This window comes from Confluentibacter citreus, assembly GCF_002807055.1.
GTDB lineage: Bacteria > Bacteroidota > Bacteroidia > Flavobacteriales > Flavobacteriaceae > Confluentibacter > Confluentibacter citreus.
Map to the genome: position 1 here is coordinate 57,672 of NZ_NIXN01000002.1, position 57,671 is coordinate 115,342.

Consider the following 57,671-nt stretch of genomic DNA (forward strand, 5'->3'; position numbering starts at 1 on the left):
TATATTTAAGTTTTTCTCTGAAATGACTTTTGTGACTTCCGATATTTGCTTGGCCGCCAATTTTTCACCTAAGATGGTAATGATATATCGGTTTTTACCTTGCAAGCCAACCCAATTTTCATAGTCTTCAAGTGAAATGGGTGTAAACTTAGCAGTGATACCAAGTTCATAAGATTTAAAAAGCAAGTCTTTTAAAACTGCTGCTGAATCTGCTCCTGCTTGAATCTCAAATAACATCCCTAAAGATAAGGTGTCATGAATGTTTGCTTGTCCGATATCTAATATTTTGGCCCCATATTCTGCCAAAACACCAGTTAAAGCAGAGGTTAAGCCCGGTTTATCTTGTCCTGAAATATTTAATAAAATAATTTCATTCGCCATAATTCTATATTTTCGATTTTTTGCAAGCCGTAAAATTCATTATTCTATTTGATATATGAAAGTTTTTTTTAGGTTAAAAAAACAAGATAAATATAACCTATTTAATAAATCTACTGTGCCAACTTTCGCTTGCTGGTACCTCCCAGTTTTCGTTGAATTCTGCTATACTGGTCACTAAATTATTAAAAACAATGGTGTTTTTTGAAATGGCTTTTTCTTTAGCCATTTTTTTAAAATCAAGAAGTGTTTTGTATGCTATAAAATCGCCTTGTTTATAAGATACATTCATTTTATCCATCAAATCCACTTGATATTCTTTTTCCAATTGTTGAATAAAATGAACAGAGGCGTCGATGGAACATCCTGAAGCTTTATTTAAGTTCTGATTTAATCCTATTACAATAAAACGCTTATATTTAATAAGATAACCTGCCTGTAAATCACTGCCATGCACCGTCCAGTTTTCTATAAAAACATCTAGCTTAGATTGAATTTCTTCAAGTTCTTGTTCTGTAAAAGAACGGTTAGCTTGGTAAATCCAAACACGTGATTCTTCTGGTAATGTATTGAAATCTACTAACATGAATATGATTTACGGTTTTTGATTTTTGATTTACGACTTTTGATTAACACGGAGAGCAATTAATGAACTTACAAGTCTTGAGCATTAGCAATAAGTTCAGCAATATCCATAATGGCAACATCGCCTTCCTTATCTTTAGATTTCACCCCATCGGTCATCATGGTGTTACAAAATGGACACCCTGCCGCTATGATTTCCGGTTTTACTTCCAAAGCCTGTTCGGTACGCTCAATATTAACCTCCTTATTACCTTTTTCGGCTTCCTTAAACATTTGCGCACCTCCCGCTCCACAACATAAACCCGTACGTTTGCAATTTTTCATTTCCACCAATTCGGCTTCCAACTTTCTAATTAAATTGCGAGGTGCTTCATATACATTGTTGGCACGACCTAGATAACATGGGTCATGAAAGGTAATCCTTTTTCCTTTAAATTGCCCACCTTCAATTGTTAAACGTCCCTCGTCTAACAAGGCTTTTAAAAATTGGGTGTGATGCATTACTTCATAATTGCCACCCAATCCAGGGTATTCATTCTTTATGGTGTTGAAGCAATGCGGACAAGCAGTTACTATTTTCTTAATTTCATAAGCATTAAGCACTTCAATATTGGTTACAGCTTGCATTTGAAATAAAAATTCGTTGCCAGCTCGTTTTGCTGGGTCTCCGGTACAGCTTTCCTCAGTTCCCAACACGGCAAATTCAACCTTCGCTTTATTCAATAATTTAACAAAGGCTTTCGTTATTTTTTTGGCCCTATCATCAAAACTACCAGCGCAACCGACCCAAAATAATACTTCGGGCTGTTTGCCTTGAGCCATAAATTCTGCCATAGTAGGCACGTTTAGTAATTCGCTCATGAGTTAAATTATTCGTTTTTCCAATTTAGCCTGTCCATTTGATTGTATGGCCAAGGCGCACCATTATTTTCTATATTGTTCATCATGTTGTTTAGCTCTGCTGGAGCAGCTGACTGTTCCATGACTAAATAACGACGCATATCCATAATAATTGACAACGGATTGATACTTACCGGACAAGCTTCCACGCAGGCGTTGCAAGACGTGCACGCCCACAATTCTTCCCTAGTTATATAATTGTCCAACAATTGCTTACCGTCGTCTTTAAAAATGCCTTTGTTTAAATCTATATTTTTACCCACTTCCTCTAAACGGTCTCGGGTATCCATCATGATTTTTCTTGGAGACAATTTTTTACCTGTTTGATTTGCTGGACACTCACTGGTACAACGTCCACATTCGGTACATGTATAAGCATTCAATAATTGCACCCAATTTAAGTCTTGCACATCACTGGCACCAAACTTGGCTGGAACGTTCGTTTCCGAACCTTCAGCAGGTACAGCAAATGGATCTACATTAGGATCCATCATCAACCGTACTTCTTTGGTAACAGCTTCTAAATTATTGAATTGCCCTTGTGGTTTTAAACTACCATAATACGTATTAGGAAATGCCAATAAAATATGAAGATGTTTTGAAAAGTATAAATAATTTAAGAAAGCCAAAATGCCTAAAATGTGCAGCCACCATGCTGTTCTTTCAATAACATGAAGCGTGCTTTCTGATAGTGAACCAAACCAAGGCGCTATAAATTGACTGATGACGTTTCCCGAATTCATGTCTTGAAAATGAACATCGGTAGCGTTCATGACCAAAAACAAGGTCATTAAAACCATTTCGAAATATAAAATGATATTGGCATCGCTTTTTGGCCAAGTGGTCATTTCTGATTTCCAGAAACGTTTCAATTTTATAACATTCCTTCTAATCCAAAAAATAATGACGGAAGCAAATACTAAAAGTGCTAAAATCTCAAAAGCACCAATTAAAACTCCATAGGGTTTTCCTATTGCCGAGAATATGCGATGTGTACCAAAAATGCCATCAATGATTATTTCTAAGACTTCAATATTGATAATTACAAATCCCACATAAACAACAATGTGCAAAAATCCAGAAATGGGTCTATGCATCATTTTAGTTTGCCCGAGTGCAATCATCGCCATGTTTTTCCATCGCTGAGATGTATTATCACTGACATCAACATCATGACCCAGCTTTATATTCCGAACTAGTTTTTTTACGTTTTTCGCAAAATAACCTATACCAATAATGAGTGCAATGACAAATACTATGTTGGGTAAATAATGCATAAATGCTTAGTTAGCTAACTCCTCTTCTGAATAAGGTATTTCCTTTTTTGATAGAATTCTAAAATAGCGTTTAGGGTGAAGCTTAATATCCCTTAACAACTCTTCCATTTCTTTTGAAGCGCCTTTTAAATTGTTATATAAGGCGTCGTCTTTTAACAGTTTTCCCATTGAGCCTTCGCCCTTTTCAATCGTCGCTAAAACGGTATTTAAACTTGTAATTGTTTTATTTAAAGTCTCTACGGTGCTGCCTAGTTTGGCATCTTTTAATTCTGTTGTTAAAAGCGATAAATTCGCGCTAGTGGTTTTAAAGTTTTCAAGTATGACAGCTATGTTCTCATCATTTTTAGAAATCAGACCATTTGCTGAGGAAGATAATTGCTTAAATCCTTTTAATGTTGAATTTAATTCGGCAATCGTTCTTTTTAATCCTTCTTCAGAATCATCTATAACTATTTTGTTTAGATTGTTGATAAGCGAATCTGTTGATCTTAAAGTAATATCCAAGTTATCACTGATTCCTGAAAAGTTTTTTGTCAGACTCGTAATGAGTCCTGGCTCTACTTCCGATTGAAGCATATCTCCATATTTAGCGACTTCACCTTCATAACTATTGATAATAGCTAAACCATTGCCCCCCATTAAACCGGTTTCATACATGCGTACCGTACTGCTTTTTGAAAACTTAAGTTTATCGTTTACAGTAAACGATACGATGGTTTTCCCACTTTCGTAATCGTATTTTATATCCTGAATTTTACCTACAACATTCCCGTTTACGGTAACGGTAGAGGCTTTCGTTAAGGCATTGTAATCAAACTGGGTATAATATACATCTGTTGATTCAAATAAGTTTTTGCCTTTTAAATAATTGAATCCAAAAATAAATAGGGCAATTCCTAAAATAACTAGTATAGCGGTTTTTACTTCTTTTGATATTTTCAAAATCATAGGGGTTTAGATGCACAAATTTAAAATAAATTTAAAAAGAATGCCTTTAATTAGCTGTTGTTTTTAATGCATCGGATAATGGAATTTTTTTTCCCTGTTTAAAGGCCACAATAAAACAGGAGGTGTAACCTTTGCTTTTGGCTTCATCTTCAAGCTTTCTAATAACATCATAATCCGAAGTAAGCCCATAAAAATATTTATACAACCCATCTTCCTTAACTTTAGAGACAGCTTCCAATCCTTTAAAATTATAAGGTTTTGTGATTAAATCCTTAGAACTGGCAGCAATTTGGACTTTAAATTCTATATCAGGACTAATGGCATTGGTTGATGTTATTTCGGGTGTTTCTGCATCTTCTAGATGTTCGTCTATGAGTCCACTACCCTCTACATTTAAATCTAAAGACTTTTTATATTTTAATATGGCATCGGCAATCGATAATGACATATCATTTTGACCTTTTTTTGAATTTAGATAAGCACCTTCAGCAGTATTTGTTAAAAATCCAAGTTCAACCAAAACACTAGGCATAACGGTTTGGTGTAACACTATCAAACCTGCCTGTTTTACTTTTCTGTTAGTTCGTTTTAGTTTATTAGTAAAATTATCTTGAATCAGGCTAGCCAATAATATACTTTGGTCTAAATATTCTTCTTGCCCTAATATGATACTTATGGCAGATTCTGGTGAATTAGGGTCAAAACCAGCATATTTACTTTCATGGTCACTCTCCATGAAAATTACGGCATTCTCTTTTTTTGCAACTTCAAAATTTGTTTGGTTCTTATGGATACCCAAAACAAAAGTCTCAGTACCATAAGCTTGAGATTTATGTGCATTACAATGAACAGAAACAAACAAATCTGCATTCGCTTTATTGGCTATTTTTCCCCTTTCAAATAAATCAACAAACACATCTGTTTTACGCGTATAGACAACTTTGATGTTTGGATTCTTCTCCAGTTCTTCTCCAATTCTAAGCACAACATTTAAAGCAATGTCTTTTTCCCTATAGCCATTGCCCAAGTTTCCAGGGTCTCTTCCACCATGACCTGCATCCAGAACAACAACAAACTTGTCGGATTTATTTTGTTCATTATCATCATCAACAAATGACGATAATGTTAATACGGCTATAAAGAATACTAAAATGGATAAACTTTTCGTTCTCATATGGATTTTAACGACTAAAAATGCAACTTATTACTCAATGGATTTAAGCTTAAATTTAATTTAATTTTTTGTTCAATAATTAAATTAATCACAGAAAAATATATGTAATTTTGGCTTTTCAAAAACCGAGCCATACTTTTACAAAAATACATTTAAAAGCGTTGCATACAAACAACTTTAAAATACTTTTTGCATTAAGTTTTACAGTGTTTATCAACATGTATAGCTTCGCCCAAGACTTCCCAAAAAAGCAAAATCCTATTGAGCCAAGTACCCAAGATAGTGTGGTGGTAAGTGTAGATAGTTTGTTGATTCCAGAAATTTCAGAAAAGGCTCAAGATACCATTGTAAAGGATTCCATAAAACCAAAAAAAGAAACTTTAACGGATATTGTTACGTATAAGGCAACTGATTACACATCGTTCAACCAAAAAAAGAAACAACTTTATTTATACAACGAAGCCGAAATAACGTATGGCGATATCAATATAAGAGCAGGGAGCATTACAGTAGATTATAGCAAAAACACCGTTTACGCCAAAGGTATTATAGACTCAACTAATACATATATACAAGCACCTGTTTTTACCCAAGGCCAGAATGTGGTTGAACCAGATTCCATAATTTATAATACCAAAACAGAAAAAGCACTCATCTATAATAGTGTAACCGAACAATCTGGAGGCACCGTCATTGCCTCTATGACAAAAAAAGAAAACGATTCGGTTTACTTTATAAACAGAGGAAAGTATACCACAGCCGAAAACCTTGACGACCCAGAATATTATATTTTATTAAGAAAAGCCAAGGTAGTGCCCGGAAAAAAAATAGTAACCGGGTTGGCCAACTTATTCATTTATGATGTACCAACACCTATAGGTTTACCGTTCGGTTTTTTTCCGCAGACTGAGACACAAACATCAGGTATTATTATCCCTACATTTGGTGAACAGAACGAAAGAGGTTACTTTTTACAAAATGGCGGGTATTATTTTGCCATAAGTGATTATGTGGATTTAGCTGTTTTAGGAGATTATTATACCAACGGAAGTTATGGATTGCGTTTGGAAAGCAACTATGCCTTGCGATATAAATTTAGAGGTAACTTCGCATTTAGGTATGAAAACTTGATAAGTAGCGAACGTGGTTTTCCGGATTATTCAAGGGCTACGGTTTATAATTTACGTTGGTCGCATAGTCAAGATGGGAAATCGAGTCCGAATTCACGTTTTTCCGCTTCCGTAAACTTAGGTAGTAGCGCTTATTATAGAACCACGCTTAATCAAGCAAATATTGGAAGTACTTTAAATAATACGCTATCATCATCGGTATCCTATTCCAAAACATTTCAGGGAGAACCGCAAACAAATATAAGCCTTACAGCCACACATACCCAAAACACCAATACCCAAGAAATTAATATGACACTGCCTACTTTTCAAGGTAGTGTTGGAAGGATTTTTCCTTTTGCACCAAAAATTGGGACAAAGAAAGGCATGATTCATAATGTGAGCTTACAATATAATGTTAGAGGAGAAAATAGAATTAGAACAACCGATTCACTTTTCTTTACAAAGCAAATGTTTAAAGAAGCCGAAGCCGGATTTCAACACAATATTCCGTTAAGTACAAACTTTAAATTATTTAAACACTTCAGCTTAAGTGCTAGCACCAATTATAATGAAGTTTGGACCTTCAAAACCATAAAAAAATCGTTTGATGAAATTAATAGAACCGTTGTAATTGATACTGTTAATAACTTTGACACTTTTAGAACGTATAATTTTAGTGCCAGCTTGGGAACCACTATTTATGGCATGTTCAATTTTGAAAAAGAAGGCAAAGACACCAAAATTAAAGCTATAAGGCATATTGTAAGGCCTTCTGTGAGTTATAATGTCAATCCTTCCTTTGATAGGTATTATGATACTTATGAGGTTGTAAGTGCAGACGGACTAACCACTAGTGACGTAGAGTATACCCGTTTTGAGAGGTCAATTTTTGGAATTCCGAATCAAACGTTTTCAAGTTCGGTAGGGCTTTCAGTATCAAATAATTTTGAAGCCAAAGTAAGAGATAAAGATACTACGGCTACAGAATTAAAAAAAATTATCCTCCTAAACAATTTAAATTTCTCAACCGCTTATAACCTTGCTGGTGACTCATTGCAATGGAGCCCCGTGAGAATGACTGGAGGTACCCAATTATTTGATAATAAATTAAGTATTAATTTTGGAGCTACTTTAGATCCTTATGCACTAGATAACAATAACAATAAAATTGATAGATTCAATATCGCTAACGGTGGGAGTCTATTTAGGCTTACAAGTGCCAATTTTACCGCGAGTACCTCATTTTCTAGCAAAGACAATAAAAAAGGCGCTAATAATAGAGGTATTGAAGAGAATATGAGAAACGGTGGTAGGGATGATGATTTATTTGGACTACCCCAAGATTATGTCAATCCTAACTTGGATGAGGAAGAAGATACTGATGAAGAAGAAACACCTTCTGAATTTTATAACAATAAAATTCCATGGAGTTTGCGTTTGGCCTATGCCGTAAACTATTCCAATGCCAGAAGGGAAAATTTAATATCGTCGCACTCCCTCATGTTTTCTGGAGATATAGAATTATCTCCCAAATGGTCGGTTGGGGCTTCTTCTGGTTATGATTTAAAAAGCAACGGTTTTACGTTTACGCAATTACGATTTGAACGCGATTTGTTAAGTTGGCGTATGAATTTTAGCTGGGTTCCCTTTAGTACCATAAGTTCATGGAACTTTTTTATTGGTATAAAATCCAACATCTTAAAAGACCTTAAATACGAAAAACGTAGGCAGCCCGATCAACGACTTTAATTAACTAATATATAAGTAGATGAAAAAAGTTATTAATACACCCAATGCCCCAACGCCTATTGGCCCATACAATCAAGCTATTTTAAGCGGAGATACATTATACCTATCTGGTCAAATTGCTGTAAATGTAGAAACCGGGAAATTGGTTTTAGATAATGTGAAAGCCGAAACCAAACAAGTTATGGAAAACCTGAAAGCGATTCTTAATGCTGCTGATATGAGTTTTGAGAATGTGGTAAAATCTACAATTTTTATTAGTGATATGAATGATTTCTCTCTAATAAACGAAGTGTATGGAAGTTATTTTGAAGACGCTAATGCACCTGCTAGAGAGACGGTGCAAGTTGCTAGATTGCCTAAAGATGTACATGTTGAAATCAGTATGATAGCCGTTAAACTATAACCTTTATTTAGACGGATTTTTGTGGCGAATATTTAACCAATAGTTCTTTTAGCCTATCAGTTTCAATAGGTTTGGCCAAAAAATCATCAACACCAGATAGTTTGGCTTTCTCAATATCAGCCTCAAAAGCACTTGCCGAAACAGCTATAATTGGTGTTAGGGTTCTAGCATATTTATCTGTTGCCTTAATGGTTCTAGTAGCTTCATAACCATCCATTTCTGGCATATAAATATCCATAAAAATCAAATCGAAATCTAGAACACTATACAATTTTACGGCTTCAAGTCCATTTCTCACCAAGGTACAATCTGCTCCTTGTTGCTCTAGCAAAAATTTAATAACCTTTTGGTTTATTTTATTATCCTCGGCTACAAGCACACTAAATTTATAGTCAAATTTATTCAATAAATCAACTGCGGGATCTTTAGTATCGGTTTTTAGGTTCAACGTCTTTTTCAATTGTAAACTGAAATAAAATATGGAACCTTCATTCTCCTTACTTTCAACTTCTAACTCACCTCCCATTAATTTCACCAATTTGTATGAAATGGAAAGCCCCATGCCTCCACCTCTATAATGTTGCATGGTTGAGACGTCATCACTTTTAGAGGTCTTAAAAATTTTTTTAACTTCAAAAGGAGATAACCCAACACCTGTATCTTTAATGTAAAAGGTAACAATTTGGTTGTCGTCATTGCTAACCGTTTGGTGTATGGTAATGGATATTTTACCTGAATGCGTAAACTTAATGGCATTATTAACTAAATTAATAAGCACTTGCTGTATTCGGGATAAATCACCCAATAATAAGAATTTAGGTTTCTTTTCTGATAAAAATTTAAATTCAAACTCTAAGTTTTTGTCCCAAGCTTGATATTCTAAAACTTTGAAAAGCTTAGATAGATCTGACTCTAAATCTATAACAACTAAATTTAAATTTGTATTGTCCTGCTCAAACTTAGCATTATCTAAAATCATATTCACCAACTGTAATAAATGTTCTGATGAATATTGGGCAATTTCAACTTCTGCCATTTGATCACTATCCAAATTCGTTTTCTTCAACATATTAAGCATTCCCAATACAGCATTAAGGGGTATCCTAATTTCATGGCTCATATTTGCCAGATAAACTGATTTATGATCGACAAGTAAATTAGCTTTTTCTAAGCTTTTCTCTAGTTTATTGATCTCATCAATCAATTCAGATTTAATATACCCATCATGGGCTTTGTTCCATAAAAGATATACTACTGCGATAAGCAATATGCATACAACAACTAATAAGAAAGTAGCAATAACATACAAATCCCTATTTTCATCCATGTAACTGTACAACAAATAAAAAATAACGCAAATGGCAACCAACGCCAAAAAAAATAGGCCAATAATACGTTTTGAAAACTTGCTGGATGGAGATAAAAACATCATTTAATTATTATTTTAACAAACATAATCCATAATTAATTAAATACATAAAACAATGATGGTTTTTGAGTGCCATTTAATATATGTCGCATTTTATAATACTAAATATTAAAAAAGACATATTTTTGATATTGGATTAATTTCAGATACTTATGCGCATAGAATATGATATAAAACTAGGATTTAAGGATGTTATGATCCGTCCGAAACGTTCCACTCTAAAAAGCAGATCGGAAGTTAATTTAGACAGGGAATTCAAATTTATGCACAGCCCTGTAACTTGGGAAGGCATTCCCATTATGGCGGCAAATATGGATACCGTGGGCACGTTTGAAATGGCTCATGCCCTTTCTAGTAAAAAATTGATTACGGCTATACACAAACATTACACCATTAATGATTGGAATCTGTTTTTTGAAAATACTCAGGATACCATGTCTGATTATGTAGCCATTAGCACAGGGATTAGCAAACATGATTCCGACAAATTAGCGACCATTATTAGTCGAAATCCACAACTTAAATTCATTTGTATTGATGTTGCCAACGGTTATTCTGAACACTTTGCAAACTTTGTAAAAAAAATGAGGGGTTTATATCCAGACAAAGTCATTATAGCAGGAAATGTGGTTACGGGCGAAATGGTTGAAGAACTATTATTGTCTGGTGCGGATGTTGTAAAAGTTGGTATTGGCCCTGGTTCTGTATGTACCACCAGAATAAAAACGGGGGTCGGCTATCCACAATTATCTGCTATTATTGAATGTGCTGATGCTGCACATGGTTTGGGCGGACAAATCATAAGCGATGGTGGTTGCACAACGCCCGGTGATGTCGCGAAAGCATTTGGTGCTGGTGCCGACTTTGTCATGCTGGGTGGTATGTTTGCTGGCCATGATGAAAGTGGCGGGGAGATTATAGAAAAAAATGGAAAGCCCTATCGGAAATTTTATGGGATGAGCTCATCTACCGCTATGGAAAAACATGTTGGTGGTGTTGCCGAATACAGAGCCAGTGAAGGAAAAACAGTTGAAATCCCATATAGAGGTAAAGTGGATAACACCTTGCAGGATATTTTGGGAGGCTTAAGAAGCACTTGTACCTATGTTGGTGCTCGACGGTTAAAAGAACTCACCAAACGTACTACTTTTATTAGGGTGGCAGAACAGGAAAATCAAATTTATACGGAATAACGGAAACTTTCCAAGGTTATTCAATGCATAAATAGCTCATTTTTTAAGGCTAAATTTACAGATTCAAAAATCTTTGTTTTAAAATTGATAAAATCATAATTTATCAGCATAAATTATATCACTATTTTGGAGGTGTTTTTAAAATTAAAAAATAAAAATAACTTACATTGTAGTTGATTTTAAATTAAGTTAATAGATGGCATTAAAAATTGTAATTTCACATAAAACATTATACAAATACGATAGACCGGTATCACTTTCTCCACATATATTTAGACTTCGGCCTGCGCCACATAGCAGAACACCCATAGAAGCCTATTCTATAAAAATAAAACCTGAAAATCAATTCTTTAATTGGCAACAAGACCCTTTCGGGAATTACTTGGCACGATTGATTTTTCCAGAAAAAACCACGGAATTATCTATTGATGTTGAAATTATTGCGGATTTAAAAACCATCAATCCTTTTGATTTCTTTGTTGAGGAATCTGCCGAAGAATATCCATTTGAGTATAACGAGACTATAAAAAAAGAGCTTCTTCCCTATTTGGAAGTTACTGAAAGAGGTGAATTATTAATGGACTTTTTAAAAACCATTGATAAAACGCCAAGAAAAACCATTTACTTTTTAATCGACATCAACAGAAAAATATACGAATTCCTTAATTACAACATTCGTATGGATCCCGGCGTACAAACTTGTGAAGAAACCCTAAGTCAGAAAAATGGCTCTTGCAGGGATTATGCATGGTTGTTTGTTCAAACGCTGCGTCATTTAGGATTTGGAGCACGCTTTGTGTCTGGGTATTTGGTACAATTAAAATCGGATGAGAAATCATTGGATGGGCCATCGGGTCCTGAAGAGGATTTTACCGATTTACACGCTTGGGCAGAGGTGTATTTGCCTGGTGCTGGCTGGATTGGTTTTGATGCTACGTCTGGATTGCTAGCTGGCGAAGGCCATATTCCTCTGGCTTGCACACCTTCGTTTGAAAGTGCTGCCCCAGTTTCGGGAATGACCGATATTTGTGAAACGGAATTCTTTTTTGAGAACTCCGTAAAACGCATTTTTGAATCGCCTCGTGTTACAAAACCCTATACGGAAGAACAGTGGAAAGCCATTTATAAACTGGGTTACCAAGTTGAAAAACAATTGCAAAAAGGTGATGTTAGACTGACTATGGGAGGCGAACCTACCTTTGTGTCTATTGACGATATGGAATCACCAGAATGGAACACCGATGCAGACGGTCCGCACAAAAGGGAATTAGCAAAAAACCTTTCGGTTAGGTTGTATGATACCTTTGCTAAAGGTGGTGTCCTACACCAAGCTCAAGGGAAATGGTATCCTGGGGAACCTTTACCAAGATGGACTATCGAACTATGCTGGAGAAAAGATGGAAAGAACATTTGGAACAATAAAAAGCTGTTTTCGTTATTTTCCGATAATCCTAAAGTTCCGAAAGACGCTGATAAATTATTCCTGAAGTCGTTAACAAAATATTTAGGCATTACCGATACCACGATAAAACCAACTTTTGAAGATTCTTTTTATTTTCTGTGGCAAGAAGGTAAAATGCCTATAGATATCGACCCAACCAAAGAAGATGGTAATATGCTTGTTAAAAATAAGCTTAAGGAAATTCTAAAAGAAGGCACCTCAAAAGCCATAGGCTACGTATTGCCGCTGAATAATACCATGAACAGTTGGTATACCTGCCATTGGGAGTTTAGAAGACAGCATTTATTTTTAATTCCGGGAAATTCGCCCGTGGGCTTACGCTTACCTCTGGATTCTTTAGTGGAGACACCAGAGCATGAGGAATTTCCAATACATCAACCAGACCTCTTTTCAAAAAAGAAAAAACTACCCAATTACAAAAGAGTTGTAAACAAAAGGGTGGACGATATTAAGACCAACGGTATTCCATCAAAGAAAACCAATTATTTTATAAGAACGGCTTTATGTGCTGAAGTTAGGGACGAAAAACTTCACTTGTTTTTACCACCTTTAGACAGTGCCGAAATATTTTTGGATTTAATGGCTTCCATTGAAGCAACGGCCAAGGAACTATCCATTCCTGTAATTATTGAAGGCTACGACCCACCAAAAGATAACCGATTGGAATCCATGAAAGTGACTCCAGACCCCGGTGTTATTGAGGTGAATGTACATCCTGCTAAAAACTGGGAAGAACTTACTTATAATACTTTGACCCTTTATGACCAAGCAAAGAAATCACGTTTGGGTACAGAAAAATTCATGCTTGATGGTAAACATACGGGTACTGGTGGTGGTAACCACGTGACATTGGGTGGTATTACCCCTGCCGATAGTCCACTTTTAAGAAAACCAAGTTTATTACGAAGTTTATTGACGTTTTGGCAACACCACCCCGGCCTTTCTTATTTGTTTTCTGGAGCTTTTATTGGGGCTACCAGTCAAGCACCTCGGATTGATGAAGCCAGAATGGAAAACCTGTATGAACTTGAAATCGCATTTAATCAAATTCCGAAAAACGGTAAAGTCCCTTTTTGGTTGACCGATAGGTTGTTCAGACATTTGTTAACAGATCTTACAGGCAATACGCACCGCGCTGAGTTTTGTATCGATAAATTATATTCCCCAGACTCGTCTTCGGGCAGATTGGGTATTTTAGAACTACGTGCTTTTGATATGCCACCGCACCCACAAATGAGTTTGATGCAAAACTTATTGGTAAGAACCTTGGTGGCTTGGTTTTGGAATAAACCTTACGAACATAAATTAGTCCGCTGGGGTACCGAATTGCATGATAAATTTTTAATTGAACATTTTGTAAGAGAAGATATTAAAGACATTGTTGCCCAACTAAACAAGGCAGGTTATAAATTTAGGGAAGATTGGTTCAATCCGTTTTTTGAATTTAGGTTTCCGCTTCATGGTATGGTTGAAATCAATAATATCCATTTGGAATTACGCGCCGGTATCGAACCTTGGAATGTTCTTGGAGAAGAAGTTACAGGTGGTGGCACAGCAAGGTATGTCGATTCTTCTGTAGAACGCCTTCAGGTGAAGGTGGCTAATTTCAACAATGACCGCTATGTACTGACATGCAATGGCATAAAAGTAGACTTAAAAAGTACATCAGTAAAAGAAGAATTTGTTGCTGGCGTGCGTTACAAAGCTTGGAATCCGTATTCGGCCATGCACCCAACCATCGATGTAGATACACCTTTGGTTTTTGATATTGTGGATACATGGAACCGACGTTCCATTGGTGGATGCACCTATTTTGTGGCGCATCCGGGAGGACGTTCCTACGAAACCTACCCTGTTAATAGCTATGAAGCAGAATCCAGAAGGATCAGTCGTTTTTGGGAATTTGGTCATACACAAGGTGATGTGGAAAATATTTCCCAAGACACTGATAAATCCAATAAAAGTGTCAAACAAAAAGCTGGGGAGAAAAAATTCAGATATAAAGTGCTTCCAATCAATTTTGAGTTTCCAAATACCTTAGATTTGCGAAAAAAATAAAAGCCCCATTTAATGATTTTAGATTCCAACATATTATTTCAAAATTATTTTTCTGATAATAGAAATTATGATGAGGTATTGAAATCTAATATGACCATAAACCCCAATTGGGAAACCTTACTTGAAAACATCAATCACATAGGATTAAAAGAATTAATCAATAAACAGAATGAAGTTGATTGGTTGATGGATGAAAATGGGGTGACCTATAATGTGTATAACGACCCCAAAGGGATGCGTCGCCCTTGGAATTTAAATGTAGTGCCTTTTGTTATCCATGAAAATGAATGGAAAACCATTGAAAAAGGGATTATTCAACGTGCTGAACTATTAAACCTTATTTTAAAGGATATTTATGGTAAACGCGACTTAATAAAAAAAGGCGTTATTCCACACGATGTTGTTTTTGCACATCGAGGGTTTCTTAGGCAATGCGACCAAATAGACTATAAAACTTCCAAAAATCTTTTAATTTATTCTGCTGATTTATCCAGAGGTCCCGATGGCCGCATGTGGGTTGTTAACGACCGCACCCAAGCGCCTTCTGGTATGGGTTACGCCCTAGAAAACAGATATGCCATCAATAGAGCCGTTCCTACCATTTTTAAAAATATTCATGTACAGCATTCGTCTAGCTTCTTTTATAGTTTCAATCAAATGCTTATCGATGCTGCCCATAATAATAAGGACAACCCGAATATTGTTATCCTCACCCCTGGACCATTAAACGAGACGTATTTTGAACATTCCTATTTATCCTCATTTTTGGGATATCCTTTGGTAACAGGAAACGATTTGGTGGTGCGCAACGGTAAGGTATGGATGAAAACCTTAAAAGCACTCAAGCAAGTGGACGTTATTTTAAGGCGTGTTGATGATGTATATATGGATCCGTTGGAATTACGTGAAGATTCCTATTTAGGAGTTGCCGGTTTATTGGATGTTGTTCGGAATCAAAATGTGACTATCATCAATCCTATTGGCAGTGGTGTATTGGAAAATTCAGGTCTCATTCCATTTATGAATGCCATTTCCAGATATTTCCTAAATGAAGATTTAATATTGCCACAAATAGCCTCTTGGTGGTGCGGACAAGAAAAAGAACGCCAATATGTTTTAAGCAACCTCTCTAATTTTGTCGTGAAGCGCATTGACCGTTCTAACAGGGAAAGCTTATTTTTCTGTGAATTTTTAGATGCCAACCAATTAGAAAAACTTAAAAGGGAAATTCAGTCCAGCCCCTACCGTTTTGTGGCCCAAGAAAAAATATCGTTTTCAACAGCACCCGATTTTGTGAATGGGCGTTTAGAACCCAGAAAAGTGATGTGTCGTACGTTTGCCATCGCTAGAAAAGATACTTACAATGTGATGCCCGGTGGCTTGGTTCGTGTGGCACCCGAACGGGAAGATTTACATGTATCCAATCAACGTGGTGGCGTTAGTAAGGATTTTTGGATTACTACGGATAAATCCCAAACAAGCATGCATCAATATGCTTGGGATAATACCTGTAAAATCTCTATTTCAGATATTAATGACTTACCCAGCAACACCGCCGAAAACCTATTTTGGTCTGGCAGGTACCTAGGCAGAGCTGTTGTAACGGCGCGGTTTATAAGAATGGTTTTGAACCAAATGAGCAACGCTCAGTTTAATGTTCAAAAAGTAGAGTCCGAAAAATTACAATATCTTTTTCAATCGCTTACAAGCATCACCTATACCTATCCGGGGTTTGTTGGTGAGGACAATGAAGAAGCCTTAAAAAATCCGTTAAAAGAAATTCTTTCAGTCATCATAGACGACAAACGACTTGGCTCATTTGCACAAACGCTACAAAGTTTTAATAATTCATACTATTCGTTACGAAACTTATGGTCTAAGGATATGTGGCGCGTTTTTGATGGGATCCAAAAAATTTGGAGCCGATTTATAGACGAAAAAAAATATGCGATTTCCGATTTAATAAAGCTTTTAGATCGTATCATTACTCGATTGATCGCTTTTATGGGACTTATTGAGGAAAGCATTTTGGTAGATCAAGGTTTGTTATTGTATTTCATTGGTTTACAAACTGAACAAGCTATGATGAACGTGGCGAAATGCCGATCGCTTTTGGTTTTTAATTTAGAAGACCAATTACAATACGAAATATTGGAATCGCTTTTAACCAGTCATGAAAGTTTAACCATTTACCGATACAGTTACAAGTCGTATTTAAGCTTAGAGAATGTTTTAAACCTTATTTTATTGCATAAAGAGTATCCTAAATCATTGACCTATCAACTTAAAAGAATCCAAAAAGATATTGACAGGTTGCCACATTCTAAAAACGCAGCAGCTATTAGTGAATGCCAACGTTTAATAAAAGAGGCCAATACTAAAATGGAGAACTTGAATATCAATTCACTATTGGAATTGAATGACGATAACACCTTAAGGGAACGACTGGACACAGAACTTTCCGAACTTGGAGATGTATTGCACGATATGTCTATGGCGATATCAAACACGTATTTTAATCATACCTACCAACAAACCCAATTGGTTAATCAAAACTTCCCTCTATAATCATGGTCTTCCAAGTATCACATACTACGAGTTATTTTTACGAAAGTGGCGTGACGTTTTGCCATAACATTGCCACGTTAAAACCAAAAGACATGATTGGGCAAACTGTATTGGATTACAACATAGACATCAGCCCCACCCCCACCGAAATTTCCGAGAAATTGGATTTCTTCGGTAATACCGTTACCCGATTTTCCATTCAACAATACCATAAAGAATTAAAAGTCACCACCAATAGCAAAATACGTCGCGATTACAGTTTACAACCCAACATTTACGACTCTATAGAAGGCAAAAGCATCACCTTACAGCAAGCCTTAATGGCATTAAAAAGCTATGAAGAACCAATTTTAGCTGTGCGCCAATTTGCATTGGAATCCATCCTTATTGCTAAAATCACGCCTGAAATAAAAGCGTATGCCGAGGTTTCCTTTAAACCCAACCGACCCGTTTTTGAAGCCGCTTTTGAGTTAATGCAACGTATTTACACCGACTTTGAATTCAACCGGGAATTCACCAACGTAGCAACGCCCATACACGATGTGATGAAAGAAAAAAAAGGGGTTTGCCAAGATTTTGCACAAATCGCCATTGCTTGTGTACGGTCTGCTGGCTTGCCTGCACGCTACGTGAGTGGTTATATTGAAACCTTACCACCACCCGGAAAAGTAAAATTAGTGGGTGCCGATGCTTCCCATGCCTGGTTTTCTGTGTACATCCCTAAATTTGGTTGGGTAGATTTTGACCCTACCAACAACCAAATACCCAAAAACCAACATATCGTCGTGTCTTGGGGACGTGATTATTACGATGTCCCACCGTTAAAAGGTGTTATTTATAGCACCGGTAAAAACAAAATGAAAGTAGCGGTTGATATTCGGCCTGCGGTTTAATTTAAAAACACTCCTATTTCCTTCAATAACTCCAAAAAGAAAAGAGCTGTTTTTACAAGTATGCTCAAAAAAATTATAGTGAAAAGATTGTGAATAAAAAATCAGAAACCAATTAATAACAAAATCAAACTTTATTAACTTGTGTGGTTAAACAAGAGATAATGATTAAGGAAAGAATTGACATAGAAAATATTGACGGACAACTATTTCAAATTAAAATAGTTGATACAGACAATTCTAAATCAGCTTCTTTTACCCACTATTTACACAATCACAAAAATGGAGTTTCTCAATTTTAAAAAAAAGATGCACTTTCATATGTGAAAGAAATTCTTGAAAGAGAATATCCCAAAGAAAATGTAACCAATAAAGTGTCATAAAATGGAAAATTATCAAAAAATATCAAGAGAAGATTTTATGAAGTTCTTTAGAGATACAGATAAATTAAATGAACTCACACCTGATGATAGAGCTGAAATATTCAGAACAATTTTATTGGGAAGTTCAGACTTAACTGTGGATTTATTAAATGAAATTTTAGGAGACTACTCTGTTGACAACCTTGAAGTAATAGAATTAATAAATGGCAAAAAGTAATAATTGGACTAGAGAAGAAACCATTGTTGCTTTCAATGTGTATTGTAAAATACCATTTCAAAAAAGTAGTAAAACAAACCCTACAATAATAAAATACGCTAATATTATTGGTCGTAGTCCCTCTGCCCTTAATATGAAAGTTGGGAACTTCGGAAGACTTGACCCAGAATTAAAAAAGCAAGGAATTACAGGCTTAGGAAATGGAAGTAAACTCGATGAAATTATTTGGAATGAGTTTAATGGAAATTGGGAGAAATTAGCTTATGAAAGTGAATTGTTAATTGCTACATTTCAGAACAAAAAAATTGAAGAAATAATTAATGTTGACGTTTTTGAATTTCCAATTGGCACTGAAATAGAAACAATAGTAAAACAAAGAGTAAATCAAACCTTTTTTCGTTCAACAATACTTTCTTCATACAATGTAAAATGTTGTATTACAGGATTATCTATTTCTGATTTTTTGGTGGCAAGTCATATAAAACCTTGGAAATCTGACGAATTAAACCGTTTAAATCCTCACAACGGTTTATGCCTAAATTCAATTCACGACAAAGCATTTGATAAAGGTTTTATATCTATCACACCTGACTATAAAATAAAAGTTTCTAAATATTTTTATGATTTCAAAAAGGATGAAGCTGTACACGATTTTTTTTTAAAATACGAAAATCAATCAATTACTCTACCTGATAGATTTCTACCGTCTAAAGAATTTTTAGATTGGCACTTTACAAATCTCTTCAAGAAATAGTGTGTTTTTGTGTGAGGGCCACTTCTTCAAATTCCCAATTCAAATCTTAACTTTGAAATAATGAATCAACTTTTCAAAATATTTAAAGTGAATGAGGAAGAAGCAACTAAAATAAGTGCTTCGCCTGATGAACCGCACCAGCACGATTTTGAGGAGCTGATTATCGGCATTGAAGGCCAAATTGAACATTTTATAGATTTTAAGACCACAACCATAACCGCACCGCTTGTAAGTTTTGTGACCAAAGGAAAGGTGCACCGCATCATTCCCAAATTGAACAACAATACATGCGACATGTGGGTGCTTCGTTTTAAAAGTGAATTTATTCCTGAAACCACCTTTCAGCTTTATAACTATTATCACGACCATGCTACCATGAAATTACAAAGTGGTGCCTGCTTCAATCGTTTGGTTACTCTATGTGAGATTATTGATGGAGAAATGAAACAGAAAAATCCTGATTTTAGTGTCGTGAGGCATTTACTGAGTGCGTTGTTTATCATGATTGAATCTGAACGCCATAAAATTGCTCCTAGTCAAAATGGAGCGGAACTAACACAAAATACCACCCTACAAAACTTTCTAAAAATCCTCGAAGAAAATTACCAACGACCTTTGGGCGTGGAGTTTTATGCTGAAAAGTTATTCATGTCTGCAAGAAATTTGAATTTGATTTGCAAAGGCATTCTACACCAAACGGTAAGCGAGATTATTGAAACCCGAAAGCTTATTGAAGCCAAAAACCAATTGACACATACTGATAAGAACATTTCAGAAATAGGTTTTGATTTAGGTTATAATGAAAGAGCCTACTTTACCAACGTATTTAAAAAACGAACGGGACAAACACCTACCGAGTTCCGTGAGGAGATGAAAAATCTCTTTTCCTAATTTTACAACACTTCTTCCAAAAACTGTAACTCCTAGCCTTTTTAATGATGGTATCTTTGTAATATCAAGATTATTAATCATTTAAAAAATAAAAACATGGAAACAGTAAAAAAAACAACATGGGTTTTAGACCCTGGACACAGCGAACTTACTTTTAAAGTAAAACATATGATGATTTCGAATGTAAAAGGTGAATTCAAGGATTTTTCTATTGATGTTATAGGAGAAGATATTTTAAAGTCTAAGATCCATGCTACGGTAGAAGCTTCATCCATCAATACCAACAATGAGGATAGGGATAACCATCTTAAAGCAGCAGATTTCTTTGATGTTGAAAAACATAAAAATTTGTCGTTCACAAGTACTTCAATAAAACAAACAGACGATGACGAATACGAATTAAAAGGCGTACTTACCATTAAAGGCATTAGTAAAGAAGTAACACTTGAAATGGAATTTGGCGGTATAAATAAAGACCCTTGGGGTAATGAGAAAGCAGGTCTCTCCATTAGTGGAAAAATAAACCGTAAAGATTGGGGCTTGAACTGGAACACCGCTTTAGAAACCGGTGGTGTATTGGTGAGCGATGAAGTAAAGATTTATGGTGACATTCAATTTGTAAAACAATCTTAATGCCTAGGAAAATGAAAAATAAAGTAATTATTATCACAGGTGCCGGAATGGGACTTGGATATGCAGCAGCAAAAGAATTAGCATCAAAAGGTGCCAACCTTGTATTGGTTGACTATAACGAAAAAGGATTGGCAGACTCAAAGGCCGACATCAGTAAAGCATTCCCCGAGGTGAAAATCATCACCGTTGTGGCGGATGTGTCGAATGAAGATGCCGTAAAAAACTATGTAGATGAAGCGGTGAAAGCCTTTGGCAGAATTGATGGCCTTTATAACAATGCCGGTATAGAAGGAAAACAGGCAAGCATTACCGAGTATGATGTAAACATTTTCAAAAAGGTGATAGACATTAACCTCATGGGCGTGTATTACGGGATGCGTTATGTCATTCCTATCATGCAGAAGCAAAAATTTGGTCGTATTGTAAACGTAGCTTCAGTTGGTGGTATTCGTGGTGTGCTTAACCAAACGCCTTATGTGGCAAGTAAGCACGCTGTTTCTGGAATGACAAAAAATGCGGCTTTGGAATACGGAAAAGATGGCATACTTACAAACGCCATTGCACCGGGAGCCATCCTGACGCCAATGGTTGAAGAAGCATTTAAACAGGTAAATCCTACTGACCCAAAAGCAGCGGAAACAGAGTATGCTCAGCGTAACCCAACAAAACGATTGGGACAACCGCATGAAGTAGCCAAATTAGTGGCATTTTTATTGAGTGAGGACAACGGTTATGTAAGTGGACAAACCATCGCAATTGACGGTGGTGAATCAAATATATATGGAAATTCATAATCTTTAAATCGAGAATCCATATGTCAAGCATCAATTTGATAATAGAAAGAGTAGCTGATATAAACTAACATCTTATCGGTCGGCTACTCTATTTTTATCAAAATTGAATATTATTTATATTTACCCAACTAGAAATATACCCTAAAATTAACTATGAAAAAACTAATTACATTTTTAGCAAACAGTCAATCACATTTTATCAACTTGGGAAGAATCTCCATCTTTATTGTGATGGTTTGGATTGGCGGATTGAAAGCCTTTCAATATGAAGCCGACGGCATAGTTCCCTTTGTTGCCAACAGTCCGTTGATGTCATTCTTTTATGCTAAAGAAACACCAGAATATAACAACTATAAAAATCCTGAAGGCAAGACGGTTCAGAAAAACATCGATTGGCACAAGGAAAATAGAACGTATATATTCTCTTATGGCCTTGGAACTGTGATTGTAATCATTGGCGTACTGACCCTGTTGGGAATTTGGTATGCAAAAATAGGACTCATAGGTGGGTTGCTAACCTTCGGCATGTCGTTAGTCACCTTAACCTTTTTAATTACCACACCAGAAGTGTATGTTCCAAATCTGGGTGGCGATTTCCCAACGCCTCAATATGGGTTTCCCTATTTATCAGGCGCAGGCAGATTGGTAATAAAAGATGTCATCATGCTGGCCTTAGGATTAATCTGTGCTTCGGAGAGTGCAAAACGCCTATTGAAAACCTAAGGCACAGAAAACATTTATAAAAAACACTGGCAATAATGAAACTGAATGAATTAAAGAAAATGACAGAACCCTTGAGCAATACGGTAAAAATGCCTGTTTTGTTTTTAGGGCATGGCAGTCCGATGAATGCTATAGAAGAAAATGAATTTGTAGCGGGATTTAGAAATGTGGCAAAGGAAATTCCTAAGCCAAATGCTATTTTATGTGTATCGGCACATTGGGAAACAAAAGGCACGTTTGTAACGGCCATGCAGAACCCACCAACCATTCATGATTTTGGTGGATTTCCAAAAGAATTATTTGAAGTGCAATATCCTGCACCGGGAGATCTTTTTTTGGCAAAAGAAACAAAAGCACTCATTACTAAAACGGAAGTTGGTTTAGATGATAAATGGGGATTGGATCATGGGGCATGGAGCGTCATTAAACATTTATACCCAAACGCAGATGTTCCCGTAATTCAGTTGAGTCTAGACTATAATCAAACGCCTCAATATCATTACGAGTTGGCGCAGGAAATAAAATCACTTCGTGAAAAAGGAGTGCTTATTATTGGAAGTGGAAACATAGTCCATAACCTTCGGATGTTGGCGTGGGACAAACTGAACGCCCCTGAATATGGCTTTGATTGGGCGATTGATGCCAACGAAAACATGAAAAAATACATACTGGATGGCGACCACAAACCGCTTATCAATTTTCGTTCGCATGGAAAATCTTTTGATTTAGCGATCCCAACACCGGAACACTTCTTACCTTTGCTATATGCATTGGCATTACAAGAAGAAAATGAAGAAATAAGTTTGTTCAATGACAAAGCGGTGGCAGGTTCATTAACCATGACCTCAGTAAAAATTGGATAACCAAACATAAACAAAAAAAGTGTGGAACTAAATTTCACTACAATCATAGAACTCTTAGGCACCTTTGCGTTTGCTATAAGCGGTATTAGGTTGGCATCGGGCAAACAAATTGACTGGTTTGGGGCTTATATTATTGGTTTGGTTACTGCTATTGGCGGAGGCACCATGAGAGATTTATTACTTGACGTCACGCCATTTTGGATATTGGATGCTAAATATTTTCTAACCACAGGCGTTGCCCTTATCGCCACATTACTGTTTAAAGACAAACTTTTCAAATTGGGAAGCACCTTGTTTTTATTTGACACCATTGGACTTGGACTTTTTACCATTGTGGGCATTACCTTAAGTATTAACGCTGGACTGCCTTTATGGGTGTGCATTGTTATGGGAACCATTACAGGTACCGTTGGCGGTATAATAAGGGATGTATTATTAAACGAAGTGCCTTTAATTTTTAGAAAGGATATTTATGCGCTTGCCTGTGTCGCCGGTGGTGGTGTCTATTTTGGTTGTAGTTATTTTAACCTCCCAACAGATATTACTGAAATAATAGCAGCATCAACCGTCATTATCTTGCGATTGATTGCAGTAAAGTTTCATCTTCACGTACCCCAATTGCAACCACTAAACGATAAAACGAAAGACCATTAAAAGCGATACCACAAGCTAATTATTCTTATCTTTGGTTTTAACGTATGTCCAGATTTTTATGCATAGTAGGTTTGACACTACTTGGGTTTATGCTAACACCAATAGAAAGTTATACCTGTGGAACATATCACAAGATAGAGGCCTGTCTTGTTGAAAGCAACTAATGGCTTCAATTCAATTATTTTTAAAAACCTTAAATTTTCAAAAGATGAACTCAATAAAAATATGGATGGCAATGATAGTATTGCTATCGCTTACATCATGTAACGCTCAAATTAAGAATGCTAAGACCGAAAACGTAAAAATTTACGGGAACTGTGAGATGTGCGAGAGCACCATCGAAAACGCAGGAAACATTAAAAAAGTAGCTAGTGTAGATTGGAACAAGGATACCAAAATGGCAACGCTTATTTACGATTCCAGTAAAACCAACTCAGATGAAATTTTGAAGCGCATTGCATTGGCGGGTTATGATAGTGATAACTTTCTGGCACCAGACGACGTGTATGCCAAACTTGCTGAATGTTGCCAATACGACCGTGTGAACAAAACGGCCATAGTAAAAACGGAAGCGATAGAAGACCATACCATGCACCAATCTGAAATGGTTGATGAAAAGGTAGAAATTAAGCAGGATGAACATCCACTAAAAGCCGTTTTTGACACCTATTTTATTTTAAAAGATGCATTGGTTGCCTCAAATGGTACTTTGGCATCAGCAAAAGCTAAAGACTTACTTACCGCTATAGATGCCGTAAAAATGGAAAAACTAACAAGCGACGCCCATACCGTTTGGATGAAGGTCATGAAAGGTTTGGCGTTAAACGCAGGACACATTGAAGGAACCAAAGATATCAGTCTTCAAAGAACTCATTTCATCACCTTGTCCGACCCTATGTACCAATTACTGAAAGCTTCTAAACAGGAAACACCCATATATTACCAACACTGCCCCATGGCAAATAATGGTAAAGGTGCCAATTGGTTGAGCAAGGAAAGTAATATTAAAAACCCATATTATGGAGCGCAAATGTTAACCTGTGGCAGTACCTTAGAAACGATAGAATAATGAAGCTCTACATCAAAAACATGGTGTGTAGCCGTTGCAAAATGGTAGTGAAGTCTGAGTTGGAAAAACTCGGACTTCAACTGCTTTCTGTTGATTTGGGAGTCATTGAAACGCTGGAACCTGTTACCGAGCAGCAAAAACATAACATAGCAGTCACACTAAAAATATTTGGATTTGAATTAATAGATGATAAAAAAAGTAAGTCCATTGATAAAATAAAAACCTTAATCATTGATTTGGTACATCACAAAAACAACGACCTTAACGTGAACCTGTCGGAATATATTTCGAATCATCTATTACAAGACTATGCCATGTTGAGCAATCTGTTTTCTGAGGTTGAAGGTATCACCATTGAGAAGTATTTCATCCTTCAAAAAATTGAACGGGTCAAAGAACTTTTGATGTACGATGAAATGAGCCTAAGTGAAATTGCTTTTTTGCTGCATTATAGTAGTGTGGCGTATTTGAGCAATCAGTTTAAAAAGATTACGGGCTTTTCACCATCGCATTACAAACAATTAAAAGACAAAAAGCGCATGCAGATTGAGGATTTATAAATGTTACAACTCATAACCAAAATTCTACAACAAAGATACACGACCAACCACCGAACTTTGTAACATAGTTTTTAACCTTAAAAATTCAAGATTATGGTACATACATATCACATAACAGGAATGACCTGTAACGGATGTCGCAGTCACGTTGAACAAACCCTTTCAAAAGTTAACGGTGTTTCTAAAGCAACGGTTAATTTAGAGGTCGCAGAAGCAACAATTGAAATGACATCCCATATTCCTTTGGAAACGTTTCAAGAAGCACTTAAAAATGATGGTGGTAGATATGGTATTCATTTACCAGGTGAAAAGCCTCTCCCAACCTCTCCAAAGGAGAGGAGCAATAAAAAACTTCCTCATAATGGCTCTGGTAGTTTCTACTGTCCGATGCATTGTGAAGGCGATAAAACATATGACAAACCGGGCGACTGCCCTGTTTGTGGGATGGATTTAGTTGAAGAACAAAATTTATCCTCCATGTCGACCCAACAATATACTTGCCCAATGCACCCAGAAATCGTAAAAGACGAGGCGGGTTCTTGTCCCATTTGCGGCATGGAATTAGTCCCAAAGGAACCAGACCTTTCTGCGGAAGAACGAACTTATAAAACGCTTTTAAAGAAATTATGGATTGCTACGGCATTCACTTTACCCATTTTTTTAATCGCCATGAGCGAGATGGTTTCCAACAATCCGTTATACGACGTTATGGAACAAAGCTATTGGAATTGGGTACAGTTTGCATTGTCAATTCCAGTTGTGTTTTATGCCACTTGGATGTTTTTTGAACGTGCCTACAGAAGCATCAAAACTTGGAACCTAAATATGTTTACCCTCATTGGTATTGGTGCGGGTGTGGCTTGGTTATTTAGTGTCATCGGGATGCTTTTTCCTGATATGTTTCCTTCCCAGTTTAAAACCGAATCTGGCGCCGTACATGTGTACTTTGAAGCGGCGACAGTTATTTTAACATTGGTCTTGTTAGGTCAGTTTTTAGAAGCCCGTGCACATAGTAAAACAAACTCGGCAGTAAAAGAACTATTGAAATTAGCCCCTAGCAAGGCCATAAAAATGGTTCATGGTGAAGAAATAGTCGTGAGTATAGACAACATAGAGTTAAACGATATTCTAAAAGTAAAACCGGGTGATAAAATTCCAGTTGATGGTGTCATTACACAAGGCGATACAACGATTGACGAATCCATGATTACAGGAGAACCTATTCCCGTTAACAAAACAAACGGTGATAAAGTAAGTAGCGGTACCATTAATGGGAACCAAGTGTTTTTAATGAAAGCTGAAAAAGTGGGTAGTGATACCTTACTTTCTCAAATCATCCATATGGTTAATGAGGCCAGTAGAAGTCGTGCACCCATTCAAAATTTAGCAGATAAAGTATCTAGTTATTTCGTTCCTGTGGTAGTCATTATTTCAATCATAACCTTTGCCGTTTGGGCTATCTGGGGACCCGAACCAGCGTATGTATATGCGTTGGTAAATGCTATTGCGGTATTGATCATTGCATGCCCTTGTGCCTTGGGATTGGCAACGCCCATGTCCGTTATGGTTGGTGTGGGCAAAGGTGCCCAAAATGGCGTCTTGATTAAAAGTGCCGAAGCCCTTGAGAAAATGGATAAAGTGGATACCTTGATTATTGATAAAACAGGAACAATCACAGAAGGCAAACCAGCTGTCGAAAAAGTAGGCTCATTTCATAAAGATTACAGTGAAAAAGACGTTTTACAATACATTGTATCATTAAACAACAACAGTGAACACCCATTAGCCGAAGCGACTGTGGCGTATGGTAAAGAACATCATGCCGAGATGTTACCTGTTGAAGGTTTTAGCGCGGTGACTGGAAAAGGCGTTGAGGGTAAAGTTAATGGTAAAAATCTTGGATTAGGAAACCCAAAAATGATGGCATATGCCAAAGCAGAGCTGACTCTGGAAATGCAAGAAGAAGCGAAAAACCATCAGAAAAAAGGAAAAACCGTGTCCTTTTTAGCTGTGGATAATGCCGTTATTGGTTACGTGGTTATAGGCGATAAAATAAAGGCCACCAGTAGCGAAGCCATTAAAGCACTTCAAGCCAAAGGTATTAAGGTCATCATGCTGACAGGTGATAATCACGAAACAGCTCAAGCCGTTGCTCCTGAACTTAACTTAACAGATTTTAAAGCAAGTATGTTGCCCGAAGATAAACTGAAAGAAGTAGAAAAATTGCAAAAACAGGGTAAGATCGTCGCAATGGCGGGCGATGGTATTAATGATGCACCAGCATTGGCAAAAAGCGATGTCGGTATTGCCATGGGCACGGGAACAGATGTGGCCATTGAAAGCGCCATGATAAGTTTGGTAAAAGGCGATTTAAATGGTATTGTAAAAGCAAGAAATTTAAGTCATACCGTCATGAGAAATATTAAACAAAACCTGTTTTTCGCGCTTATTTATAATACCTTAGGGATTCCCATCGCTGCAGGTGTTTTATTTCCGGTATTCGGAATTTTATTGTCCCCAATGATTGCTGCTTTGGCAATGAGTTTTAGTTCGGTGTCGGTTATAGCGAATGCATTACGACTAAAAACGGCTAAGATTTAAAGCTACCAAATTAAATATGCGATGAAAAAATCAAACAATACATTTTACAAAACATTTTTTCTGATAGGGGCTTTTCTGTTGATGACATCTACACTATTCGCCCAAAAAGTAGTACGATATGACTTGTATGTAAAAGACACCATCGTCAATTTTACCGGAAAAGAAAAACGGGCCATTGCCGTAAACGGACAAATTCCTATGCCGACACTTACTTTTACCGAAGGTGACACAGCTGAAATCCATGTTCATAACCAACTCAAAGAAAGTACCTCTTTGCATTGGCACGGTTTGTATTTGCCAAATAAAGAAGATGGCGTTCCTTTTTTAACACAAATGCCCATTGAACCAAATACCACTCACATATATCGGTTTCCAATCATTCAAAATGGAACACATTGGTACCATAGTCATAGCGGATTACAAGAGCAAATCGGCATGTATGGCTCGATGATTTTGAAAAAAAGAGAAGACGATCCTTCTTATAGAAAAGGGATAGATGATTTGCCATCCGTTCCCATTATTTTGAGCGAATGGACAGATTACAATCCCGAAAATGTACACCGCATGTTGCATAATGCTACCGATTGGTTCGCCATAAAAAAGGGAACCACTCAAAGTTATGCTGAAGCGATAAAAGCAGGTCATTTTAAAACCAAACTCACCAATGAATGGAAACGCATGTTGGCGATGGATGTCAGTGATGTGTATTATGACAAATTCCTAATAAATGGCACATCAGAAAGTCAACTGTCCCAATTTAAAGCAGGTGATAAAGTGCGTTTACAGATTTCCAATGGTGGAGCATCCTCCTATTTTTGGTTGACGTATGCCGGAGGGAAATTAACGGTCGTTGCCAATGATGGAAATGATGTAGAACCTGTGGAAGTAGATCGATTGATTATAGGCGTTTCAGAAACGTATGATGTCATCGTTACAATTCCAGCGGAAAACACGTCCTACGAATTTTTAGCAACACCCGAAGACCGCACCAAATCGGCTTCCATTTATATTGGTGAGGGCATCAAACAATTGGTAAGTCCGTTACCCAAATTGAAATACTTTGAAGGCATGAAGATGATGAATGGTATGATGAACATGGACGGTACCATGAATGATATGGGCATGAATATGTCGTTGCAAAAAATGGATATGAACACGGTCATGTATCCTGAGATTACTGGTAGCCCCCTAACCCCCAAAGGGGGAACAACAAAAGGCACAATGGACCATTCCGACAACAGTCCGGGCAATACGGAGATGGTCACATTGAATTACACCATGCTGAAATCACCCACCAAAACAACCTTACCAGAAGATGCTCCAATTAGGGAATTAAAATTTGACTTAACAGGAAATATGAACCGCTATGTGTGGAGTATGGACAACAAAGTGCTGTCTGAATCAGACAAAATCCTGATTAAAAAGGGTGAAATCGTGCGAATAACTCTGTTCAACAATTCCATGATGCGTCATCCTATGCACTTACACGGTCACGATTTTAGGGTCATCAATGGTCAAGGCGATTATGCACCACTTAAAAACGTATTGGACATCATGCCGATGGAAACCAATGTCATAGAATTTGAAGCCAATTTGGAAGGTGATTGGTTTTTTCATTGTCATATTCTCTACCATATGATGGCTGGTATGAACCGTGTTTTTAGTTATGAAAACCAAGCACCAAATCCTTTATTGCCCAATAAAGCTTGGGCTTATAAAAAGTTACAAAGCGAAAGTAACCAATGGCATTTTATGGTACAAAATGACTTTGCCTCCAATGGAAACGATGGGGAGTTGATGTTGCAAAATACCCGTTGGAGTTTTGGAACCGAATGGCGATTGGGTTATAACGATATGCACGGTTATGAAGCAGAAACCCATATAGGGCGATACATTGGCAGAAACCAATGGTTCATGCCATTTGTTGGCTTTGATTGGCGTTATAGAAGCATGGGGATGGATGAACAGGAGATTAACTTATTCGGACAAACAAACAAAAAAGACCTTAGGAGTGCATTGAGTTTAGGGTTTATGTACACACTTCCTATGTTGGTTAATTTTCAAGCAGAAATGTATCACGATGGTATTGTTCGCTTGTCTTTAATGCGGGAAGACATTCCAATCTCTAAAAGGGTACGAGCCGCATTTATGGTGAATACAGACAAAGAATATATGGTTGGACTGAACTATATTGCCGGAAAAAATTTCGGATTAAGGACACATTACGATAGCGATATGGGATTTGGGGTTGGATTGACGCTTATGTATTGACACCCATTCATGAGCATAAAAAGTGTCATTAGTTAAAAAGTTGGAAATCCTTTTTTAAGTAAAAAAAATTTTTCACTTGTTTTGTAAGATAATTTAACATATATTAGTATGTGTATTTAGGTCAATTTGAAAAAAATGAAAAAACTACTCCTAATATTAGTTTTAATGCTCTTAAATCATATTTCGGCTCAAGAAATCAAGGAAGTAGAAATGTGTGATTTAAAATTTGAAACAAACTCTGATTCAACACAAATGACTGTTTATAAAAATGAGAAATTATTATCTGGAAAATATAAAATTTCAGGTGTTTTTCCAGGACAATATAGTATAACCGAATTCATAAATGGTAAAGCTGAAGGTAAAGCTGAGACTTTTTATGAAGGTGCTAGAATTAGAGAAAAATATTTCATAAATGGCCTTCCTAATGGATTATGGATTGAATACGATGATACTGGAAAAACCATAATGAGAAAAATTCCTTATTCAAATGGAATATTTCATGGAATAGCTTGGTCTTATGGAAATAATAGTGAAACTTATTACTGGCATGGAAGAATAGTATCAAGAGAAGAATATGAAAAAAATCAAAAAAACTAAAATTCAATCATATAAAACACTTCCTCGCTACCGCTATGCTCTGCTTAATGGTAGTAATTATAAAAATATAACTTCACCTTGCTCATTGGTATAAATGATCTGAAAAAACAAGCGTAATCTAAGCTTCTATTTCTCTACCAATAGAACCACTTTCACTAGGCACCAACTCATAAATCAAATTTGGTTTAAGCCCCACTTCCTGTCTGTGAGAGACATATAAAATAGCTGTATCACTTTCTAAAGCTATTTTATTTACGAGTTGCGTGAATAATTGAGCATCTACATCATCGAGTCCGTTGGTAGGTTCATCTAAAATTAATAAAGGTGGTTGTTTTACCATGGCTCTGGCTATTAATACTAATCGTTGGTGACCATTGGATAAGGATAAAAAATTTCTTTTTTTAATATCAAACATATTCAAAATACGTAACCATTGATGCGCTATGAGGGTTTGTCGTTCCAAAGGAAATTTATAAAGCCCTATGGAATCAAAAAAACCTGAAATAATCATATTCTCAATGGAATCAGACCGCATAAAGCCTCTTAGCATGTCGGATGAAAAATAACCAATGTGTTTTTTAATGTCCCAAACTGTTTCGCCACTCCCCTTTTTCATACCGAACAGCGTAATATCTTGTAAAAAAGCTTTTGGATTATCGCCTGTAATCATAGACAGTATCGTGCTTTTACCTGAACCATTAGGCCCAATAAGTTGCCAAAACTCCCCCGCTTTAATCTCCCAATTAACAGCATTTAAAATAGATCTGTCACCATATTTAACCGAGACATTTTTAAATGTCACTAACGGATTAATTTTCTTTAAAGTTGAATGGTGATTTTTTGGCAATGATTCTACAAACAAAGTGTGGGTTTCCGCTTTTAAAAAATTTATATCATTAATAGGCACCAAAGTGTTTTCTTGTAATCGATAAATCTTATCAATAAAAGAAAGTATATCTCCCACTCTATTTGTAATCTGTATAATTGGGATTTTCAGACTCAATTGCTTTAAAGTCTGTTTTATATCAGCTTGTGCAGCGCTATCTAGATTCCCAAAAACATTATCCGCAATAAGGTATTCTGGGTTTTGTAAAATGAGGTGATTTAATAAGGCTTTTTTTCGTTCCCCTTCAGAAGATTTTTGAAGACTATTTTTAGTATTTGTAACCACATCAAAATGCTCATGGATGATTTCTTCCTGAATCAATTGGTTTAGAGTAATTTCAGAGAAAAGGGCCCCTTTTAAATTTAAAAAACCATCAAAAAGTTGACCATCTATTATGCGCTCAATTAAGTGATTCTTATCATCTTTATTGGAAATATAAAGCGCAATGTGAGTATTCAAAAAATGGTTATTAAGAAATATGATTATAAATTTTTAGTGTGAAAAGCTACCAAGCCATCAATAGGTCTACGTTCAAAATTACCTACTTTAAAACCCATTTCTTGTGCGACTTCTTTAATTTCTTCTTTTGAAAAATAAGCAATAGAGCCAGCAAAATGAACGGGAACGGTTTTAATTTCTTCCTTGTACTGCATGATCATGTTTTTTACAAACAAGCGAATGCCTTTTTTTATAAGCTCCACAATGTATTCGGAATCTTTATTTAAAAACATGAATTCCGCAAAGTTTGCCAAATAGGCATTTGGATTGGATTGCTTATAAATATTATACTTAATATAATCTGGTTCCAAATTATACTTGCTACCAAAGGCTACTTTAATAGCTTCGGGCATATGGTTAAAATAGTAATCCCTAATAAGTTCTTTCCCATAATAATTCCCGGCGGCATCATCCATTAAAATATAACCTAATGACTGTACTCGTTGGTGCAATTTTTGTCCATCAAAATAGCTACAGTTCGAACCTGTTCCTAAAATACAAACCACGGCTGCTTCGGTGTCATGACTTATAGTACCATAAACCGCAGCCAAAGTATCTTCTTCCACTTTTACAACCGCATTCAAAAAAATCTCTTTCAGGGCATTACGCACTATTTCTTTCCCTCTATCCGTTCCACAACCAGCACCATAAAAAAAAACATGGGTAACGGATGCTTTATGGGCTTTTAAATCTGGATTTTTTTTAATTATTTTTTTTAGTTTATCTTCTGTTAAAATTTCCGGATTAAGTCCTTTTGTTCTTAACTTCTCTAAAAGCTTTTTACCAGTATTATCTACAGCAATCCAATCGCTTTTTGTAGAGCCACTATCAACAATTAAAATCATGGGGTTTTAAATAAAAAACTCCACAGATTCTTGTAACTTGTAATACAATAAACCTGCGGAGTTGTTAACACTATTTTTTTGAATTATATTTTGCTAATATGTTGCGCTAAGTCAACTAATTTGGTTGAATATCCAAATTCATTATCGTACCAAGATACCAGTTTAAAGAAATTGTCATTTAAAGCAATACTTGCATCAGCATCAAAAATACTTGTCATAGGTTCTGACACGAAATCCTGTGATACCACAGCCTCTTCAGTATAGCCTAAAATACCTTTTAAATCACCTTCAGAAGCTTTCCTTAAAGCTGCTTTCACTTCAGCCCAAGTAGCTGACTTTTCAGTTCTTACGGTTAAATCTACCACAGAAACATCTGCTGTAGGAACCCTAAACGCCATACCAGTTAATTTACCATTAAGTTCTGGAATTACTTTTCCAACAGCTTTAGCTGCCCCTGTTGAAGAAGGAATGATGTTTATTAATGCACTTCTTCCACCTCTCCAATCTTTTCTTGACGGACCGTCAACAGTTAATTGTGTTGCAGTAGTGGCGTGAACCGTTGTCATTAAACCTTCTACAATACCGAAGTTATCATTGATAACTTTAGCTAAAGGTGCTAAACAGTTTGTAGTACAAGATGCATTTGAAACGATGGTATGCTCAGCAGTAATTTGTTTATGGTTTACACCCATTACAAACATCGGAGCATCTGCCGACGGAGCAGAAATTGCTACTTTTTTAGCACCTGCAGTGATGTGCTTTTGCGCACCTTCCAAAGTTGTGAAAATACCTGTACAATCCAATACAACGGTTGCTCCAATGGCATCCCATTTTAAATCTTCTGGATTACGCTCGGCAGTAATTCTTATTTCTTTGCCATTAACTACTAAGTGGCCATTTTTTACTTCCACAGTGCCGTTAAAACGACCGTGAGTAGAATCGTATTTTAATAGGTATGCTAAATGTTCAACATCTAACAAATCGTTAATTCCAACTACTTCAACATCTGGTCTGCTAACTGCTACTCTAAAAGCAATTCTACCTATTCTACCAAATCCGTTAATTCCTAATTTTAATTTTGACATAATTTTGTTTATAAATGTTAAGTGCTCATGATATCTGAGACACGCAATAATTCTAAATTTATTTTTGTTTTTCCTTTAATGGCCATTTCTAAAGGTGTTAATTCCATAACACCATTTAAAAGTCCGACCATATAATTGGTTTTTCCTTCCAATAAAGACTCCACGGCTTTAACTCCCATTCTGCTGGCCAAAACACGATCAAAACAAGATGGTGGCCCTCCACGTTGCATATGGCCTAAAACGGACACTCGAACATCGTAACCTTCCATATTTTGGTCAACATAATCTTTAAGTTCAAAAATATTCTTTCCTATTTTATCGCCTTCAGCAACAACAACGATACTCGATGTTTTTCCAGATTTTCTACTTCTGTTTAAGGATTCCACAAGTCTATCCAATCCTAAATCCTCTTCAGGAATTAAAATTTCTTCGGCACCACCTGCAATTCCTACATTTAAAGCAATGTGACCAACATCTCTACCCATTACTTCCACAAAAAACAATCTATTGTGTGAACTCGCTGTATCCCTAATTTTATCAATGGCGTCTACAACGGTATTTAGCGCTGTATCAAAACCTAAGGTATGAGATGTACCTACAATGTCATTATCTATCGTTCCTGGAATGCCTATAACTGGAAAATCAAACTCCTCATTAAAAATCATACCCCCAGTAAACGACCCATCACCCCCAATGATTACAAGGGCATCTATGCCAGCCTCTGATAATTTTTGAAAAGCTATTTGTCTTCCTGCTGTAGTTCTAAATTCTTTGGATCTTGCCGACTTTAACATGGTGCCTCCTTTGTTGATAATACCTCTAACGCTTCTAGCGTCCATTATCTGAAAATCACCTTCAATAAGTCCTTCATAACCACGGTAAATACCAATACATTCCACATTATGATATGCACATGTTCTAACTACCGAACGTATAGCTGCATTCATCCCTGGAGAATCACCACCAGATGTTAAAACCCCTATCTTTTTTATTGCTTTTGGCATGTAAATTTTTTAATTATAGGTAAAATTACTAAAGAAAAATTAGATAGCGATAGCATTTACCCTATTTTAATGGGAGTTGCAAAACTATAACGTTTTAGTTAATAAAAAACATGAAATTTTAATTTTTATAAAAAAAATGGCTTTTTTTATAAAATTATTCATCTTTTTTCTTTGTAGACTTTTGTGTAATAAAACCAGGAAATGCATTTGCTTCATCATCTTCTTCATAGCCATCTTCATCTACTTCGGGGTCTTGCTGAGGTATAATTTCTTGAGGACTTTCTTCTTCCTGAGGTAGAATTTCTGGAGTTTCTTCCTTTCTGAATAAACTTCTTATTAATTCCCTAAACGTATCAAAATCCACACTGTAAGTAAGTCCTACGCCTTGCGTATAACCAATTTGTTCTCCAAAATTTTGGATACTGTTTTCCCTATTAAATACATTGGCTGTGAGCGTACCATCTTCATTCAAAAGAAAATTAATTTCAACATTTCCAGCTACCACTGTTTCATTGGCTCCAGAACCTCCAACAGGCACCCCTACTTTACCATTTATAAGTACGCGATCGCTAATTTTTGTTTGCAACTTTAAATCGACTCTACTATCAGTTCTGTAATCGGGTCTGTTGGTGCCTACTTCATAATTTATACCTACATTTAAGTTCCCGTCTCCATTTGTAAAAAAGCTATTAATAATGCCATTAAGCCTTTCGGCAATAGTACCAGAAAAATTAAGTTCGCTAATGCCTCTGGAAAAAGAACCTGTTGATAATAAATAAAGTGCTTGGTTTTGTTTATCCTCTTCAGATTCCAATCGGTATTGTAACTCTGATTTTATAGCCGAGTTCACATTTGGGAATTCAAACTGGTAAACCGGCACAGGTTGCTCCAATTGTCCTGTTAAATTAATATTTAAATCTACTGGTATGGTTCTGTTAATTGGATTGTCTAGTAAAGGAGATGGATTGGTTTCCGTTCTATAAACAGCCGATATATTAATATTCGCTTTTAATGGGTCACCATTCCATGCAATAGTTCCACCTGGTTTTACTATAAATTCCTTTCTTATTAAGCCGCCATAAGCAAAATTATACACCCCTCTAAACACTGAAAAATCCCCCCACATATTAAACTTCCCATTGGTGTTAATTTCTAAAAGTATGTTACCATTACCTTTTCCTCTTAAAGCATGCCCAGTTTCTTGGTTAATTATGAGTTCCACTTCTGCATCTTCAGTGATATCCAAATCGAAATCTAACTCAAGTCCATAAACATCATTTAAAACCAAATTGATGCCTTTCTGTTTCGCTACTTTTTCTTCTTTTGTTATAAAATGTATGAACGAATTATCTCCAAAGGATTCTGTATTATTTAAAGGAATTTTAAATACGGTTCCTGCTTTGGTTTCTCCTACTACTTCTATGGACAGTTGGTCTGTTGGCCCCTTAATGGTCGCTGTACCCCCAATAAAGCCCGTGCCATAATAAGCGGATTCATCTGTTAATTCAGTATCCAATACCAACAACCTAGGTGTACTAAGTTTCAAATCGAGAGCCCATTTTGAAAAATTTGTATGGCTCAAACTTCCATTTAATTGCCCTTTTGAGTTAAACTTAGTATCGGTTAATGGAATGTTGTTAAAAATGAAGCTTTGGTTTTTTAAGGTTACAGTAGATTTATCTGCAAAACTGTAATCTACATTCAGATATGGTATGGCAAAACCAGATTTGTTTAATATCAGATTTCCATTAATATCCGGTTGCTTTAAATTTCCATTAAGATTAACATCTCCTGTAACACTTCCCCTGATATTGCTCAATACATCTTGGAGCAAGGGATTTAATGGTTTGAGTGCAAAATCATTTAAAGTAATACTTACATCTATATCAGGTTCTCGCCCCATAACACTTATATCCCCTTGGGCCCTAAACGATTTTTTGATATCGTCTTTAATAGTTACATCAACAATATAATTTGTAAGGTTTTCATTTCCGGTAATACTAGCATCAAACGATCCCAATTCAAAATCATTAACCTTAAAATCATCTATAACAATAGTGGAGTTTGGTAGATAATTGCCATTTTTTTGTAACAGATCCAACTTACCATTGACATTTCCTGCTAGGGACAAACTATCTATGTCTGGAGTAATTTTAGAAAGATCTACATTTTTAAAATCAAGTTTTAAATCTTTTTGGGTAGAGTCTTTTATGAATCCAGAAAGGCTTAATTCTTGATTTTCATGGTTTATAAATAATCTATCTATGTTAAAGTAGGTAAAGCTCTTATTAAATGTGACTTTGTTAAATCTATCTTGCTTTTCGTTTATAGCCCATTTTGTATCCTTTATGGTAATATCAGACGTTTTAAAACCCACAACAGATTGTTTTTCTTCGTTAATGGTGTGATAAAAACTTAAATTGTAACTATCATTATTTTGTTTACCGCCTTTGAATTCAGCTCGCATAAACAACGTGTCACGAAGCGTTACATTAATTAAATTGAGTTTAGAGACATTGTAGTATTTAGTATTTATACTATCAACTTCTATGTATGTATTAAAAAGCGGATTACTATTATCGATTTGTAGCTCAATATTATTTGCAAAATAATCGTACACCTTTATTTCAGGAGATTTAAAGGTTACCCTAAATTTTTCTTCGTCTGTTTCAACCCTTCCTCTTATGTATGTGTTCTTACCAACTTCAATTTCTGGATAAAACACCTCTATAATTTTATTATAAATTTTAAAATTGAAATCAACATGTTGGTTATTTTCAACTTTAAAAGGAATAAAGTTTGTGTATATATGACCTAACGAATTTTGTATTAATTTAGGTAAATCCTTAAACACAAAATTACCATTCAAATTACCTTCAATAATATCGGGTGAGTTAATTTCAACAAAATGAACCGTATTTTCAAATCGTGATGTGATATCAAATTTATCAAAAAAATAGGTGTCGTTTTGGTTTTTATAAGAGGTATTACTGAATGAAATTTTGCCATAGGCATTATCTAAAGTGCTGCCATTTACATTCATTTTAACATCACTTCTTAAAACGGATATACTGTCCTGCTTCATGAAGTTTAATACATATAAATTGGCATAGGCAATGTTGGCCTCAAAATCATATTTGTTTTCTTTTTCAGAAAAATCTACAAGTCCGTTAAAATTTAGTTTTAAATTTTCATCATTTGAAACAAGATTCCCATCAAATATTTTGTTTCTAACATTTCCTTCTACTTTTATGGATGTATAATTGTAATCGTTATATTCTATTTCAAAAACATTACCAATAACTTGCGTATTAATTGTTTCAGTAACAAATCCTTTTCCTTTAACATCTACATTTAAAGACGCTAACCCAATTTTTGGGTCATTTAAAAATAATCCAAAATCAAAATTCTCAAAAGCTACATTGCCTTTATAAATGGCATTATCGATATCATCTATTTTATTTATTTCTAATTTAGAATCAAGAAAACCTAAATCGGTATCTATTTGAATATTGGCATTAACGGTTGAAGATGTTACCTCTGTTTGGCCTGCTATGGTAAATTTTCCAAGGTTATCAAAAGAACTAGGAATGGAAGACCCTAAAACATTAGGCAATAATGCCTTGAGGTCTTTATATGTTGAAGTAAGATTTATAAAATCCCCTTTCATGTAAAAATTATCTGTTTCTTTATTAAACAGGTTCTTAAAGTTTATATTTCCATAAACCTTACTGTTATTGTTTGTATTTAGTTCTAAATTACTTATCTGTAAGTCATTTAAAGTCCCAGTTAAATCAACATCAAAAGTTGCATATTGATTTTTTCCAAATTCGTTGTAAAAAATATTTAGCTCGTCAAATAAAATGGTAGAATCCTTAAAATCTGCTATGATATTTACTTTGTCCGTAAACTCTTTAAAGTCTTTCCTATCATAAGCAAATTGTAAATACCCTTTTAAAACAGAATGAGGCGTTTTAATATCTAAATTGGAAAAAATCATATCGGTTAAGGAGTATGAAAAATTTGTCATCATATTTTTCATTTCAAAACCTCTACTATCTTTAAATGCCAATGTATTTATTCTAGTGCTAACCTCACTTCCATTAATTAAAAAATTGGTTGCATTGATATTTAAATTTTTAAATTCCAGTAATTTGGGAGATTCCTTGTTTTCATCTGTCATTCTAAAAACCCCGTTGTTTATGGTAACATCACTAGAAGACATTAAAAAAGTATTCTCTTGAACTTTTGGGTTATCATCCTCAAACTTGGCGACAAAAACATCTAAATTGGTTTCATTTTCGCCAATGTAGGTTGTAATATTAAATACTAAATCCACAATATCTATGTCGCCAAAAGCCAATTTGCCATTAATCAAATTCCTTACGCTTAAAATAGATGTGTTTAATTCGGCGATACTAATAAGCGTGCCTTCTTTATAATCTTGAACATAAACTTGCTTAAGCTCTACATCGCCATTAAATTGCAATCCTACCCTTCCAATATTGATATTGGTGCCCAACTCATCGTTTAGACGGTTTGTGGCATATCTACCAAGTTTGGTTTGAACAGCGGGAATAGATAATATTAACACCAAAATGATGAATATAAGCAGTACAACACCTACTATTTTTGATGCTATTTTTAAAACTTTTTTGATACGTTGAGAGGTTTTTATTTTATTAAGAATGAACTACATTTCCTTAGCAAACACTCATTTAATATAATCGTCTAAGGTAAACTACTTAAACAATTTTTACACATTCATTAAAAAAATAAATGAGTAGTTTTGCATTTACGAACAATTGAAAGCATCAGACTTTTAATTATTTTTCAAAATTAACAATTATTGTGCCTAATTTTAACTATGGCTTCACAAAATATTTATATACTGGGAATTGAGTCTTCTTGTGATGATACAGCGGCTTCTGTTATACATAACGGACATATCTTAAGTAATGTTATTGCCAACCAAAAAATACATGAAGAGTTTGGTGGTGTAGTGCCAGAATTGGCATCTAGAGCGCATCAACAGAATATTGTTCCTGTAGTAGCTCAGGCTCTTAAAAAAGCAAATATTACTAAAGACCAACTTAATGCCATTGCGTTTACAAGGGGTCCCGGACTTATGGGCTCGCTCTTGGTAGGAACCTCTTTTGCCAAATCGTTAGCATACGGGTTGGATATTCCACTTATTGATGTGAATCACATGCAGGGTCATATTTTGGCGCATTTTATAGATGAAGATGGTTATAATAAACCGCCATTTCCGTTTTTGGCGATGACAATCTCTGGTGGCCATACGCAAATCGTGAAAGTGAACCATTATTTTGACATGGAAGTGATTGGCGAAACCATTGATGATGCCGTGGGTGAAGCGTTTGATAAAAGTGGAAAAATACTGGGCTTGGGTTATCCTGCCGGACCTGAAATTGATAAAAAAGCGCAATTGGGCAATCCGAAAGCATTTTCTTTTACCAAACCAAAAGTAGATGGTTTAAATTTTAGTTTTTCGGGCTTAAAAACAGGGATTCTGTATTTTATCCAAAATGAAACCAAAACCAATCCTAATTTTATAACTGAAAACATCAATGATATTTGTGCCTCCATACAATACACCATTATTGGTATTTTAATTGACAAATTAAAACTTGCCGTTAAGGAAACAGGCATTACCCATATCGCCATTGGCGGTGGTGTGTCGGCCAACTCAGGCATTAGAAAAGCGTTGAAAGATGGTGAACAAAAATTCGGGTGGACAACTTATATACCTAAATTTGAATTCACGACCGATAATGCTGCCATGATTGCCATTGTTGGATATTTAAAATATTTGGATAATGATTTTGCAGAACAGAATGTAGCAGCTTCGGCAAGGTTGAAGATTTGAAGCCCTGCCCAACCCTCCCTTGGGGAAGGAGTTTTTCATCAAATAACTTTTAATTTTTAACTCAGCAACATGCAGCTTTTTTATAATCCAGATATTACTGAAAATACAAGTGGATTTTCTTTTTCTAAAGAAGAGAGCGGTCATATTGTAAAAGTGTTGCGTAAAAACATGGGAGATACGCTGCACATTACGAATGGTGATGGTTGGCTATTTACTGCCGAAATTACACTTGCCGATATAAAAAAATGTTTGGTTAAAATAGTTGATAAATCGGTTCAGCCTAAAAAAAATTATCAGTTGCATTTAGCAGTTGCACCAACTAAAATGAACGATCGCTACGAATGGTTTTTGGAAAAAGCGACCGAAATCGGCATTGATACCATTACCCCTATTATTTGTGATCACAGCGAACGGAAAATCATAAAAACAGAACGTTTTGAAAAAATCGTACAATCTGCCATGAAACAATCCTTAAGCTGTTATTTGCCAAAACTTAATGAACCCATTTTATTTAAAGACTTTATCCATCAGGATTTTACGGGCGACTTATTCATTGCCCATTGTGAGGAAACTGATAAAAAATCTTTGAAAAATGAAATAAAACCGAATTCGAATACCACTATTTTAATCGGACCCGAAGGCGATTTTAGCGTTAAAGAAATTAAAATGGCAACGGAGAATAAATTTATTCCCTTAACTTTGGGAGACACCAGATTACGTACAGAAACCGCAGCCATTGTTGCTTGTCATTCTGTTGCTTTTATAAATGGGTAATATAAAACACCAATGATAAAAACATTAATACACACGAGGATGATTATTGAGGGTGTTGCTCCCGATAGCTATCGGGATGACCGAAATTTAAATAATATAAACAGATGAAAAAAACGTCATTACTTTTGTCTTTTATCTTTTGTCTATTATCTTTCATCTCCTTTTCACAAGACATTGCGGTCCTCAAATACAAAGGTGGCGGAGATTGGTATTCTAACCCAACCGCTTTAAAAAATTTAATTGCTTATTGCAACTCGAACATCAATACTAAAATAGACCCCAAACCACAAGAAGTGGAAGTGGGTAGCCAAGATATTTTTCAATATCCTTTTTTGCATATGACGGGGCACGGCAACGTCTTTTTTAGTGAAACCGATGCCGAAAATTTACATAATTATTTAGTCTCTGGAGGGTTTTTACATATTGATGACAATTATGGGATGGAGCCCTACATCACCAAGGAACTTAAAAAAGTGTTTCCTGATAAAGATTTAGTGGAGCTACCTTCCAATCACGGTGTTTTTAATACAGTTTACAAATTTCCTGAAGGCTTACCAAAAATCCATGAACATGATGGTAAACGTCCGCAAGCATTTGGTATGTTTCATGAAGACCGATTGGTATTATTGTTCACTTTAGAAAGCGATTTAGGCGATGGCTGGGAAGACCCCGATGTACATAACGACCCCGCCGATGTTAGAGAAAAAGCCCTTAAAATGGGTGCCAATATTGTGAAATATGCGTTTGAAAATTGAATTGATTACGATTTTAGATTTACGCACAAATCATCAACCGGTCTAGGAACAAAGCAATCTGCCTACTTTTAGTTCATGATATGACTTCACTACGTTCGCAATGACAACAAATTATTATATTTACTAAATGAATTCAAAAATAATAGCAAGCGGTATTTTAAGGGCACTGTCCATTATTATTGGAGTTGCTATATTGCTTTTTTTCCTTTACGAAATACGCTCCGTTTTGGCTTATTTGGCTATTGCCGCCGTTATTTCCCTAATAGGAAGACCCATTGTATTGTTTTTAAGAAGACGCTTCAAGTTTAAAAATACGATTGCCGTTATCGTAACCATGGCATTGTTAATCGCTGTTTTTCTAGGCATCATGAGCTTGTTTATACCCTTGGTTATTGAACAAATTCATAACTTATCATTATTAAATATCGAGGAACTTCAAAGGAATCTAGAGGATTTATACATACAAATCATTAATTATTTCCAATTGAATGATTTAGATGTTAAACAATCTTTTAATGACTATGATCTATTTTCGAAAATTGATTATTCAATAATTCCTGCTTTTTTTAATTCCATTATTAATGGCTTTGGTAATTTTACCGTTGGTTTTTTCTCTGTATTATTCATCTCCTTTTTCTTTTTAAAAGACAGCCAGCTTTTTGAAAATGGTATTCTTATGTTCATTCCAGATAGCAAAGAAAGTCGGTGGAAAAACTCATCAACCAAAATAAAGGATTTGCTATCCAGATATTTTAACGGCCTTATTTTACAGATGGTCATTCTGTTTATTCTTTATATGATTGTTTTGGTTGTTTTCGGGATTAAGAACGCCATCATCATTGCTTTTTTATGTGCCTTGCTTAATTTAATTCCGTATGTGGGGCCATTAATAAGTCTTGTTTTAATTATCATTTTAACTATGACCAGCAATTTGGGAGCAAGTTTTAGTGAGGTTATTTTCCCAAAGACCATGTATGTTGTCATTGGCTGTTTAATAGCACAATTTATAGACAATAATTTCAGCCAACCCATTATTTTTTCAAAAAGCGTTAAATCGCATCCGTTGGAAATATTTCTAATCATAATCATTGCAGGTATTCTTTTTGGTATTATTGGTATGATGGTAGCGGTACCAGGTTACACGGCGATTAAAGTGATTTTAAAAGAGTTTTTATCAGAAAATAAAATTGTAAAAAAACTCACTAAAGACCTTTAGCTTTACTTTGAATTCATCTATTTTAAATACTGAAATACAGAATTTTATAAATAATAATTTACATTCTAATATTTCAGAAATAGTATTGAAAGGAACTGCTTTTGATGCTGTTACTACAAAAGAACTTATCGAACAAATTGAAGCAAAAGTTAAGTGTGAAAAGAAGATCCCGACTTGGTTCAACACCCTACATATTTATTACCCCAATAAATTAAATATCGAACAAACTTCCTCTGAAACAACAGCCGCCTATAAAGCTAGTTTGATGGGTGGAAAAACCATCTTAGATTTAACTGGCGGTTTTGGTGTGGATTGTTATTATTTCTCAAAACGATTTGATTCGGTGACACATTGTGAGATTGATAAAAACCTATCGGAAATCGTTGCCTATAATTACAAACAACTTCAAATTTCGAATATTAAAATCGTAAATGATGATGGTTTAGAATATTTGAAGACCGATGAAACATTTGATTGGATTTACATAGACCCATCCAGACGGCACGACAGCAAAGGCAAAGTGTTCTTTTTAAATGATTGTTTACCAAATATTCCAATGCATTTGAATTTGCTTTTCAAACAATCAAAAAACATCATGATTAAAACATCACCGTTGCTTGATCTATCGATCGGTATTGGTGAATTGCAGCATGTTAAAACCATTCATGTTGTTGCTGTTAATAATGAAGTAAAAGAATTGCTTTGGATTTTAGAGCGTGGTTTTCAAGATGAAGTAAGCATTAAAACTGTCAATCTCAAACAAGAGCAAGACGACTATTTTGAATTCCAACTAAAAAATGAAAAGTCTGTAGAATCCACATACGGCAAACCACTCACCTATTTATACGAACCCAACGCCGCTATATTAAAAGCTGGGGCTTTCAACACTATTTCAGACCAATTAACAGTTTTTAAACTTCATAAGCATTCGCATTTATATACCAGTGAATTGCTGATTCCGTTTCCGGGAAGATGTTTTAGAGTCGAAAACATAATCCCTTATAACAAAAAAGAACTAAAACAATTGGCAATCACCAAAGCCAACATCACCATCAGAAATTTTCCTGAAACAGTAGAGCAAATAAGGAAAAAACTAAACATAAAAGATGGTGGCGAAGTTTATTTGTTTTTTACGACAGATGTTGAAAACAACAAAATTGTTATTATCTGTAACAAACTGTAAATAAATCATATTACTAACTCTTATACAATTTGAAACTTTTAATGTCTTTTAATGTCAGTTCGAGTGATTCCCCATAAGCGAATTGTATCGAGAACTTTCTATAATTAAAAATTTGATTCTCGATACAAATTTAACACATGAAAAATGTGTGAAATTCACTCGAATTGACAAATTTTTATCAAAAGAGCCTTATCTTATCACAAAGCATTATCAATAATCTCCTGAACAACTTCTGGATTTAACAACGTGCTCGTATCCCCTAAATTAGAGAGGTCCTTGCAAGCTATTTTACGCAAAATACGACGCATGATTTTTCCCGAACGTGTTTTTGGTAACCCGCTTGTAAACTGAATTTTATCCAATTTGGCAATCGGTCCAATGTGTTCTGATATGATTTGGTTGATTTCTTTGCGAACATTTTCATGCACGCGTGATTCACCGGTGTCCTTTAAAATAACAAAACCATACAAGGCGTAGCCTTTAATATCATGTGGAAAACCAACAATAGCAGATTCCGAAACGGCAGGATGTTCGTTAATAGCATCCTCGATGGGCGCGGTTCCTAAATTATGGCCAGAAACTATAATCACATCATCTACTCGACCGGTAATTCTATAATAGCCTACTTCATCACGCAGGGCACCGTCACCAGTAAAATATTTGTTTTCAAAAGCAGAAAAATAGGTATCCCTATAACGCTCATGATCGCCCCAAATGGTACGAGCCATACTTGGCCATGGAAACTTAATACACAATCGGCCCTCAACCTGATTCCCCTTCAACTCCACTCCTTTATCATCCATCAATGCAGGTTGAATTCCCGGAAAGGGCAATGTCGCGTACGTTGGTTTGGTTGGTGTAACGAACGGTATGGGAGATATCATAATACCACCCGTTTCGGTTTGCCACCACGTATCAACAATCGGACTGTTTTTTTTGCCAATATTGTCATTATACCAATGCCAAGCTTCTTCGTTAATGGGCTCACCCACAGATCCTAATACTTTAAGCGAGGTTAAATCGTAAGTATCAACTAAATCCGTTCCTTGTTTTGCTAAAGCACGAATCGCTGTAGGCGCGGTATAAAATTGGGTCACTTTATGCTTTTCTATCACTTTCCAAAAGCGTCCGAAATCCGGATAATGTGGCACCCCTTCAAACATAATGGTTGTGGCGCCGTTGGCTAAAGGCCCATAAACAATATAGCTGTGACCAGTAATCCAACCAATATCCGCCGTACACCAATAAATATCACCATCCCTATATTGAAACACATTCTTAAAAGTATAAGCGGTGAACACCATGTAACCCGCCGTGGTATGCACCATGCCTTTTGGTTTCCCCGTAGAACCTGAGGTGTACAAAATAAACAACGGATCTTCAGCATCCATGATTTCTGCTTTACAAACGGCAGAGGCATCATTCAACAAAGGCTGTAGCCATTTGTCACGGCCCGCTTTCATGTTTATGCTGGAATGGATTCTTTTGGCGACCAATACGGTTTTAACGGATGGGCAATTTTCCAAAGCATCATCCACAATACCTTTTAAATCAATGGATTTTTCGCCACGGTAGGAACCATCGCTCGTTATGACCATGTTACAGTCAGAATCATTGATTCTGGTTGATAACGCTGTCGCGGAAAACCCTGCGAATACCACAGAGTGAATAGCCCCAATTCTAGCGCAAGCCAAAACCGAAATCGCCAATTCTGGAATCATTGGTAAATAAATACAGATCCTATCCCCTTTTTTGATGCCTTCAGCCTTTAATACATTGGCAAATTTATTGACACGTTCATGTAACTGATTATAAGTGATGTGTTCTGCTGGCTCATCAGGACTATTAGGTTCAAAAATAATGGCCGTTTTATCACCACGAGTGGCTAAATGCCTGTCGATGCAATTTTCTGTAATATTTAATTTAGCACCTTCAAACCATTTGACTTCAGGTTTACTGAAATCCCAACTTAGCACATGATCCCATTTTTTTTGCCACATAAAATGTTCTTCAGCAACTTCTTCCCAAAAATTTTCAGGTTCCCTTACAGACTTTCTATAAACTTGATAATATTCTTCTAAGTGTTTTATATGGTAATTACTCATTTTAATTACTGTTGATTCGTTTATTCGTTTATTCGTTGATTTGTTTAAGTGATGTATTGTTTAATGTCCCGTAGCCTTTGTCGCGCCACTTGGAATCCTGATTTTTTCAACCATTGCCTGTACATTCTTAGGCGGTTCTGGTGTAAATTTCATAATGGTAATAGACACGATAAAATTTAAAATCATGGCAATGGTTCCAAAACCTTCAGGCGATATGCCAAACCACCATTCGCTTTTATCTGGAAGTACCTCGTCAAACCATCCTAATTTATATTTCATCATATAAAATAGCATGGAAACGATACCAACCACCATACCTGCAATAGCGCCTTCTTTATTCATTCTTTTATAAAAAATACCTAAAATAATGGCTGGAAAAAATGATGCCGCAGCCAAACCAAAAGCTAAAGCTACTACTGCTGCTACAAATCCGGGCGGATTAATACCAAAATAACCTGCCACACAAACAGCACCTACAGCTGATAAACGTGCTGCTACTAATTCTCCTTTTTCAGAAATTTTAGGGTTGATTATTTTTTTGATTAAATCGTGTGATACCGAAGATGAAATTACCAATAACAACCCTGCAGCTGTTGAAAGTGCTGCTGCCAAACCACCTGCCGCCACCAAGGCAATCACCCAATTAGGTAATTTAGCAATTTCTGGATTGGCAAGCACCATAATATCATTATCAACTGTTAATTCGTTTTGGTCTTTATTGGCAACATATTGAATAAGACCATCACTATTTTTATCATCAAATATTATCAAACCTGTTTTTTCCCATTTTTTGAACCATTCTGGCACATTAGCGTATTCTTTATTGGAAACCGTTTCAATCAAATTGGTTCTCGCAAAAACAGATACAGCTGGAGCCGTTGTGTACAAAATAACAATCAGTAATAAAGCAATACCAGCCGATTTACGCGCATCTTTAACATTCTTCACTGTAAAAAAGCGCACAATAACGTGTGGTAAACCTGCTGTACCGACCATCAAAGCTAAGGTGATGGCAAACACATCGATGACCGATTTTGAACCTTGTGTGTATTCAGCAAACCCAAGTTCTGTACTCAATCCGTCTAATTTATCAAGTAAATAGGTACCAGACCCATCAGACAAGGTACTTCCAAAGCCTAATTGCGGAATTGGGTTGCCAGTCATTTGAAGGGAAATGAAAATCGCAGGCACCATAAAGGCAAAAATCAATACACAATATTGTGCCACTTGAGTATAAGTAATCCCCTTCATTCCTCCTAAAACTGCATAAAACAATACGATGAGCATTCCTAAAATAACCCCTGTATTGATATCGACTTCCAAAAAGCGAGAAAAAACGATACCTACACCACGCATCTGCCCCGCAACATACGTGAACGATACGATAAGTGCACAAAAAACAGCCACAATACGTGCGGTATTGGAATAATAGCGATCGCCAATAAAATCTGGCACTGTAAATTTTCCAAACTTCCTTAAATATGGTGCTAACAATAAGGCTAAAAGCACATAACCTCCTGTCCATCCCATCAAATAAACGGCACCATCATAGCCTGCAAAACTAATAATACCTGCCATCGATATAAAAGATGCGGCACTCATCCAATCCGCCGCCGTTGCCATGCCATTAGCTAATGGTGATACACCGCCACCAGCTACATAAAACTCTCTGGTAGAGCCTGCTCTGGACCAAATAGCGATTCCTATATATAATGCAAATGTTAGTCCAACTAAAATATAAGTCCAATTCTGAACGCTTATGGCTTCTAATAAAAGTAAACTAATCTTCATATCCGTATTTTTTATCAAGTTTATTCATAATACGAACATACACGAAAATTAAAACTACAAACACATACATGGAACCTTGTTGCGCAAACCAAAATCCGAGCTTGAAACCTCCTATTTTTATAGAGTCCAAGGCTTCTTTAAATAAAATTCCGGCACCATAAGACACCAGAAACCATATGGTTAGTAAAATAAAAAGATACTTAATGTTTTCCTTCCAATAGGCGGTTGCCTTTTCTTGTTTAGTCATATTCTAGTTTAGTTTAGCCCACTAATATATAAATTAAATTGGTTACAGAGAACGTGATGTTCTTTAGTTAAAAACAATCAATTATTTATAAAGTATGATACTTGCTAAAAATCAGTAAATTATAATTTTGCTACAAATAATTTTTAAAACTATCTTTATACCAGTAAAACTATAACCGAAACCTATTGCATTCCAGCCGTCTTTATTTTATTGATGCCGTAAGAGCTTTTGCCATATTAATGATGCTACAAGGGCATTTTATTGATACGCTTTTAGACCCCATTTATAGAGACACTACTAATGTGCTTTTTAATATTTGGTCGTATTTTAGAGGTGTAACCGCTCCTACTTTTTTCACTATTTCGGGACTTGTTTTTATGTATCTATTGTTAAAGGCCAAAGAAAAAGGCAGTGATAAAGCGCGAATCCGTAAAGGTCTTTACAGAGGTTTGTTGCTTTTGTTCATTGGATATACATTGCGTGTTGATTTTTATGGATGGTTTCAAGGACGTTTTTATACTTACTTTTTGGTTATAGATGTTTTGCAGTGCATAGGTTTATCCCTCATTCTCATGGTAGGTCTGTATTATGTTTTTAAGGCAAATACCTATATTTTATCAGTTGTTTTGGTCATTATCGGTTGCGTTATTTTTGTAACAGAACCTTTATACAGAACGATATTATTGCCTGATACTCCCTTAATTCTTGCAAACTACATTACTAAAGAAAACGGCTCTGTATTTACCATTATACCTTGGTTTGGCTATACAGCTTTTGGTGCTTTTTTTGCAACAGTTTTTTTTAGACATGTACATAGACGTGCCTTTAAGGCCTTAACCATTTTTACGTTTTTTGTAGTTGGGCTTTTACTTATATTCTCATCATCGTGGTTGCTTCATAAATTAGGGAGGTTTACGGGTGAAACGCTTTTTGATGCTGCTGCAGATTATAACTATCTGTTCTCTCGTTTAGGCGATGTGCTTGTTCTTTTTGGTTTATTTTATGCCTTTGAACATTTCTTTAAGCGATCCATCATCACAAGAATTGGCGAAAAAACATTGTCCATTTACACCTTTCACTTCATTATTATTTTTGGAAGTTATACAGGCATCGGTCTTAAGCATTTTTACTACAAAGCTTTAGATCCCTATCAAGCTGTGCTTGGAGCCTTGGCTTTTATTCTTGTGGTGGTCGTTATTTCATTTTATTATGCCAAAACCAATACGTTTCTTTATAATCTATTCTTAAAAGTAGTTGATAGGATTAAACAATAACCTTATAAACTGTGTTTTTTATAATTTCATTAAAACAGTTATATTATAAAAGCATTATTTTTGCGACATGTTTCATCATATAAGACATAGCATGGTCGTTAGATTCCTTTGGGGATTTATGGGATTGTACTTTCTTAATATTAGTGTTGATACTGTTGATGTTTACCCAAATTACATCCCTGAAGACTTATCATTCAATGATCAAGAAAGTATTGTGGAAATTATTGTGGAACAAGTACTAGGTTTTGAAAATGCCATTGAAGAACATGATGACCCCGATACCGAAGACCATACAAAAAAAAGCAATTTTAAAATAGATTTTATTCCCTTAAACGCTTCAGAGGGAAAGCCTAGAGAATCTATTACAACTTCTCTAAAACAAGTATGCTATCATCCAGATAGCCATTTGTCTATTGGTCATCATCAGCTTAACAATCCACCACCCGAAGTTTGATTTACTAGTTTGTCTAAAATACAGAAGCTGTCTAAAAAGTAACCTTTAATGTCAGTTTGAGCTCTGTCGAAAACCTTATTAATCAAATTATCAATGCATTTCGACTGAGCTCAATGTGACAATTTATTTCTAAATAGACCTTTTAGAAAGCTTCCTAACTATTAATTCAAAAAAATAAACCTACAAATGAATTTTAAAAATAAATGGGTGTTAATGCTATTATTGACACCAGTAACCTATGCGTTTGCTCAAGATAGCGACATAACAAAAGATAGTTTATATATCCAAGAAGTTGAAAGTTCAAAAGAACCTGTTAAAGTATTACATGCCGAACCTTTGTATATAGACCTGATTAGGGATTTAGGTGCCAGAAAAGGCGAAAAGGAATGGAACCTAGGTTTTGGATTAACGGACAACCAAACATTCGATTCGTATGAGGCCCTTATTGAATACGAATGGGCGCCTGCCGATCGATTGGGTTTGGAAGTGGAATTGCCATTTACATTTTATTCGCCAATTAATGGCACACCAAGGACTGCCATTCCATCCAATCAATTAAACAGTATAAAAATTGCTGCCCAATGGTCGTTTTTTGTCAACGAAAAAATGGCTACATCTATGGCAATTGGCTATATTAATGAGTTTGAATTGTCCAGTTTCAGGGACTTTGGAAAACCCTTAATTACAGGGAATGTATACAATCCGTTTTTGGTAGTTGCCAAACGATGGGGTAACAATTTTCATTCGCTCATTTACACAGGCCCTATGATAGAACAAAATTTTTTAACAAATTCCTTCCATACGACGTATGATATTAATAGCAATATCCATTACATGATTCCGGGCACAAGAAATTTTATCGGTATTGAGTTTAATAAAACCTTGGATGAAGGCGACTTTGATATGACCATGCGGCCACAAATGCGCGTGGGAATTGCAGATAATCTGCTGGTAGGTATTGTAACAGGCATACCCGTGGCAAGAGAAAACGAACGTTTTAGTACGTTTTTAAGGCTTATTTGGGAACCTTCACATCACAAACATTAATTTAAAAAGACCTTGCCACCAAGCAGGGTCTTATTTTTTTGTTAATAAATAGGTGGGCAAATTATTCTACATGGCTCGTCTACTTTTTAATATTTAAAAACTAAATTAGCTGTACCCAATAATCCTTCAAATCAAAGCATATGAAACAGCTAAAAATCAGTTCCCTTTTAATTATAATGGTATGCTTAAGTGCTTGCCAATCGACCAAAACAACGACTGATGCATTATACAATACTTCTTGGGAGTTAGATTATATTTCAGGAATACGAATTGCATTCAGCGGATTGTACCCAGATAGAAAACCGCAAATTAGCTTTAATAAAACTACCAATAATGTAGAAGGCAGCGCAAGCTGTAACGGCTATCGAGCGGAATATAACCTAGATGGCAACAACATCTCTTTTGGCGACCCCGGCCCAACCACCATGATGTATTGTGGCGAAGGTGAACAAACGTTTTTAAGCACTATGAAAAAAATAAATAAATATGGTTTTGATGAAGAAGGTAAATTAATTTTAATGCTCGACGATGTTACGATGATGAGATTTAAAAAAGTAAATGAAAACTAAAATCATAAAAATGAAAAAGTCAATCATTCTTTTCGCCCTAATCCTTGCTTTTATAAATTGTAAAAACAAATCGGAAACCAATGAAACCAGCGAACCCGTGAAAAGTAACATGTCTTCTGGATTGTTGGAAGTAGGTTGTTATTCATACAATGGCAATAACAGTTCCATAACCTTTGAAATAACTAAAATAAACACCACCATTACAGGAAACCTGAATTACCATTTAGCCGAAAAAGATGCGAATATGGGCACGTTTGAAGGTCTTTTAATAGATGATATCATTTTGGGCGATTATACCTTTGAGTCGGAAGGTGTTAGCAGCAGACGTGAAGTCATTTTTAAGATTACTAACGGTCAACTTTTCGAAGGCTATGGCGAGATGGACGACGAAGGCATTTGTTTTGCCAATACAGATCATGTGACGTTTACCTCTACCATGCCATTAACAAAAACAGATTGCACTAAATAAACCCAGTTTTAAATTTCGAACTTTTATCATTTGTCAGTTCGAGTGAAATTCTTTTTCAGAATTTTGTATCGAGAACAATTACATAATAAATTTGATTCTTGATACTAATTTCATACATAAAATAATGTATGAAAATCACTCGACACGAGGCAAAGCCGAATTGAGCGAAGTTAATTGACAAATTTTTAAAACACATAACAATTAAGAAAACACATGAAAGCCATACGAATACACGAAAAAGGAGCAATAGATAACGTCAAGATTGAAGACCTTCCAAAGCCAGACATTCAATCAAATCAGGTTTTAATAAAAGTAAAAGCCTGTGGCATCAATCCCGTGGATTGGAAAAGTACCGTTTATGGGTATTTTGAAATGCCTTATACCATAGGTACCGATATCTCTGGTACGATTGAAGCTATTGGAACTGACGTGACCGATTTTAAAGTGGGCGATAACGTGATTGGTTCTTTGGAATGGGCAAAACAAGGTGCCTGTGCCGAATATGTGGCTACCGAAATTAAATTTCTGGCTTTAAAACCAAAAAATCTAAGTTTTGAAGAAGCCGCAGCCGTACCCTTGGCAGCATTAACGGCATGGCAGGGCTTGTTCGATAAATTACATGTACAAACAGGTCAGAAGGTATTAATTCAAGCAGCCGCTGGGGGTGTTGGATTATTTGCGGTGCAATTCGCTAAATGGAAAGGCGCACAGGTTGTGGGGATTGCCTCGGCAAAGAATGAAGCCTTCTTAAAATCTGTTGGGGTGGATTCCATCATTGATTATAAAACGGCGGACTTCTCTAAAATTACCCCCGACTTTGATGCCGTGTTCGATAGTATGGCGAGTTCAGAACACACCATTCCCCTACTTAAAAAAGGCGGTAAATATGTCACTATAACCGCGAAACCTTCCGAAGATTTGGTGCAAAAGCATGATGTTACGGCAACTCATTTTCTATTCCATTCCAATGCCGAACAGTTAAAAACCATTGTGAACTTAATTGAACAAAACCATGTTAAGGTATTTATAGACAAACAATTTAAACTCACCGAAGCCAAAGACGCTTTAAAATACCAGCATGAAGGACGTTCTAGGGGGAAGAATGTGTTGGTGGTTAGTTAATAAAAATTTCATTTAAAAGTTATGAACGAAGAAAATCAAATATTAATATATCAGGCAAAAGATGGTAGAAGTCAATTGCAAATTACAATGCAAGCTGATACTATTTGGTTATCTCAATTTCAAATGGCAACTCTTTTTGATAAAGATATACGAACCATTAATGAGCATATTCAAAACATTTACAACACTGGCGAATTAAGTATGGATGCAACTATCCGGAAATTCCGGATAGTTCGTCAAGAAGGTAACCGTATGGTAAATAGAAATATAGACCACTATAACTTAGATATGATTATCTCTGTTGGGTATCGTGTTAATTCTAAACAAGGTACACAATTTAGAATATGGGCAAATAGCATTTTAAAAGAATATTTAGTTAAAGGTTACGCCATTAATGAAAATCGTTTAGCCCAAAAAGAACAAGAATTGGTGGTGCTTAGAAATGGCCTTCAAATTTTAAGTAGAGCCATTGAAGAAAAAACAGCAGACAACCAATGGCTCACTACTTTTGCCAAAGGTTTGAGCCTATTAGACGATTACGACCATGAGCAATTAGACACCAAAGGTTTAACAAAAAGAGACGCTATTTATCCAAGTTTAGACGATTATAAAAAACTCATTAACCAAATGCTCAAGGAATTTGATTCCTCTGTGTTTGGAAAAGAAAAAGACCAAAGCTTTCAAAGTTCGATAGCTCAAATAGAAAAAGGGTTTGATGCTACCGATTTTTACGAATCATTAGAAGAAAAAGCAACCATGTTGTTATATTTAATAGTAAAAAACCATTCATTTGTAGATGGTAATAAACGCATTGCTGCTGCCTGTTTTCTAAAGTTTTTACAACAAAATAACTTGTTGTTTAACCAAGAACTGCAACCCATTATTAGTAACAATACGTTAGCCAGTTTAACCCTTTTAATTGCCGCTAGCAAACCAGAAGAAATGGAAACTGTAAAACGATTGGTTATAAGTGTATTGAATCGAAATAAATAAATAGATTATCTCAACTCAAACATCCTCTTAATTATTCCCCAATTCAACATTCCCAAAACTCCACGCTTCTGGCCACCACCAAACAATCAATAACCCAATAATAATAGACATTAAAAACGCACCAATAACGTATTTTCCTAGTTGTTTGGTGCCTAAAAACGCCGCCATACCTGCTTTAAAAGCTAAGTTGGATAATGAAGCAATCAAGATGAGTTTCCAAGCTAGGTGAACATCCAATTCTCCGCTATTAAGGGAATGGGATAAGGATAGGGTAATGGCATCTACATCGGTTAATCCACTTATTATAGAGACGATATATAAACCACTTTCACCAAAAAAATCTTTTGCAACGGCTACTGCTAATAAAATAATGGCATATAGGCCTCCAAAAACCAAAGCCGTTTTAAGTTGGGCAGGATTTTCTGGTTCTGGAAGTTCTTCCATCTCTTTTGTTTGATTGTGCCAATATAAAAGTCCACAAAGAATAACCATAAACACCAGCTCTACAATAATAGGTGGCGCAATCACTCCTAAATTTTTAGGGGTTACTATGGCTACTTCTACCAACACCCTAACCAAAGCAACCGCAGATGCCGTTAAAATAATAAAGGCTGCCAAACGCGCCGTTTTGGGAGCATTTACAACACGTCGTGCAAACGTAACCGTGGTTGCCGTACTGGAAACTAGTCCGCCCAAAATACCATTAAGAACCGTTCCTGCATTTTTACCAACTGCTTTATAGATAAAATAACCACCTAAGCCTAAGCCTACAATAAGAATGACCATCATCCAAATCTCCCGTGGATTAAAGACATCATAAGGACCATAATTTTCATCAGGTAGGATGGGCAAAATGACCAATGAAAGTGCTGCAAATTGCATAATGGCTGCCACTTCTTTCTTTTGCAGCCTGCCCACCCATTCACCAAGTGTATTTTTTAAGTGTAACAATACTGCTGTGACGGCACCTAACGCCACGGCGACTTTCAAATCACCAAAAACCAAATAGGTTCCCAGTCCATACATCAGCAACATAGCCACTTCAGTTGTTTGCCCAATACTGGGTGCATCCGCTTTTTGCTTAAAAAAATTAACAATAGCAAGGAGTATTCCCAGAGTTATGAGTCCGGTGGCAATAATAATATCCGATTGGAAATGTTGGGCTATTAATCCGGTAACACTACCTAATAAGGTTACCAAACTAAACGTGCGGATGCCTGCCATTTTATGGTCGTCATACTCCCGTTGAAGTCCGACAAGAAGCCCTAAGCCTAAAGAAGTTCCTAAGATTTTAAATATCTCATAATCCATAACCAATAAAATTAGAAATTTCTTTTGAAACGAAAAAAATTTTAATGAATAGGATTAAAAATAATGTAGAGAACAATAACCTTTATAAAGATTATTGTTTTAGATACGCCAACACATTCGCTTCAATACGTGCTTGTATGTTGCTTACATCGGCTTTTACAAACGTGTCGCCAGTAATATTCTCATACAGTTCTATATAGCGATCGCTAACGGTAGTAATATATTCGTCGCTCATAACTGGCACGGTCTGCCCTTTCAGCCCTTGAAAGTTATTGGCAATAAGCCATTGGCGCACAAACTCTTTACTTAATTGTTTTTGGGGTTCGTCTTTGGCTTGTAGGGCTTCATAACCATCCGCATAAAAATAGCGAGACGAATCGGGTGTGTGTATTTCATCAATCAACACAATTTTGCCTTCTTTGGTTTTTCCAAATTCGTATTTGGTATCCACTAAAATAAGGCCTCGGCTTGCTGCGATTTCGCTACCACGTTGAAACAATTTTCGGGTATAATCTTCCAACACCACATAATCGGCTTCGCTTACAATACCACGTTTTAAAATATCTTCTCGGGAAATATCCTCATCGTGGTCGCCCATTTGGGCTTTGGTTGCTGGTGTAATGATAGGCTGTGGAAATTTATCGTTTTCTTTCATGCCTTCAGGCATCGCTACGCCACAAAGTGAGCGTTTGCCAACTTTATACTCGCGTGCCGCGTGACCACTCATATACCCACGAATCACCATTTCTACCTTAAACGGTTCACATAAGTGCCCGACGGCTACATTGGGGTCTGGCGTTGCCATGAGCCAATTTGGCACCAAATCTTCTGTGGCTTTCATCATTTTGGTGGCAATCTGGTTTAGGATTTGCCCCTTATACGGAATGCCTTTGGGCATCACCACATCGAACGCGGATAATCTATCGGTAGCCACCATAACTAACACATCGCCATTGATGTTATAAACCTCTCTAACTTTGCCTTTATAAACACTTTTTTGTCCTGGAAAATTGAAAT

48 protein-coding genes (2 of these 48 cut by a window edge) are annotated in these 57,671 nt (G+C 35.8%); 31 read left to right on the forward strand and 17 right to left on the reverse strand.

The annotated features are described in order from the left end of the window. The 6 genes from serB to CDH49_RS06020 form a co-directional block, all read right to left on the reverse strand. Nucleotides 1–381: the 5' portion of a phosphoserine phosphatase SerB gene (serB, locus tag CDH49_RS05995; RefSeq protein ID WP_100614550.1), read on the reverse strand. It extends 843 nt beyond the left edge of the window; only the first 381 of its 1,224 coding nucleotides appear in the window; it begins with the start codon at nucleotides 379–381; its stop codon lies off the left edge, out of view. Nucleotides 382–478: 97 nt separating this feature from the next. Further along, the gene (locus CDH49_RS06000) at nucleotides 479–964 is read right to left on the reverse strand and encodes an ABC transporter ATPase (RefSeq protein ID WP_100614551.1); all 486 of its coding nucleotides are present in this window, start codon (nucleotides 962–964) and stop codon (nucleotides 479–481) included. A 68-nt stretch (nucleotides 965–1,032) separates the two neighbouring features. Then, entirely contained in the window at nucleotides 1,033–1,824 is a 792-nt protein-coding gene (locus CDH49_RS06005; RefSeq protein ID WP_100614552.1) for a (Fe-S)-binding protein, read from the reverse strand. Between the two features lie 8 nt (nucleotides 1,825–1,832). Further along, nucleotides 1,833–3,140, reverse strand: a complete 1,308-nt coding sequence (locus tag CDH49_RS06010; RefSeq protein WP_100614553.1) for a (Fe-S)-binding protein — start codon at nucleotides 3,138–3,140, stop codon at nucleotides 1,833–1,835. 6 nt (nucleotides 3,141–3,146) lie between these two features. Beyond that, nucleotides 3,147–4,082 (reverse strand): MlaD family protein, encoded by a 936-nt coding sequence (locus CDH49_RS06015; RefSeq protein ID WP_100614898.1) that lies wholly within the window; start codon nucleotides 4,080–4,082, stop codon nucleotides 3,147–3,149. A 52-nt stretch (nucleotides 4,083–4,134) separates the two neighbouring features. Continuing rightward, the gene (locus tag CDH49_RS06020; RefSeq protein WP_100614554.1) at nucleotides 4,135–5,262 is read right to left on the reverse strand and encodes an N-acetylmuramoyl-L-alanine amidase family protein; all 1,128 of its coding nucleotides are present in this window, start codon (nucleotides 5,260–5,262) and stop codon (nucleotides 4,135–4,137) included. Nucleotides 5,263–5,372: 110 nt separating this feature from the next. Here CDH49_RS06020 and CDH49_RS06025 point away from each other — a divergent pair, with 110 nt between their 5' ends. Further along, nucleotides 5,373–8,123, forward strand: a complete 2,751-nt coding sequence (locus tag CDH49_RS06025; protein ID WP_100614555.1) for a putative LPS assembly protein LptD — start codon at nucleotides 5,373–5,375, stop codon at nucleotides 8,121–8,123. A 19-nt stretch (nucleotides 8,124–8,142) separates the two neighbouring features. Continuing rightward, nucleotides 8,143–8,526, forward strand: coding sequence for a RidA family protein (locus CDH49_RS06030; RefSeq protein ID WP_100614556.1), 384 nt, complete (start codon nucleotides 8,143–8,145; stop codon nucleotides 8,524–8,526). 7 nt (nucleotides 8,527–8,533) lie between these two features. Here the strand turns inward: CDH49_RS06030 and CDH49_RS06035 are convergent, their stop codons facing one another. Beyond that, a complete protein-coding gene (locus tag CDH49_RS06035; RefSeq protein ID WP_100614557.1) occupies nucleotides 8,534–9,958 on the reverse strand; it encodes a response regulator in 1,425 nt (474 codons plus the stop codon). Between the two features lie 149 nt (nucleotides 9,959–10,107). Between CDH49_RS06035 and CDH49_RS06040 the strand changes: the two genes are divergently transcribed. From CDH49_RS06040 to CDH49_RS06125, 17 genes are all read left to right on the forward strand, one after another. Then, nucleotides 10,108–11,148: a GMP reductase gene (locus CDH49_RS06040; RefSeq protein WP_100614558.1), complete on the forward strand. Its 1,041-nt coding sequence runs from the start codon at nucleotides 10,108–10,110 to the stop codon at nucleotides 11,146–11,148. Between the two features lie 196 nt (nucleotides 11,149–11,344). Next, nucleotides 11,345–14,668, forward strand: a complete 3,324-nt coding sequence (locus tag CDH49_RS06045) for a transglutaminase family protein (RefSeq protein WP_100614559.1) — start codon at nucleotides 11,345–11,347, stop codon at nucleotides 14,666–14,668. 12 nt (nucleotides 14,669–14,680) lie between these two features. Then, nucleotides 14,681–17,236: a circularly permuted type 2 ATP-grasp protein gene (locus CDH49_RS06050; RefSeq protein WP_100614560.1), complete on the forward strand. Its 2,556-nt coding sequence runs from the start codon at nucleotides 14,681–14,683 to the stop codon at nucleotides 17,234–17,236. 2 nt (nucleotides 17,237–17,238) lie between these two features. Continuing rightward, nucleotides 17,239–18,129: a transglutaminase family protein gene (locus tag CDH49_RS06055; RefSeq protein WP_100614561.1), complete on the forward strand. Its 891-nt coding sequence runs from the start codon at nucleotides 17,239–17,241 to the stop codon at nucleotides 18,127–18,129. Between the two features lie 381 nt (nucleotides 18,130–18,510). Beyond that, on the forward strand, nucleotides 18,511–18,726 hold the full coding sequence (locus CDH49_RS06065; protein ID WP_100614562.1) for a hypothetical protein: 216 nt from the start codon (nucleotides 18,511–18,513) through the stop codon (nucleotides 18,724–18,726). Continuing rightward, complete coding sequence (locus CDH49_RS06070; protein ID WP_193434714.1) at nucleotides 18,713–19,480, forward strand: HNH endonuclease; 768 nt, start codon at nucleotides 18,713–18,715, stop codon at nucleotides 19,478–19,480. The genes CDH49_RS06065 and CDH49_RS06070 overlap by 14 nt, the downstream gene beginning before the upstream one ends. Nucleotides 19,481–19,540: 60 nt before the next feature. Next, on the forward strand, nucleotides 19,541–20,371 hold the full coding sequence (locus CDH49_RS06075) for an AraC family transcriptional regulator (RefSeq protein WP_100614563.1): 831 nt from the start codon (nucleotides 19,541–19,543) through the stop codon (nucleotides 20,369–20,371). 96 nt (nucleotides 20,372–20,467) lie between these two features. Then, the gene (locus tag CDH49_RS06080) at nucleotides 20,468–21,004 is read left to right on the forward strand and encodes a YceI family protein (RefSeq protein WP_100614564.1); all 537 of its coding nucleotides are present in this window, start codon (nucleotides 20,468–20,470) and stop codon (nucleotides 21,002–21,004) included. 11 nt (nucleotides 21,005–21,015) lie between these two features. After that, nucleotides 21,016–21,798: a glucose 1-dehydrogenase gene (locus CDH49_RS06085; protein WP_193434715.1), complete on the forward strand. Its 783-nt coding sequence runs from the start codon at nucleotides 21,016–21,018 to the stop codon at nucleotides 21,796–21,798. A 153-nt stretch (nucleotides 21,799–21,951) separates the two neighbouring features. After that, the gene (locus CDH49_RS06090) at nucleotides 21,952–22,521 is read left to right on the forward strand and encodes a DUF417 family protein (protein WP_100614566.1); all 570 of its coding nucleotides are present in this window, start codon (nucleotides 21,952–21,954) and stop codon (nucleotides 22,519–22,521) included. Between the two features lie 35 nt (nucleotides 22,522–22,556). After that, nucleotides 22,557–23,384 (forward strand): 4,5-DOPA-extradiol-dioxygenase, encoded by an 828-nt coding sequence (gene ygiD, locus CDH49_RS06095; protein WP_193434716.1) that lies wholly within the window; start codon nucleotides 22,557–22,559, stop codon nucleotides 23,382–23,384. A gap of 21 nt (nucleotides 23,385–23,405) precedes the next feature. Next, complete coding sequence (locus CDH49_RS06100) at nucleotides 23,406–24,038, forward strand: trimeric intracellular cation channel family protein (RefSeq protein WP_100614568.1); 633 nt, start codon at nucleotides 23,406–23,408, stop codon at nucleotides 24,036–24,038. A 208-nt stretch (nucleotides 24,039–24,246) separates the two neighbouring features. Next, a complete protein-coding gene (locus CDH49_RS06105; protein ID WP_100614900.1) occupies nucleotides 24,247–25,107 on the forward strand; it encodes a DUF3347 domain-containing protein in 861 nt (286 codons plus the stop codon). Further along, a complete protein-coding gene (locus tag CDH49_RS06110) occupies nucleotides 25,107–25,667 on the forward strand; it encodes a helix-turn-helix domain-containing protein (protein WP_100614569.1) in 561 nt (186 codons plus the stop codon). Before CDH49_RS06105 ends, CDH49_RS06110 begins: the two co-directional genes overlap by 1 nt. Nucleotides 25,668–25,760: 93 nt before the next feature. Then, nucleotides 25,761–28,268: a heavy metal translocating P-type ATPase gene (locus CDH49_RS06115; RefSeq protein WP_100614570.1), complete on the forward strand. Its 2,508-nt coding sequence runs from the start codon at nucleotides 25,761–25,763 to the stop codon at nucleotides 28,266–28,268. Between the two features lie 21 nt (nucleotides 28,269–28,289). After that, nucleotides 28,290–30,539 carry a multicopper oxidase domain-containing protein gene (locus CDH49_RS06120; RefSeq protein WP_100614571.1) on the forward strand — a complete coding sequence of 750 codons (2,250 nt, stop codon included), beginning with the start codon at nucleotides 28,290–28,292 and terminating at the stop codon, nucleotides 30,537–30,539. 135 nt (nucleotides 30,540–30,674) lie between these two features. Then, nucleotides 30,675–31,136: a toxin-antitoxin system YwqK family antitoxin gene (locus CDH49_RS06125; protein WP_157805276.1), complete on the forward strand. Its 462-nt coding sequence runs from the start codon at nucleotides 30,675–30,677 to the stop codon at nucleotides 31,134–31,136. Between the two features lie 118 nt (nucleotides 31,137–31,254). On the opposite strand, the gene CDH49_RS06130 is transcribed toward CDH49_RS06125, so the two are convergent. The 5 genes from CDH49_RS06130 to CDH49_RS06150 all read right to left on the reverse strand — a co-directional run bounded on the left by CDH49_RS06130 (nucleotide 31,255) and on the right by CDH49_RS06150 (nucleotide 40,048). Then, nucleotides 31,255–32,481, reverse strand: coding sequence for an ATP-binding cassette domain-containing protein (locus CDH49_RS06130; protein ID WP_157805277.1), 1,227 nt, complete (start codon nucleotides 32,479–32,481; stop codon nucleotides 31,255–31,257). 23 nt (nucleotides 32,482–32,504) lie between these two features. Further along, on the reverse strand, nucleotides 32,505–33,365 hold the full coding sequence (locus CDH49_RS06135) for an N-acetylglucosamine kinase (protein ID WP_100614574.1): 861 nt from the start codon (nucleotides 33,363–33,365) through the stop codon (nucleotides 32,505–32,507). Nucleotides 33,366–33,448: 83 nt separating this feature from the next. Beyond that, nucleotides 33,449–34,450: a type I glyceraldehyde-3-phosphate dehydrogenase gene (gap, locus tag CDH49_RS06140; RefSeq protein WP_100614575.1), complete on the reverse strand. Its 1,002-nt coding sequence runs from the start codon at nucleotides 34,448–34,450 to the stop codon at nucleotides 33,449–33,451. Nucleotides 34,451–34,467: 17 nt separating this feature from the next. After that, on the reverse strand, nucleotides 34,468–35,454 hold the full coding sequence (pfkA, locus tag CDH49_RS06145; RefSeq protein WP_100614576.1) for a 6-phosphofructokinase: 987 nt from the start codon (nucleotides 35,452–35,454) through the stop codon (nucleotides 34,468–34,470). A 154-nt stretch (nucleotides 35,455–35,608) separates the two neighbouring features. Beyond that, the gene (locus tag CDH49_RS06150) at nucleotides 35,609–40,048 is read right to left on the reverse strand and encodes a translocation/assembly module TamB domain-containing protein (protein WP_100614901.1); all 4,440 of its coding nucleotides are present in this window, start codon (nucleotides 40,046–40,048) and stop codon (nucleotides 35,609–35,611) included. Nucleotides 40,049–40,321: 273 nt separating this feature from the next. Between CDH49_RS06150 and tsaD the strand changes: the two genes are divergently transcribed. The 5 genes from tsaD to CDH49_RS06175 all read left to right on the forward strand — a co-directional run bounded on the left by tsaD (nucleotide 40,322) and on the right by CDH49_RS06175 (nucleotide 45,272). Next, nucleotides 40,322–41,344: a tRNA (adenosine(37)-N6)-threonylcarbamoyltransferase complex transferase subunit TsaD gene (tsaD, locus tag CDH49_RS06155; protein ID WP_100614577.1), complete on the forward strand. Its 1,023-nt coding sequence runs from the start codon at nucleotides 40,322–40,324 to the stop codon at nucleotides 41,342–41,344. Between the two features lie 69 nt (nucleotides 41,345–41,413). Continuing rightward, nucleotides 41,414–42,118, forward strand: coding sequence for a 16S rRNA (uracil(1498)-N(3))-methyltransferase (locus CDH49_RS06160; protein WP_100614578.1), 705 nt, complete (start codon nucleotides 41,414–41,416; stop codon nucleotides 42,116–42,118). Between the two features lie 104 nt (nucleotides 42,119–42,222). Next, the gene (locus CDH49_RS06165) at nucleotides 42,223–42,873 is read left to right on the forward strand and encodes a DUF4159 domain-containing protein (RefSeq protein ID WP_100614579.1); all 651 of its coding nucleotides are present in this window, start codon (nucleotides 42,223–42,225) and stop codon (nucleotides 42,871–42,873) included. Between the two features lie 127 nt (nucleotides 42,874–43,000). Further along, a complete protein-coding gene (locus CDH49_RS06170) occupies nucleotides 43,001–44,089 on the forward strand; it encodes an AI-2E family transporter (protein WP_100614580.1) in 1,089 nt (362 codons plus the stop codon). Nucleotides 44,090–44,096: 7 nt separating this feature from the next. Next, nucleotides 44,097–45,272, forward strand: coding sequence for a class I SAM-dependent methyltransferase (locus CDH49_RS06175; protein ID WP_100614581.1), 1,176 nt, complete (start codon nucleotides 44,097–44,099; stop codon nucleotides 45,270–45,272). Between the two features lie 197 nt (nucleotides 45,273–45,469). Here CDH49_RS06175 and acs read toward each other — a convergent pair whose 3' ends face one another. The 3 genes from acs to CDH49_RS06190 are packed head-to-tail and all read right to left on the reverse strand — an operon-like array spanning nucleotide 45,470 to nucleotide 49,415. After that, on the reverse strand, nucleotides 45,470–47,377 hold the full coding sequence (gene acs, locus CDH49_RS06180; protein WP_100614582.1) for an acetate--CoA ligase: 1,908 nt from the start codon (nucleotides 47,375–47,377) through the stop codon (nucleotides 45,470–45,472). A gap of 60 nt (nucleotides 47,378–47,437) precedes the next feature. After that, nucleotides 47,438–49,138 (reverse strand): sodium:solute symporter family protein, encoded by a 1,701-nt coding sequence (locus tag CDH49_RS06185; RefSeq protein WP_100614902.1) that lies wholly within the window; start codon nucleotides 49,136–49,138, stop codon nucleotides 47,438–47,440. Between the two features lie 19 nt (nucleotides 49,139–49,157). Beyond that, complete coding sequence (locus CDH49_RS06190) at nucleotides 49,158–49,415, reverse strand: DUF4212 domain-containing protein (RefSeq protein WP_100614583.1); 258 nt, start codon at nucleotides 49,413–49,415, stop codon at nucleotides 49,158–49,160. Nucleotides 49,416–49,600: 185 nt separating this feature from the next. Between CDH49_RS06190 and CDH49_RS06195 the strand changes: the two genes are divergently transcribed. The 7 genes from CDH49_RS06195 (at nucleotide 49,601) to rhuM (ending at nucleotide 55,343) form a co-directional block, all read left to right on the forward strand. Continuing rightward, entirely contained in the window at nucleotides 49,601–50,689 is a 1,089-nt protein-coding gene (locus CDH49_RS06195) for a heparan-alpha-glucosaminide N-acetyltransferase domain-containing protein (protein ID WP_100614584.1), read from the forward strand. Nucleotides 50,690–50,780: 91 nt separating this feature from the next. Further along, nucleotides 50,781–51,143: a hypothetical protein gene (locus CDH49_RS06200; protein ID WP_239970595.1), complete on the forward strand. Its 363-nt coding sequence runs from the start codon at nucleotides 50,781–50,783 to the stop codon at nucleotides 51,141–51,143. 186 nt (nucleotides 51,144–51,329) lie between these two features. Then, nucleotides 51,330–52,190: an HAEPLYID family protein gene (locus CDH49_RS06205; protein WP_100614585.1), complete on the forward strand. Its 861-nt coding sequence runs from the start codon at nucleotides 51,330–51,332 to the stop codon at nucleotides 52,188–52,190. Nucleotides 52,191–52,330: 140 nt separating this feature from the next. Continuing rightward, nucleotides 52,331–52,759: an META domain-containing protein gene (locus CDH49_RS06210; protein WP_239970597.1), complete on the forward strand. Its 429-nt coding sequence runs from the start codon at nucleotides 52,331–52,333 to the stop codon at nucleotides 52,757–52,759. Nucleotides 52,760–52,769: 10 nt separating this feature from the next. Next, nucleotides 52,770–53,228, forward strand: a complete 459-nt coding sequence (locus tag CDH49_RS06215) for a hypothetical protein (protein ID WP_157805278.1) — start codon at nucleotides 52,770–52,772, stop codon at nucleotides 53,226–53,228. A gap of 213 nt (nucleotides 53,229–53,441) precedes the next feature. Beyond that, on the forward strand, nucleotides 53,442–54,350 hold the full coding sequence (locus tag CDH49_RS06220; protein WP_100614588.1) for an NADP-dependent oxidoreductase: 909 nt from the start codon (nucleotides 53,442–53,444) through the stop codon (nucleotides 54,348–54,350). A 21-nt stretch (nucleotides 54,351–54,371) separates the two neighbouring features. Continuing rightward, entirely contained in the window at nucleotides 54,372–55,343 is a 972-nt protein-coding gene (gene rhuM / locus CDH49_RS06225; RefSeq protein ID WP_100614589.1) for a virulence protein RhuM/Fic/DOC family protein, read from the forward strand. Nucleotides 55,344–55,370: 27 nt separating this feature from the next. Here rhuM and CDH49_RS06230 read toward each other — a convergent pair whose 3' ends face one another. Beyond that, nucleotides 55,371–56,654 (reverse strand): MgtC/SapB family protein, encoded by a 1,284-nt coding sequence (locus CDH49_RS06230; RefSeq protein WP_100614590.1) that lies wholly within the window; start codon nucleotides 56,652–56,654, stop codon nucleotides 55,371–55,373. A 91-nt stretch (nucleotides 56,655–56,745) separates the two neighbouring features. Further along, nucleotides 56,746–57,671 carry the 3' portion of a phosphoribosylaminoimidazolesuccinocarboxamide synthase gene (locus CDH49_RS06235; protein ID WP_100614591.1) on the reverse strand. The gene runs 22 nt beyond the window's last position, so 926 of the gene's 948 nt are visible here — the last part of the coding sequence; its start codon lies beyond the right edge, outside the window — the gene reads right to left on this strand; its stop codon occupies nucleotides 56,746–56,748.

Excerpts from the sequence above, each read along its gene's own strand:
- acs (WP_100614582.1), bottom strand. The coding sequence starts at position 47,377 with ATGAGTAATTACCATATAAAACACTTAGAAGAATATTATCAAGTTTAT.
- CDH49_RS06215 (WP_157805278.1), top strand. The coding sequence starts at position 52,770 with ATGAAAAAGTCAATCATTCTTTTCGCCCTAATCCTTGCTTTTATAAAT.
- CDH49_RS06090 (WP_100614566.1), top strand. The coding sequence starts at position 21,952 with ATGAAAAAACTAATTACATTTTTAGCAAACAGTCAATCACATTTTATC.
- CDH49_RS06135 (WP_100614574.1), bottom strand. The coding sequence starts at position 33,365 with ATGATTTTAATTGTTGATAGTGGCTCTACAAAAAGCGATTGGATTGCT.
- CDH49_RS06000 (WP_100614551.1), bottom strand. The coding sequence starts at position 964 with ATGTTAGTAGATTTCAATACATTACCAGAAGAATCACGTGTTTGGATT.
- CDH49_RS06080 (WP_100614564.1), top strand. The coding sequence starts at position 20,468 with ATGGAAACAGTAAAAAAAACAACATGGGTTTTAGACCCTGGACACAGC.
- CDH49_RS06105 (WP_100614900.1), top strand. The coding sequence starts at position 24,247 with ATGAACTCAATAAAAATATGGATGGCAATGATAGTATTGCTATCGCTT.
- CDH49_RS06070 (WP_193434714.1), top strand. The coding sequence starts at position 18,713 with ATGGCAAAAAGTAATAATTGGACTAGAGAAGAAACCATTGTTGCTTTC.
- ygiD (WP_193434716.1), top strand. The coding sequence starts at position 22,557 with ATGAAACTGAATGAATTAAAGAAAATGACAGAACCCTTGAGCAATACG.
- CDH49_RS06085 (WP_193434715.1), top strand. The coding sequence starts at position 21,016 with ATGAAAAATAAAGTAATTATTATCACAGGTGCCGGAATGGGACTTGGA.
- CDH49_RS06035 (WP_100614557.1), bottom strand. The coding sequence starts at position 9,958 with ATGATGTTTTTATCTCCATCCAGCAAGTTTTCAAAACGTATTATTGGC.
- CDH49_RS06210 (WP_239970597.1), top strand. The coding sequence starts at position 52,331 with ATGAAACAGCTAAAAATCAGTTCCCTTTTAATTATAATGGTATGCTTA.
- gap (WP_100614575.1), bottom strand. The coding sequence starts at position 34,450 with ATGTCAAAATTAAAATTAGGAATTAACGGATTTGGTAGAATAGGTAGA.
- CDH49_RS06045 (WP_100614559.1), top strand. The coding sequence starts at position 11,345 with ATGGCATTAAAAATTGTAATTTCACATAAAACATTATACAAATACGAT.
- CDH49_RS06040 (WP_100614558.1), top strand. The coding sequence starts at position 10,108 with ATGCGCATAGAATATGATATAAAACTAGGATTTAAGGATGTTATGATC.
- CDH49_RS06075 (WP_100614563.1), top strand. The coding sequence starts at position 19,541 with ATGAATCAACTTTTCAAAATATTTAAAGTGAATGAGGAAGAAGCAACT.
- CDH49_RS06050 (WP_100614560.1), top strand. The coding sequence starts at position 14,681 with ATGATTTTAGATTCCAACATATTATTTCAAAATTATTTTTCTGATAAT.
- CDH49_RS06125 (WP_157805276.1), top strand. The coding sequence starts at position 30,675 with ATGAAAAAACTACTCCTAATATTAGTTTTAATGCTCTTAAATCATATT.
- CDH49_RS06115 (WP_100614570.1), top strand. The coding sequence starts at position 25,761 with ATGGTACATACATATCACATAACAGGAATGACCTGTAACGGATGTCGC.
- CDH49_RS06165 (WP_100614579.1), top strand. The coding sequence starts at position 42,223 with ATGAAAAAAACGTCATTACTTTTGTCTTTTATCTTTTGTCTATTATCT.
- CDH49_RS06010 (WP_100614553.1), bottom strand. The coding sequence starts at position 3,140 with ATGCATTATTTACCCAACATAGTATTTGTCATTGCACTCATTATTGGT.
- CDH49_RS06230 (WP_100614590.1), bottom strand. The coding sequence starts at position 56,654 with ATGGATTATGAGATATTTAAAATCTTAGGAACTTCTTTAGGCTTAGGG.
- pfkA (WP_100614576.1), bottom strand. The coding sequence starts at position 35,454 with ATGCCAAAAGCAATAAAAAAGATAGGGGTTTTAACATCTGGTGGTGAT.
- CDH49_RS06190 (WP_100614583.1), bottom strand. The coding sequence starts at position 49,415 with ATGACTAAACAAGAAAAGGCAACCGCCTATTGGAAGGAAAACATTAAG.
- CDH49_RS06030 (WP_100614556.1), top strand. The coding sequence starts at position 8,143 with ATGAAAAAAGTTATTAATACACCCAATGCCCCAACGCCTATTGGCCCA.
- CDH49_RS06055 (WP_100614561.1), top strand. The coding sequence starts at position 17,239 with ATGGTCTTCCAAGTATCACATACTACGAGTTATTTTTACGAAAGTGGC.
- CDH49_RS06200 (WP_239970595.1), top strand. The coding sequence starts at position 50,781 with ATGGTCGTTAGATTCCTTTGGGGATTTATGGGATTGTACTTTCTTAAT.
- CDH49_RS06005 (WP_100614552.1), bottom strand. The coding sequence starts at position 1,824 with ATGAGCGAATTACTAAACGTGCCTACTATGGCAGAATTTATGGCTCAA.
- CDH49_RS06065 (WP_100614562.1), top strand. The coding sequence starts at position 18,511 with ATGGAAAATTATCAAAAAATATCAAGAGAAGATTTTATGAAGTTCTTT.
- CDH49_RS06110 (WP_100614569.1), top strand. The coding sequence starts at position 25,107 with ATGAAGCTCTACATCAAAAACATGGTGTGTAGCCGTTGCAAAATGGTA.
- tsaD (WP_100614577.1), top strand. The coding sequence starts at position 40,322 with ATGGCTTCACAAAATATTTATATACTGGGAATTGAGTCTTCTTGTGAT.
- CDH49_RS06170 (WP_100614580.1), top strand. The coding sequence starts at position 43,001 with ATGAATTCAAAAATAATAGCAAGCGGTATTTTAAGGGCACTGTCCATT.
- rhuM (WP_100614589.1), top strand. The coding sequence starts at position 54,372 with ATGAACGAAGAAAATCAAATATTAATATATCAGGCAAAAGATGGTAGA.
- CDH49_RS06160 (WP_100614578.1), top strand. The coding sequence starts at position 41,414 with ATGCAGCTTTTTTATAATCCAGATATTACTGAAAATACAAGTGGATTT.
- CDH49_RS06205 (WP_100614585.1), top strand. The coding sequence starts at position 51,330 with ATGAATTTTAAAAATAAATGGGTGTTAATGCTATTATTGACACCAGTA.
- CDH49_RS06120 (WP_100614571.1), top strand. The coding sequence starts at position 28,290 with ATGAAAAAATCAAACAATACATTTTACAAAACATTTTTTCTGATAGGG.
- CDH49_RS06220 (WP_100614588.1), top strand. The coding sequence starts at position 53,442 with ATGAAAGCCATACGAATACACGAAAAAGGAGCAATAGATAACGTCAAG.
- CDH49_RS06020 (WP_100614554.1), bottom strand. The coding sequence starts at position 5,262 with ATGAGAACGAAAAGTTTATCCATTTTAGTATTCTTTATAGCCGTATTA.